A 50,439-nucleotide genomic window follows, 5' to 3' on the forward strand; every position below is an offset into this window, starting at 1 on the left:
CCCGCGCTCGTCGACGTGATCCCCACGGTGCTGCGCCGCTCGGATGCACAAGCGCGGCCCGGCCTCGTAGTTGCGGTTCTGGGCGCTGCACTCGGCAGCCGGGGCCTCTGCGGAGTCGGCCCGGGACACGGGCGACGGCAGCACGGCCAGCAGCGCGCCCAGTGCAGCCACGGCGATGTTCCGCGGGTCGTCCTCGACGCACATTCCGCTGTCGCTGCGCCCGCACTTCTCCCACACGGCGGCGGCGATGGCCTCCAGTTGCGGGTGGCCGTCGATCCATGCGGCAGGCGCGGCCCGGTCGACGGCAGGCGCGGCGGCGGGCGGGGGCTGTCGGCGCTGCTGCTCGCGGCGCAGTTCCCTGTCCCAGACTGCGCGCAGGTCGTCGATGGCCCGGTGCACGGGCCTGGCGAGGGTGCCGCCCGCGTCGGTGATGGCGTGCTGGAGGGCGTACAACTCTCGGATGTCGTTGACGCTGCCGTCAGCGAACGTCTCGGTCTGGTCGGTCATCGGGTTCTCCGGTGTGGGGTGGGGGCCGCCGGGAGCAGCCCCCACAAGCGGGCGGGTCAGGCGGTGGTGCGGGCGCGCTCGTAGCGCTGGCGGGCGGCGATGAACTCGGCGTCGCCGCCACGCTCGGACGGGTCGAGCATCGCCAGGCAGCCCAGCCATTCGGCGAGAGCGAGACCGACGGTCGGGCCCATGGCGGCGAGGTATGCGGCGAGTTCGGGTGTCTCCGTTTGGGCAACGTCGTACAGGCCGTCCTCCCCCTGGGTCACGAAGGTGTCATCGGCGTGGAAGGGCAGGTGCGCGAGGTTGGGCGGGCTGATTGATGAGACGAGGGTTCGGACCCTCTCGGCGGCGGCGGCCAGTTCGTCGGCGGGTGTGGTCATGGTCTGCTGCTCCTGGTGGTGGTTGTGCGGGCGGGGGTGGGTGGTGTGGGACGCTGAGCGGAGGCCCGGCCGGCTTGCCTCCGGCCGGGCCGTCTGCGTGGTCATGCGGCGTTCTTGGCGCGGTGGGCGCGGAGGCGGCAGGCGGGTGAGCAGAAGCGGCAGCACCCCACGGCTCGGCGGCGGGGACGATCCAGCGGCGGATCGTGCGGGTGACCGTCTCGGACGTGTAGTCAGCCACGGCTCGCCCCCTCAGCAAGGGCCTGGGCGACGCCATAGCCGCGGTACTCCAGGCGTTTGGCGGCTTCCTTCGCCAGTGAGAGAGCGGTGTCGTGGTCGAAACGGTGCGCGGCGATCCATTCGCCCTGGGCCTTCTCGTACTCGTCGCACTCGTCGTCGGTGGTGGGCTCGGCTCCGTCGCGCCAGTGGAAGCCGAAGGACCACGTGCCGTCGTAGCCGAGGAGCCGCGTCCGGTTGACCACGGCCCACTTCCCGTCGCCCCGGTACTCGACCTGGACGGTGAACAGGAACCGCTCGTCGTGGCCTTCGGGCAGGCAGGAGACGACGTACCCGGTCGCCTGAACGATCGGTTCGGGCTGGCCGGGCTTGACGTGGCCGAGGCCTTCGCGGATCTCCCGCATCGTCATCGCACGTTTCGGCTGGTCGGTCATCGGGTCTCCTCGGTGGCGAGGGTGAGGCGGGCGGGGCAGAAGCGGGCGGCCTTCTCGCCGGCGAGGCTCAGCCACATGAACTGGCCCACGGTCAGGGCCCGGTCGGTCTGGAAGAAGCAGTCGGCGAGCTCCGGCTGGCCGAGCTCGGTGAGCTTCGGCTTCAGGTGCGGGATGGCGTGGGCGGCGACCTGGCGGGCCGCGGCAGCGCGGTCGGCGAAGTCCACGGTGATCGGCGGGACAGGCCACGCGGGGCCGAACTCGATGCGGTAGGTGGTGGGCTGGTCGGTCATGGGGTCCTCCAGGTGAGGTGGGTAGGGTTCGGGCCAGGCCCGGGACGCGATAGGCGCGCGTCCCGGGCTGCTGGCGTTCACGGGGTGGGCACGGCGGCGGGCTTGTGCTTGCAGTCCGCCCAGGCGACGACCGGCGGATACGGGTCGGCATCCCCCACGGGCGCCTCGGAGCAGGCCTCGCAGATCTCCGCCGGGGATCTCGTCACCGTCGTCGGTGAAGAACTCCTCGCACTCGCGCTCCAGGCACTCCAGCCCGGCGGCCTGGACGGTGACCGCACGGTGCTGCGGCACAGCGGCCGTCGCCAGGGGTCGGGCGTGGTCGCGGTTCTCACAGCGGGCCCACGGCACCATGTAGCCCAGCTCGGAGGAACAGGCCTGGCAGCCGAGGAACCCGACGGGCGCGGCCAGGCAGAGAATGCCGTCGTCGTAGGGCTGGTGGCCCAGCGTCATCCACTCGTCCCAGGCGTCGGTGTTCCGCTCGGGGATGGGCTTGTGCGGGCAGTGCTCGGTCTCGGCGTCCCAGTAGAACTGGGCGGGCTCGTGGTCGTGGTCGGTCATCGGTTCTCCTGGGTGTCGTGGTGCCGGTCGGGGTGGTGCGGGCGGTGGGGCATGTTGGTGCCGCTACGCCGTTGCGGCCGGTTGTCGGGCGGGGGTTCCGCTGCCGGGGCAGGGGTGTCCGTGGGGTCCGTGTCGGCGGATGCGGCCCTGCTGGGTGACGAGGGGCCGGGCGGTGCAGGCGGGGCAGGCGGCGCGCTCGCGGGGCTGTGTGCTGCGGGGGACGTACAGGCCCCAGCCGCCCGACAGCAGGTATTCGGCTGCGCGTTCGGCTGCGCCGCGGGGGGTTTGCCGGTGCTGGGGGGTGGTGAGGCGGTAGTCGTCGAGGGCGGCGGCGATGACGGCTATCGCAGCGTCGGGGATCGCGGTCACCGGGAGGCCTCCTCGGGCGCCTCGTCCTCGAAGGGCTCCAGCAGGGCGTAGGCGGCCTCCCGGTCGCCGGTCAGGTATTCGACTGCGTAGTCCCCGAGCCGCTCCCGCTTCAGCCAGCCGCGCTGCTCGGCGACGAACCCCTTGTCGTCCCACGCCCCGTCACCGATCCGGGACGAGGAGCCGGTCTCGTCGGCACGGTCCAGGCGGGAGGGCGGGAAGCCGTACTCGATCGCGGTCTCCCGGGACCAGACGCCGGCGGGCATGTCGCAGACGTTGGACCAGCCGACGTACTGGTCTTTGTCGCGGTGGGGCTTGACGATCAGGCAGCGGAGGCGCGGGTCGTTGGCGGCCTTCAGCTCGGCGAGCTCGTCGCGCTGGCGGCGGATCTCAGCGATGAGTGTGGGTACTGCGGTGGCCATGTCGCAGGCCGGGCCGCAGAGCACGGTCAGGTGTGTGTGGCCCTTGGCGTAGGCGGCGGCGCGCGCCTCGTACTCGTTGAGCTGCTGCTGGGTGAGCGGCTTGCTGGTCATGGGTTGGCTCCGGAGTCGTGTTGGCGGACGGTTCAGACGGCGGTGGCAGCCCACTTGGCGAGGGCTTCGAGGTCGGCGTCGAGAAGGCCGAGCCGCGGGCTGACCCAATGGAGGAGCGCGGGCCCGTCGTGCTCACGGGCGACGTACTCGCGGTCGATGTCGTCGAAGTCGTCGTCGATCCAGGCGAACGGCCGGCCCTGCGCCCACTCGACGACGTGCCGGGTCTTCCAGAACGTCCCGCCGACGCAGCCGGAGCGCGGGCCCTGCGCTCCCTCGGGCCACTCGATGACGGGCAGCTCGGGCAGGCCGATGTGCGGGCCGATCCACTCGTTGGCCTCGTGGGCCCAGGTGGTGCACCAGACGAGGTCGAACGGCAGGGCCTGAAGCGCGGCACCGTGCGTCGGGTTCAGCCAGACACGCAGCGGCTTCTGCCACGGCTGCTCCCAGCCGGTGGGGCGCATGCGGTGGGTCTGGTAGCCCTCGGGGCGGCGGTGCGGCGGGGCCGCGTACGGGTTGAGGGGGCCGTCGACGTCGATGAGGAGGAGCGGGCGGCTGGTCACGGATTCGTCTCCTGTGCGTCATGTGCGTCGAGTCGTGCGGGGTGCGGCTGCTGGAGTCGTCGGCCGGTTCTGGTGGTGCAGGGGGCTCGTTCGGGGGCCCGGCAGTGGGGGCAGGGAATCGAGCGGGCGGGGTGGGCGCCGGTGCGGTTGCGGAGTTCGTCGGGCATGGGGGCACCCGGCCGGCGGGCGGTCACCGGGCTGTCTCCGCGGCGAAGAGGTCGAGCTGGTTACCGAGACGGCAGTTGGACCACAGCACCTCGGTGCGCGCCTTGTCGGTCTTGGCGTTGCCGGTCATGGACGCCTGCGCGTAGCGGTGCCAGCCGTCGTACAGTTCGAGGTAGAGGTCGCTGTCGTAGCCGGACAGGACGACCGATGCCCGGCATTCGGCGAGTGCGGCCGCGAGCGCCCGGTGATCGGCCTCGCCCTTCATCTCGCAGCGGTAGTTGTTGCCCCACCCGCGGGTGCTGCCGAGGTACGGCGGGTCGACGTACAGCAGGACGTTCGGCCGGGACCCGTAGCGGGCGATCAGCTCCAGCGCGGGCAGGGCCTCGAGGGACACGCCGTGCAGGCGTTCGGCAGCGGCGGCGAGCCGGTCGGCGTAGGCCTCGAGGTAGCCGGGCATCGACGTGGACGAGCCGGCGGGGTCGATGTAGTGCCGCCACCCGGTGTTGCGGAGGGTGCCGGAGCGGCCCTGGGCGAGGCGGGACCAGATGCGGCGGGCCAGCTCCAGCTCGTCGGTGGCGGGGTCCCAGGTGGCGGCGAGCTCGGCGCGGCCGTGCGGGGTGAGCATGCACGCCCGCAGCAGTTCGGCGGGCCGGTCGCGGAGCACGCGCCAGAACGTCATCAGCTCGCCGTCGAGGTCGTTGACGGTCTCCATCCGCGAGGGCTGCTTGGCGAGGAGGACGGACAGGCCGCCGGCGAACGGCTCGACGTAGTGCTCGTGGTCGGGCAGCAGCGAGACGATCCAGTCGGCGATGCGCTGCTTGCTGCCGAAGTACGGGACCGGGCTCTTCACGCGTTGGTCTCCTCGGTGAGGTGGCGGGAGGCGTTCTTGCGGCGCTGCTCTTCGGCGGCGGGGTCGTGCTCGCGGCCGTGGACGGCGTGTTCGCGGGCTTCGTGGGGGGCGCGTTCGCGGCCGCCGGCCATGCGGCAGGGGCGGCCGATCGCGGCGCGGCAGGCGGGGCATTCGACGCCGAGCGGGCCCGGGCGGCGGACGGTCGACACGTCGGCGGCCGGGACCTGGCGGCCGACGGCGCCGAGGAGTTCAGCGACGGGCCGCTTGGGGAGTTCCTTGGCGATGACCGGGGGCCGGGCACCGTCACCGGTGGCGGCGAGCTGCTGCCTGTACCGCTCCAGGTAGTTCGGGTCGCGGTCGCCGGTGGGGGGTTCGTACACGAAGTCGTGGGTGCGTTCGCTGCGGATCTTGCTGATCTCGGCGGCGATTTCGGAGGGGGCGACGAAGGGCTGCCGGTGGGCGATGCGGGCTGCGGCCTGGCGGGCGTCGTCGAAGTTGTAGGGGGCGAGGATGTCGTACCAGGCGTCGGCGGTGTACTCGTCGAACTTCTGCTGGGGGCAGGCGGCTCGGACGTAACGGCAGAGAACCGCGGCTTCCTTGCTGTTCATGCGGTGCCTCCTTGGGCTTCTGTGGCGGCGTCGCGGGCGGCGGCGCGGGCCATGGCGCGCTCGAACCAGCCGTCGACGTCGGCCTGCTGGGCTTGCTGGCGGGAGGTGAAGGGGATGACGTCACCTCCGGTGGCCTTGCGGAGTTCGGCGAGGGCGAACTGGAGGGTGCCGCCGGTGACGGGCTTGGAGAGGTCGCCGATGCGGACGAGTGCGGCCCGGAGCTCGGTGGGATCGATGCCGTTGGTGAGGGCGTCGGCGATGGCCCGGCGGATGGTGCTCTTCGCCTGGGCGGTGCGTTGGCCGTATCGCTCCCACCACTCGTCGAAGAGTTCGTCAGCGGGGGTGCGCTCGGTGCGGCGCGCAGGGGGGTTCTTCTGACGGTTCTCTGTTGGTTCTCTGAAGGGTTCGGGTGAACTTTGGACGGGGTTTCCGGTCTCAAAGTTCGGGGTTTCTGCTTCAAAGTTCGGGGTTTCGGGCGCAGAGTTCGGGGTTTCTTCGGCCGATACCCCGTCGTTCTGACGGGGTTCCTCGCCAGTAACCCCGTCAGATGTGCGGGGTTTCGGGACGATGCGGTACCGATTCGAGCGGTGCCGGCCGCCGCCGTTCTCGACGTCCAGCTCGCCGAGTTCGGCGAGCGTGGCGATGGCCTTCTGGACCGCGCGGGGGCTGAGCTTCGTGCGCTCGGCAAGGTCATCGATGGACGGCCAGCAGTAGCCGTTGTCGTCGGCCCGGTCAGCCAGCGCGAGCATGACGAGCCGGGCCCCGTTGCGGGACTCGGACCGGGCCCACACCCAGTTGGTGACCTTGAAGCTCACGGGTTCTCATTTCGTGTTTGTGCTGGTCAGGGCATGTCGAAGAAAGCCCCTGTTCAGGGCGGTCTCACGGGTGCCTTGCCTGACTCTGATTCTACCCCAGGGTGTATAGTCACCCGCAATACGTTCGACGTACAGGCAGGTCGGTGGGGGTGTGTTGCCGGTGAACGGTCAGCTACCCTGTCGACATGACGACGAAGGGCACCCCCGGCCGCATGGTCCGCATCGAGGACGAGGTGTGGACGGCTTACGGGCAACTCTGCGCGGAGGAAGGCACCTCCCGCGCCGATGACATCCGTCGTCACGTCCACTCGCGCGTCGCCGCCTGGCGCAAGGAGCAGCAGAAGCGGCAGCGCGACGTGAACGCCGCGCGGAACATCGCCGAGTCCTGACACCGTCCCCTCCTCCCTCTCCGGGCCCCGCCGTGTGCGGGGCCTTCGTCGTGTGCGGTCAGGTGGCGCGGTTGAGGAGCCGTAGCCACCGTTCGAACGGCCGGCTCCGCGCCAGGACAGCCGGGTCAACCACCGCAGTGATCCGGGCGGCCTCGCACTGCCAGGACAGGTCCGGTGTCGAGCAGTCCGGGTCGGGTTCAAGGGCGCCTTCGGGCTCGACGAGGTACAGGGCGCCGTCGGGGTAGAGGGCGGCGTAGGCGCGGGCCACGTCGCGGGCGACGGTGACGTACACGACGTCGGTGCGGGTGGCGTGTGCTGGGGCCCCTATCTCGCTGGCGATAGCGGACAGGCGGTGTTCGGTGCGGGTTTGGTCGGGCGGGAGGATGAGCTGGCCAGGCTTGAGGCCGGGGTATCCGCCGTGGAAGTAGCGGCTGGTCATGTGGCCCTCCCGGCTTGGGCGGCGCGGGTGCCGCGCCAGACGGCGACTCGGGATCGCTCGCTCGTGGGGCGGGCGCTGCGGTCGGTGCCGGCGTCTTCGATGAGCCGGTCTCTGACGAGGGACTGCGTGAAGTTGCCCCAGTCCGCGCGAGGGTTCGGCGGCTCCGGCAGGTCGTGTTCGAGAGCCACCTCGTAGGTGGTGAAGCGGCGGCCGGTGCGCGCCGCGGCGACGAACGCGGGCCGCACCATGGCGACCCACGTGTGGTAGTCGGCGGCCACCGCGGGTTGGGTGCCGTCGAGGGTGGGTTGTATCGCGGGCATGAGTCCTCCAGGGGTGGCGGGCCCGCCCCGGTGGGTGGGGCGAGCCCGAGGTGAGTCAGCGGCCGTTCGCGCGGCGCTTGAGAGTCCGCGCGTAGTCCTGGAAGCGGGCCTTCGCGATCACCGACCGGTCGACGGTGCGCAGCACGATTCCCTCCGCCTGGCCGCCCGCGGTGTCGTCGAGGGCAACGCGGGTGGCGGGCAGGTACGCCGTGAGCCAGTCGTGCGTCTCCTGGATGCCGGCGGGCAGCGCGTCCGCGTCGAGGGTGGCCAGCCGCGGTGTCACCTCGATGCCCTCCGCGGTCGCGGCCCGCTGGAGCGTGGCCTCGTTGCAGAAGCGCTGCCCGCCGTTGTCGCGCCACGTGGAGATTTGGGCCCGGTCCCAGTCGAGGACGTCGGGGAGGATGCACGCGATGTCGAACAGCCGGTAGTCGACGTTGCCGTTGCCGGTGTACTGCTTGGCCGCGCCGCCGATCTTGTGGCCGTAGACCTCCAGGAAGAACACGAGGATCTGCCGGTGTTCGTCGCGCGGCTGGAGCCGGGCGGCCAGGGGCTCCAGCGCTTCCACGATGCCGAGGGCCGGGTTGTGGACGCGGTCGCCGCGAGCGTGCAGCAGTTCCTCGCGGGAGCCGATGAAGAAGTCGCCGTCGGGGAAGAGGACGATGCGGCCGTTGGTGCCGTCGACCTTCTCGGTCAGGATGACGTCGCCGGTGAAGGTGGTGGTCTCGTCGAGGAGTCCGCCGTTCTTCGGGTTGAGGGGGTGGTAGGTGGGGATGCTGGGGTACTTCGTCGCGGTGTTGAGTGCGGCGAGGTAGGGGTTGGTCATCGTGTTCTCCTTGCGGGGCGTCGTGGTCAGTGGCCGATGGGGGCGCCGCACGCCCGGCAGAAACCGGCACCGGGCGGCACGGGCGCGTGGCAGCGCGGGCAGGTCATCGGTAGTTGTGGATCAGCAGCCAGCCGGGCGCCGAGAGGCCGACCAGGCCGAGACGGACGGCCATGTCGTGCAGTGCGGCGTCCCACGCGTCGAGTTCGGCGGGCGTAGCGAGGTCGGCCGTGAGGCGCAGGACCTGGTTCTCTCCGACCTGGGTGAAGCGGGTGCAGAGGATCGCCTTGTCCCGGTCGCCGACGACGGTGTAGCCGACGGCGTCGGGGTCGTCGTTGCGCTCTGTGCCGAGCGCGCGGTCGATGGCGTCGACGTCGGTGTCAGCGGGGATCTCGAAGCCGTAGGCGAGGGCGACGGAGTGGTAGAGGCCCATCGTGTTCTCCTTGGGGTTGGTGTCCCGCCCGGATTCCGCCCGGGCGGGGCGCTGTGGGTGGGCGGTCAGTCGCAGTCGAGGTCGACGTGGACGGGCTTCGGCTTGCCGGGCTTGACCGGCTTCGCGGCGGGCGCCTCCTGCTTCGGGTTGGCGGGCCGGGCGGGTGCCGGGCGCGGGGCGGGCGGCCGGGGCCGGGTGATCGAGGAGAGGGCGAGGTCGTCGCCGCACTCGTCTTCGTCCTCGGTGTCGGTGCACGCGGCGAGCGACAGTGCAAGGACGGCGGCCACGGCAGCAGCAGCGGCGCGGAGGCGGGTGGTCTTCACGGGGTGGGTTCCTTTCGGTTCACCGCGGCCTGCGCGGCGCGGTACGTCTGCTGGTTGGAGCGGCGTTTGCCGGAGGCGACCGCCCGGGCGTCGAAGACGCGGCTGTCGTTGAGCGGGCTGGGCGTGGACCAGGCGGCGGCCGGCATGCCGGGCCCGGGCGGGATCTCAGGCAGGCCCTTGAGGGCGTTCGGGGTGTGCGCCGGGCAGCGGTGGCCGGGCAGGAAGTGGCGGACCTGGTCGGCGGCATGGCAGTAGCGCCGCTCACCGCCGATCCAGTGCCCACACACCACCGGGACCCGGCTGGTCACACCGCGACCTTGCTGGTGCCGGTGCGGCGCAGCCGGTTGTCGGCGTCCGTGTTCGCCTGGCGGCAGGGCGCGCACGGCGTCTCGCCGTTCTTCAGGTGCTGCCGGTAGCCGGGCCGGGTGCCGCACTTGGCGGGCTCCCGCTTCGTGGTCTTCGCTCGCCGCTCAGCCGAGGCTTTCGCGTGCGCGTCCCGACATGCCTGATCGATCGGCTCGCCGTACTTCACGTGCCGGTCGTATGCAGACGCCGTGCCGCACGCGGCGCGCGGACGGCCTCCCTTGCGGGGCTTGTCCGTGCCATCCTTGATGCGGATGCGGAGGGTGGTGCGGCGTTCCTTCTCGGTCAAGCCGCCCCAGGTGCCGTAGGCCTCACGGTTGGTGAGGGCCCACTCGCGGCAGTCCTCCAGCACGGGGCAGCGGAGGCACACGGCTTTGGCGTCCGCCTCTGCGGCGGCGGTGCCGTCGAAGAACAGCTCAGCCTGCCCTGCGCATGCGCCCTGGTCACGCCAGTCCGCCTTACGCTTCGTGTCCGGGGTGGATCCGGTGTAGTTGCTCACTGTGTTGCTCCGAAGATCGCGTTGTACTGGTTACGCATGGCCCGGTCCTCGACGTGACGGGGGTGGACACACCCGGTGCGTCCGCAGCCGCTGGTGACGTGGCCGCGGGGTTCGCGGCCGTTACCGATGCGGAAGGCGACGCGGTGCACGGAGCGGCTCTTGCCGCCGTGCTTGATGACGGAGCCGTAGGTGGCGTCGTAGGCGGGCCAGAGGAGGTGCCCGTCATCGGTGGGCTGGGCGCGCCGCCAGAACCGGTCCTCGATGGTGTCGGTGGCCTTCGGGCCGGGCCGCCCGGCCGGCAGGTTCAGTGCGGCGCGGGCGTCGGTGACGCTGGGCTCGGTGACGTTGAGGCGGCGGGCGATGGTGCGGTCGCCGTATCCCGCGTGGAGCAGCTCGGCGACATCAGCGCGAACGTTCACAGGGCCACCGCCTTCCGGACGCGGTGAACCGTCCGACGCGAGCAGCGGACCCGGCGCGCGATGACCGCGGACGACATCTGCTGCCGGTCGAGGCGCACGATGGCCGCGCGCCTCTCGCGCGGCGTGAGCCGCTCCGGCGGGTCCCCAGCGACCGCCCGCTCGATGGCCGCCTCGTCGGGTTCGGCCGGCTGGTAGCGGCGTCGGCTCTGGTCGGCACTGTGCAGGCGCCTGCACTCGCGGCAGTTGATGTAGCCGCGCCCGTCGCGGGCCAGGTTCTCGGGGAACGGGTGGCCGTGGCGGCAGGCCGCGCTGTCCGCGGTCGTGAAGTATCCGGGCAGCCCGAGCTGTTCGCGGTAGCGGGCGACGGTGTGGCGGTTGACACCGGTCCGCCGTTGCACTTCTGTGTTGCTGTGGCCGTCGCGAAGCAGCTGCTCGACTTGCTGGCGGACGCTCTGGGGAACACCGATCACGATGCCACCTCCGCGAGCTCGGGCCAGGTGACCTTGCTGAGGCGGTCGCGCTGGGCCTGCGGCATGGTGAACTCGGCGTGCCCGTACCAGTCGAGGGCGGCGGCGCGGAGCCACCAGGCGTCGCACTGGTTGTCGTCCGCGAACTCGCGGCCGGTCCGCTTCAGGGCCGCGATGGCCATGGCGGTCTTGTCGGCGTTGCCCTTGCCGGTGGCGTAAGCCTTCAGCGTGGCCGGGGTGACGACCGCGTACGGAATGCCGTATCGCAGCAGGACGAGGCGTGCGACGCCGTGCACCATGCCGGTCACACCAGCCGACTTGGCGTGGGTCGGGAGGTCTTCGATGGCCGCGAAGTCCACATCGAAGGTGGCTTCGGTGATGGCGCGCTCGATCTCCTTCAGCCGTGCGTCGCCAGTCTTCTGCTGGGTGGCGATCGTGTGCGTGGTGCCGTCGGGGAGGCAGACCCCGGTGGCCGTGATGGACAGGTCGAGCGCGAGGACGCGGGGCGCGGTCATCGGTTCCCCCCGAGGATGGTGTGGCCCTCCGTGCACAGCAGCGCGGAGCCGTGGATGGTGGCGGCGGTCTCGACCTCGCAGGCCGGGCAGAACGCGAACCGCTGCGTCGTGAGCTGGCCCGGGACACGGGCCGCCCGATGGCGGCCCACGCCGCGGAGCAGATGGCGAACGGTGAGCTTCACGCCGCGCTCTCCTCAGCCGCCCGGAGCATCCGGGCCTGCGCCTCGTTCACCCGCTGCACCTCGAACAGCTGGTCCTCCAGCGCGCCCGCCGCCTTGTTCCGGCGGAACAGCTCGCCAACGAGCCGCGACTCCGCCGGCGTGTACGTGCGGGCCGCCGGGAGCGCGCCCGGGGACGGCTGCCGCTGCTCGATCTCGACGGTCAAGTCGACGCCCGCGGAGCCGAGCTGCTGCCGCAGCGCGAGCGCCTCGTCACCCCGACCGGCCGTCTCCAGCGCCACGACCTGTGCGGCGACGATCCCGCGCAGCGCAGTGGCCTCCCCGTGCAGCCGGTTGATCGTCTCCGCGGCCGACGCATCGGCAGCAGCCTCCCGGGCCGTCTTCTCCGCGAGGGCCTCCTCGGCGTCCAAGCGGCGCTTCCGCTCCCGGAGGAAGAGGGTGGTGGCCTCGTCGCTCTTCGCCTTCCAGTGCTTGGCATCACGTCGACGCATCACAGGGACTCCGATCGCTGGTGCGGGATGAGCGGCCAGTCGCCGCGGACGAACTTGGCCCGGTCCTCTTTGCCGGGCGTCCGACGGAAGTAGTCCGCGAGGGACTCCGCCTGCTCACGCGCCCACACGGTCTGCTGGGCGTGCAGGTCGTCGCCGACGGTCTCGGCGAGGGGCTGCACGCCGTGGCGGCGCGCCTCCCGGTCCAACATGGTCAGGTCGTAGGCGGCGTTCATCGCGACGACCGGGATCCCCGACAGGACCACCGCGGTCAGCGCGGTGACGACCTGCTCGACGACCTCCCCGGCCGGACGCCCCTCGGCGCGGGCCCGCTCCGTCGTGATGCCGTGCACCGCCGCGGCGGCCTCGGGGATGTCGAGGCCCGGGTCGGCCATCCACGTGGCGGAGGCAACCGCCTCGGTGCCGCCGCACTGAACGACGCATGCAGTGACGATCCGGTCCCGCTCCGGGCTGACGCCCGTCGACTCGATATCGAAGCCAGCAAGGCGGCCGAGGTACCAACTCACTCGGCACCCCCGGCAGTCAGCTCCGGCAGGGCCACCGTGGCCAGACGGCCCTCGCGCCAGGCCTGCATGACCTGGTCGCGGCCGTCCTTCTTGAAGCGCACCGCGTGCGTCCGGGCCCGGGCCGGGGCGATTGCCACGCCCGGCACGTCGTGGATCACGCCGGTCTCCGGGTCGGCGTACTCGGTACTGCCGGCCGCGGTCATCTCGGCGAGGAGCTTCTTCGTGAACGCGGGCTGCACCTCGGTGACGAACCGGCGGATGATCTCGCTGGCGTAGTTCTCCCGCACCCAGGCGGTGAACTTCTCCTCGTCGACGACCTTCGCCGCGGTCTCCCCCGAGGAGAGGCTGACGGTGGCGATGTCGGGCCCGTCGGGGATGGTCACCTTCACCTGCGTGGCACCGGTCTCCTCGGCGGCCGCGTCGAGGAGCGTCTGCGTCTCGGCGCGGGCCGCCTTGTAGGCGTCGTTCACGACGTCGACGAGGGTCTTGAGGTAGGCCTCGCGGGCTGCTGCCTCTTTCAGGCTCATGTGTGTTCTCCTTGAGCGGGGCCGCCCTGCCTGCTTCGGACGGGCAGGGCGGCCCTCTGCACGGGTGGGTCAGGCGGCGGAGCCGGTGAGGATCGCGGTCATCTCACGCAGCTGGCGCACGCCGGCCTGCGCGATGGGCAGGCCGTAGGACCGCTCGAAGTCGGCGTCGAGGGTGTCGAGGCCGACGGCCGCGGCGGCGGCGCGCAGTTCCCGCTCGGCGCCCTGCGCGTCGGCGTCGGCGGCGGACTCGTCGAGCATCTCGGCGACGACCACGGCGTCCGGGATGTCGTCGCCCTCGGCGGCGGGCCCGGGCTGGTCGCCGGCCGGGGCGGGCTCGGCGAGCTGCTGGCCCCGGGCGATCAGGTACGCCCCCAGCTCCAGCGTCCCCTCGCTCACCTTCACCGTGGCGCCGAGCAGCCCAGCGGCGTTCGCCTTGCGGTAGATCTCCTGCACCTTCGCCCGGTCGGTCTCCGTGGCGGCCGTGTCGGCGAACTCCTGCTCAGGCGGCGTGCCCTGCTGCGGTGCGGGCGTCGACCACTGGTCCGTCTGGCGCGGCTCCACGCGGCGTAGCTGCTGCACCTCCGCGTCGACCGGCAGGCCAGCGTCATCGACCCGCGCGCCCAACTCCTCGGCCGTGTAGATCGCGCCGTGCAGAACCTCCGGGCAGGCGATACGGACGCACTCGGCGATGGCCCGGGCCCGGAGCATGGCGCGGGGGTACTTGGCCCAGTTCGAGTCCTGCTTGCCGGGGAAGAGCCCAGCCGTGCGGGCGTCGGCCAGCGTCCACTCGACGACGTTCTCGTCCTCGGGGTCGTCGTGCCGGACGATGCTGACGACGCACCGCTCCCGCTCGGACTTGATCCGGACGCGGTGCCCGGCCTCGCGGGCCCGGGACAGCATCAGGTCGGCGGACTGGGTGGGCTTGCCCTTGATGACGTGGATGGTGGTGATCGTGGTGACCACGTCCAGGCCGAGGGCACGGCCGTACTCCATGGCCCACAGGACCGAGCCCGGGTTGTTCTGGTACTCCTGCGGGAGGAGCCGGGCGCCGGCCAGGGCCTCGGCGAACTTCCAGGCATCGTGCGGGGTCATCGCCCCGAGGGAGAGGGCGCCGCCGCGGTGGGCGATGGCGGGGGCCGGTTGGTGCTTGACGATCTCGGTGCTCATGAGCGCACGTCCTTTCGGTGGTTCAGGCTGTATTCACGGCGGCCGGTGTCGTCATGGGCGACGAGCCAGCCCCACGCAGCGAGGTCGCGGAGGTCGCCACGCGCGACGACGCGGATCTGGCCGAGCGGCATGCCGGCCAGCGCGGGCAGGTGCCGGTAGGTCTTGAAGGCGCGGTTCGTGGTCCAGCGCCCGCCCTGCGCGCGGATGGCGTTGATGAGGCGGGCGGGCCGACCAGTCGGCTCGGCGGCCGGAGCCGTGGTGGCTCCGGCGTCGGTCGTGACGGTCACTCGGTGCCGTCCTTGATCTCGTTGACGTGCACCAGGTGGCCGAGGCCCTGGACCTTGCCGTAGACGACCTCGTTGTCTGTCGGCAGCGCAGCCACCGCGGACCGCACCGCGTACATGAGGGAGGCCGGGTGGCCCTGCATGTGCATCCACGACTGGCCGAAGACGCGGTCGTTCCAGTCCTCGACGGTGAACTCGTGCTCGGCGGGCTGGTGGCCGTTGAGGGCGGCCGTCACGGTGACGGTGCGCCCGGCGAGCGGGTGCGGGCTGGTGTGGTTCATGCCTGGTCCTTGGTCTCGCAGTTGCAGGGGTCGGGGCAGTCGCAGGCGATCTGCGCGAAGGCGAGGTCGAACGCGGCCTCGGCGGGGTCCATCTGGTGGCGGGCTTCGGCGGCGATACCGGCGGCGAGGCGCTGCCGGGCGACGAGGGCCTTCACGTCGGACTGAAGACGGGTCAGCGGCACGTCCAGGTCGGAGATCGGGCGCGTCACCGGGACTCACCGCCCGGGGCCTCGGCGAGACCGACGAGGAGGTGAATCTCGTAGTCGTCCTCGCCGTAGGCGATGGCCTCCCACTCGCCTCGGAAGTGGCGCCAGCCGAGGGCCGTGCGCTCCCCGTCCTCCGGGTGGGTGGTCACCGTGTCGACGCGGAACTTCCAGTCCGTCCCGTCGTCGACGTGGGTGTAGGTGCGGCCGGGCTGGAAGAAGTCCGGCGCGGACTGCCGTGCCTTGTCGCGGGCGTTGGCGTCCTCGACTGCGTGGTCCAAGGCCAGCCGCTGCACTTCGACCATGACGGCCTTGCGTGCCGCGACCTGCATCGCGAGGGCGTGAGCACGGAGCCGCTGCAACTCGCCCGGGTAGGCCTCGTCGTCCGGCCCCTGGTACTCGGCGATCTCCTCCAGCACGGTGATCGCGCTGTTCCAGCCGTTGCCGTACCAGACCGGCCCAGTAAGAGCAGTGCAGTTGACGGGGATGGCACGGAGGCGGCCGATGGCCTTGCCGAGCACCTCAGTCCGGTAGGCGTCCAGCTTCCCCCGCAGTTCCGCGAGGGTGCCCAGGGGCTGCGAGTCGGCCCGGCCGTACTCGTCGAGCAGGTCATCGCGGGCGCTCATGCCGTCCTCCCTGCGGACTGCGCCGGGATGGCCGGGACCGGAGCCGCCGCGCGCAGCCGCTCAGCCAGCCGGGCCAGCGCCTTACCGCGCACCGGCACCTCGTAGCCCACGTGCAGGGCCAGACGCTCCATGCACAGCCGCTCCGGCTCCCACCCGTCGTGCTCCCGGGTCATCTGCCGGTCTTCGACGAGCTCCATGAACATCGCGAACGCGTCCTCGTCATCGGCGAGGGTGGTGACGACGTGCTCGAAGTACTCCTCCAGGTCGATCAGCACGCCGTCGGGGAGGCGCCGGGTGTAGAACGGCATCGGCTTGGTCGGGTTGGGGCGGCTGATGAGACGACGCCAGGCGAGACGAATGCGGGTCATCGGGAGACTCCTCGGCGGTGGCGGCCCGAAGGCCGGGAAGACGGGGGAAGGTGGCCGGTGCGCGCCCAGTGCGGGACACGCGGCGCCGGCGGCTTGCGGCGAGGCAGCGGCGTCCGATCCGTGGCGGCCATCCACACCAGCTGGGCGATCCAGAACGCGAGGATCAGCAGGCCCAGGTAGATGACGGCGTGGAGCGTGCACCAGCCGACCAGCACATGCATCACGGAGCGGCGTCCGGTTGCGGCAGGTCCCGGCCCAGCCGGTACTCGTGGTGCAGGTGGAACGGGTCGTCCTCACGGAGCGCCGCCACCGGCGCGATCCGCCGCGTGATGGCGTCCGGCGACTCCCGCGGGACCAGACCAGCCTCACCAGCCAGGCGGTAAGTGGCCTTCCGCCACCGCTCCTTCTCGGCCTCCAACTCGACGAGCCGGGCCCGCAGCGCCTCGTTCTCCGCCTTCAGCCGGTCGCCGTGCGCCTTCCGGCCATCGACCTCCGCGCGCAACCGACGGGCCTTCTCCTGCACAACGTGCAGCAACTCAGTCCGCTGCTCCAACTCCGCCAGCAACTCGACCTGCTCAGCCGCCACCTCCGGCGACTGCAACAAGCACGCCGACTCCAGATCAGCCGCCAGCCCCGTGGCCGTCTGCTTCCCCTTCACCTGCGACGCGTGGATCACCCCAGCCGCCGCGTTCACCCGCTTGGCGTTCACCGCTTCACCGCCGCGCGGATCCAGTCCATGACCAGCTCACCGGACGGGACCGGCACCGACACCAGCACCCGAGTGCTGCTGCCGTCCTCACGCGGCTCCGTCGACGCGTGCAGCGTCCACAACTCCACGCCCTCGAACTGCGGCGACACGTGCACCTCGCCGCCCAACTCCCGCAGCCACTCACCGAGGTCGTCGATGTCCGCGACCATCACGTGCACCGACTCCGGGCGCGGGATCCGTACCGGCGCCGGCAGGCCCGTGCTGTCGATCAGGCAGTCCACCGTCAGGGCGTTCTTCTGCTGGGCCAGCGCCCGCGCCATCTCGGCGTCCGGCAGCGGGGCCGTGGCGAGCGTCATCACGTGGACGCTCGGGCCGGGAAGGGCCGTAGGATTCGTCATCGATCCACTCCTGTTCTTGCATCAGTGGGTCTGGGGTCGTCACCGGGTCGCATCCGGGGCGGCCCCGAGGTCTGTCAGGGGTCAGCTGGTGGCGGTGGCCGGCTTCACGGCGGCCCGCTTCCGGCGGGGCCGGTAGCCCGAGGTGGTGCTGCGGCGGCCCGCCCGCTTGTCCTTGCGGTTCGCCAACTCGCCGGCGATGACGGCGAGGTCGGAGTCGCTGAAGATCAGGCGGTTGCCCATGCGGTGGCAGGGCCAGCCGAGCTTGTTCACGCCGTCGCGGAGGACCTTCTCGCCGGTGGTCGTCTCGTCGTCCTTGTCGCGGAAGCGGAGGCGGACGGCTGCCTCGGGGACGGTCCAGAAGTTCTCCAGGACCGGCTCAGCCGGGGTCTTCCGGGTGCGGGCGGGGGTCGCCTTCGTGGCGGGCATGGGTGTCCTTTCCGTGTTGCTCCTCGGGTGGGGCGAGGAGGCGGCGGTCGTTTCGCTGGATCTGCAGGACGGTGCGTAGGCGCCTGTAGGTGGGGGGCCGCAGGTTCCGTCGCGCGCCGGTTTCCAGCTGGCTGAGGTACGGGCCGCTGATGCCGGCGGCTTCGGCGCACTCGTCTCGGCTGAGTCCGAGCTCCTTGCGGCGGGTGCGGATCTCCGCCCCGTCCACCGGGATGGTGGGTTGGGGTCTCTCCATGCACTGAACCTAGCGCATGGATCTAGATGAAACTAGATGTACGCGTGAGTAACATACAGATGCGTATAGCTGGCCATAGCTTCGCGTGGGGAAACCGGCCCATCACCCTGCGCATCGGGCCATGCACACAGATGCGTATAGCGGTAGCTAGAGGTAGCTGCCATCATGTCGACATGGCGCCAACCAGCGATCAGACCGCCCGACACCTCCAGCGACTCGCTGCCCTGGTGTCGCAACGTCGCGCCCAGCTCAAGCTGAAGAAGCAGGAAGCGGCCGCGGTCTGCGACATCGCCTACATGACGTACTGGAAGATCGAAGACGGCCAAAGCGTCAGAGCGTCCACGTACTCCAAGCTCGAAGTCGGCTTCGGCCTGCGCGCCGGCTCGTGCAAGGCGGTCCTCGACGGCGCCGCTGACAGCGTTGTCCTTGAGGACGGCACCGAGTTGATCGAGGGCGGGCAGATCGCGCGCGTCGACACGGAGTCGCTGAGCGACGGCATCCCGGACGCGGTCACCAAGTCGGCGATGCTCGTGGCGCCGGAGTTGACCGGGCGTCAAATCCAGGACTTGAGTGAACAGGTGATGGAGGAATTGCGAAGGCGCGGAATTTTGCCCTCCGCGCCGTGAACTGCGGGCCTTCGCCGTACAACCTTTTCGCCGTTACCGAATCGTGACCGTATGGGGCTGATGAATCCTCAATCAACCCTTTGCGAGCGCCTGTTCGCCGTGTGACGCTTGCGGTCCACCTGGGGGGTTCCCAAAGCGACACTTAGGGGGACCTATGGCGACTGTGATCACCTTCGACAGACCCGGCTTCACCGCCGAGCTACTGGAGACAGGCGGACAGATCGTCTGCATCCTGGCGACAGCGGCAGCCACCGACACCGTGATTCAGGCACGCGTGCGGAGGATGATGCGCGGTCAGGGGATCGACTGCAGAACTTGCCTCGGCTGCCCCGTCGGCCAGGCAAAGTAGAGCAGTCAGTACGCGGAGGGCCGGCGGCAGGGGTGCTACGCCGGCACATCCGCGGTTCAACACGCGATTCGTCCTGGGGGGATGACGCATGCCCTACGCCGAGCAGCGCGGCAACAAGTGGAGAGTCCGGTGGAACACCGGCAAGAAGCACCCCACGACCGGGAAGTGGCTGTACGACAGCCAGGGCGGGTTCGACGATCGTGACGCGGCCATCGAGTACGGCCTGGACCGTGAGTCCGACATTCGCAACGACCGGTACATCAGCCGCCGCGACGGCGAAACCCTCATGAGCGAGTACTGCCGCACGTGGCAGCAGACCCTCGACGTCGGGCATCTGAGGCGCCGGAACATCGAGTCCTACATCCGGCTGTACGTCGAGCCCCGTTGGGGTGACATGGCTGTCGCCGACATCAAGCCGTCCGCCTACCGTGCCTGGGAACTGTGGCTGAAGGACCAGCCCAACATCGGCGAGCGGTACCGGCGCGAGATCCTGCTCGTCTTCTCGATGATGATGGACGACGCCGTCAACGACGGGATGCGGCAGTCGAGTCCGGTGCCGAAGCAGCGCAAACGCGGCCGCTACACGAAGCAGAAGCGCGAGCGGAAGCGGCCCATGCTCATGGCCGACGTGCACCAACTCGCCACCAACGCAATGGCGTTCTGGGGGTTCCCCGGGTACGTGTACGTCCTCACCATGGCCTTCACCGGCATGCGCCCGGCCGAGGCCTACGCGCTCCGACGCGAGTACTGCTACCCGAACTGGCCCGCCGCGGACCCGCGCATCGACCCGGCCGAGGAGATCCGCTACGAGGAGGACCTGGAGCGGTATGCCGGCGAGAAGCCCATGCCCGCGGTCCGGGTCGAGTGGCAACATCAGCGTGAGGAGGGGAAGCTGAAGCTGTTCCCTCCGAAGTACGAGTCCCGTCGGACGCTCGTCGTGCCGCCTTTCCTGGCTGAGCTGCTGGAGATGCTCCTCGCGTCGCACGAGTTCGAGTACGTGTTTCCTTCAATCAACGGCGGCGAACTGGCGAACGCGAACTTCACCTACCACTACTGGAGGCAGCTCGCCGACGGCCGCGAAGCATCGGTACCGCGGCAGAAGGGCGCCGGCCGGGGCGGTACGTGGCGGCCTCTCCCGGCGATCCCTGCGGTGCCGGGGTGGGCGGGGAAGCGGCAGTACTTGACGCGGCACGGTCATAAGGAGTGGCTCGACGAGGACGGGCACAGCCGGATTGCGGTCGAGTCGCGGATGGGCCACGAGCTGGCCGGCGTCGAGGGGCTCTACGCGAACGTCACGCCGCCGATGGAGCGGTCCATCATGGATTCTCTCCAGGCTCGGTGGCTGCGCTTCGTGGCGGGTCTCCCAGCGGGTTGGGAGCCCAGTTCTCCCACTCCTCTCCCTGTTGATCTTGTGGAGTGGATGAAAGTGCAGGTCAAAGCGGGTAAGGCTTTGAAGGAATGACGTTGTTCATGAAGTTCATCTCGACCAAGAGCTTCATGCCGTTCGTCTACTACCGCATCGCGCTCGGCATCCTCATCATCGCCCTGGTCAGCATGGGTGCTCTGAGCCCGCACGCGGCCGAGTCGGCGGGCTGATCCCGGGGGCTTGTGACCCCGGTCTCGTGACCAACCGCATAGCCGTGGGGTAGCCGTCCGGTAGCGGGCTGTCAGTGGCTGCCCCTACGCTTGTCCGCATGTCCCCCGATTTCGTGACCCCTGGTTCCGTGCGTTCCGCTGCCGAGGTCAACGAGGAGATCCGTGCGCTGTGGCAGCGCACGGGCGGCACTCTGTCGGCCGAGGAGCGTGCGGAGTACGAGATGCTCGTCGTCGAATGGGCCGCCGCGCTCCGCAGCGGTGTCGTCAGGGCGGCCTGAGCGGTTTCCCGCCGATCCCTCTTCCGCCCCGTAGCGCCGTCTCCCGGCACCGCCGCCCCGGAGTGCATCCCTAGGCGCGCAGCCGCGCCAGCACCTCGTCCTCGACGGCGAAGGGCCGCTCCTCGGGCAACAGCCGCGCGGCATCCTCCAGTTGCCCTGCCCGCACCAGCCCGTGGATCTCCGTGGCGAGCGGCGTGACGTCCTCGATCCCGACGATCCACTCGTCCGCGTAGCGCGCCGCGGCCTCCCCCGCGAGCCCGAGCTGGAGCGACCGGTGGGGCAGCGGGTCGAGGCGCAGATCCCGTTCCGGATCCCACTGCACCCGCGTCGGCGCCCGCCTCAACTGGCGCTTCCAGGCGGCCTGCTCGCCGTGCAGCGCGGGGACGTGGTGGGACAGGCAGGCGTGGCGCAGCGCCCAGAGAAAGCCTTCACGGTCGATCTCGATCGCGAGGACCGTCTCCTGGCCCTCCTTGGTGCCCCAGCCGCAGCGGTACATCATCCACAGGAACGAGGGCTTGATCCACGTCATGCGCTCCCGCTTCCAGGAGGACGGGAAGCGGCCGTGGCGGGCCGCGAGGCCGCCGATCTCCGGACGGTAGGCCTGGTAGACGGTGATCGTGGACTCCGTGTGGCGGGCCCTCACCTGGAACTTCGGTGTCGTTCGGTCATGCACGAGGACAGGCTGGGCCCCCGGGCCCCTCGGAGGCCACCGAATATCCCGCACGCACGGCTCTTGGCCCGGTCCTCGCCATGGCCAACACTGAGCCGATGACGCAGCGCGTGGAACTCGCCACCGTGAGAGACCGGCTGGCCGTCGACGGACTGATCACCGACTACGCGGTGGCGGTCGACGACGGTGACTGGGAGGCGTACCGGGGGTTGTTCGCTCCCCGGGGTCGGGCGGACTACCGCTCGGCCGGGGGCATCGAGGGAGAGGCCCGCACGGTCGCCGCCTGGCTGGCGGAGAGCCTGCGGCTGTTCCCGATGCGGCAGCACCTGATCGTCAACCGCCGGGTGCGCTTCGGGATCTGGGAGCAGGACACCGGCGACACAGCCGAGGTCCAGGCCGACTACGTCAACCCCATGGCCACCGCCGGCCCCGCCCCCGACATCGTGTGCGGCGGCCGGTACGCCTTCGCGGTGCTGCGCACGGACGCCGGCTGGCGGCTGAGCGCGGTGGTCGTCCGGGAGAAGTGGCGGCGCCTTCCCGAGCCGCGGACGGCACCTGTGGTCAACTGACCCGGCGTCCGGTGTCCTAGATCGTCCACGGGGCGCACACTGGAGGCACCCGCGGGGTAGGAGGCGCCTATGAAGACGCTCGGCCACTGGCTCGCCTCCCCGTGGCGCCGTTCGGCGGCCGCGGCCGTCGCGGGCGCCCTCCCCGTCCTCGCGTTCCCCGCGCCGGCGCTGTGGTGGTGCGCCTACGTCGCCCTGGTCCCCTGGATCCTGCTGCTGCGCACCGCGCCGACCGGCAAGCGCGCCGCCTACGACGGCTGGTGCGGTGGCTTCGGCTTCATGCTGGCCATGCACCACTGGCTGCTGCCGAGTCTGAACGTGTTCACGTTCGTCATCGCGGCCCTCCTGGGCGCCCTGTGGGCCCCCTGGGGCTGGCTGGTGCGCCGCCTGCTGGGCGGTTTCCCCTCCCCGCGTGACATCGCCGTGGCGCTGCTGGTGCTGCCGTCGGGCTGGCTGGCCGTCGAGCTGGTCCGTTCCTGGCAGGGGCTGGGCGGCCCCTGGGGCATGCTCGGCAGCAGCCAGTGGCAGGCCGAACCCGCGCTGCGGCTCGCCTCGGTCGGTGGGGTGTGGCTGCTCAGCTGTCTGCTCGTGGCCGTCAACGTGGCGGTCGCCGTCCTGGTCGCGCTGCGCAGGGCTCGGGTGCCCGCCGTGGCGGGCCTGGTCGCCACGGCCGCGGCCACCTCCGCCGCCTGGGCGTTCTCGCCGCGCCCCGCCGTCGACGGCCACATCAGGATCGCGGTCGTGCAGCCGGGTGTCATCGTCGGCCCCGACGCCCGGTTCGACCGCGAGGAGCAGCTCACCCGCCGGCTGGCCGGGCAGGACGTGGACCTGATCGTCTGGGGCGAGAGCAGCGTCGGCTTCGACCTCGGGGACCGGCCCGGCCTCGCCCGGCGGCTCGCGGACCTCTCCCGTGCGACGGGCGCGGACATCCTGGTCAACGTGGACGCCCGGCGCTCCGACAGGCCCGGCATCTACAAGAGTTCGGTCCTGGTCGGGCCCGACGGCCTGACCGGCGAACGCTACGACAAGATGCGGCTCGTGCCGTTCGGCGAGTACATCCCGGCACGCTCCCTGCTCGGCTGGGCCACCTCGGTCGGCAAGGCCGCGGGCGAGGACCGCAGGCGCGGCTCGCAGCCGGTCGTGATGAACGTCGGGGACGGGCTGCGCGCCGGCCCGCTGGTGTGCTTCGAGACCTCCTTCCCGGACATGACGCGCCACCTCACCCGGGAGGGCGTCGACGTGCTGATCGGCCAGTCGTCGACCTCCACCTTCCAGCACAGCTGGGCGCCTGGGCAGCACGCCTCGCTCGGCGCGCTCCGGGCCGCCGAGACCGGCCGCCCCATGGTGCACGCGACCCTGACGGGCGTGTCCGCCGTCTACGGCCCGGACGGACAGCGCGTCGGCTCATGGCTGGGAACGGACGCCTCCGCCGCGCGGGTCTACGACATCCCCCTCGCCCACGGCACCACGCTCTACGTCCGTTTCGGCGACTGGACGGTGCACGCGGCGATGCTGATCCTCGCCCTGTGGGCCGCCGGCGAGGGCATGCGGACCGTGCGGATCAGGCGGTCTGCTCCTGAACCGCACGTACCACCCGCTCGCACAGTTCGTGGGTCTCCAGCGCGTCCCGGGCGCTGAGCACCCGGCCCGCCCGGACCGCGTCGAGGAAGGCGAGCACCGCCTGCTCGATCCCGCGCTGGCGGGCCACCGGCACCCAGTCACCGCGCCGCCGCACGGTCGGCTGCCCCTTGTGGTCGACGACCTCGGCGAGGTTGACGACCTGCCGCTTGGTGTCCTGCCCGGACACCTCGAGGATCTCCTCGGCGGAGCCGCTGAGCCGGTTCATCACGCCGAGCGCCGTGAAGCCGTCCCCGGCGAGCTGGAGCACGAGGTGGTGCAGCAGCCCGTCCCGGACGCGGGCGCGCACCGTCACGTCGTCGATCTCGCCGGGCACGAGGAAGCGCAGGGTGTCGACGACGTGGATGAAGTCGTCGAGGATCATCGCGCGGGGCTCCTCCGGCAGCCCGATGCGGTTCTTCTGCATGAGGATCAGCTCGCGCGGATGGTCGGCGCACTGGGTGTAGCCGGGGGCGTGGCGCCGGTTGAAGCCGACGGCGAGGCTCACGTCCCGCTCCTCGGCGAGCGCCACCAGCCGCGCGGAGTCTGCGAGTCCGTAGGCGAGCGGCTTGTCGACGTAGGTCGGGACGCCCGCCTCCAGCAGCCGGGTCACGATCTCCGGGTGGACGAGAGTGGGCGCGTGCACGAAGGCCGCGTCGAGGTCCGCCGCGAGCAGGGAGTCGAGGGTGGTGTGCCGTCGCTCCGGCGGGAGGTTCAGGCCCTCGGCGACCCGGTCGAGCGTGGCGGGCGTGCGGGTCTGCAGGTGCAGTTCGACGCCGGGCAGGAAGGCGAGGACCGGGAGGTAGGCCTTCTGTGCGATGTCACCGAGTCCGATGCAGCCGACCTTCACGGGGTGATCTCCTCCAACGGTTGCCTGCCGGGGTCTGCCCGGAAGCATACGGCCGCTGCGGTGGCGCCCAGTCGGCGATGCCGTCGAAGCTGCGCAGGAAGAGGGCGGGCCCGGTCTTCGACAGGGCGGCGACGGCCGTGTCGCGTACGGCGATGCCGGCCCGGCTGCGCAGGAGACTGAGCCGGGCCGCCCGCACGGCCTGGCGTGCGATCGCGGTCGTGCGCGGCAGCCGCGCGGCGGTGTAGGCGGCGAGGTCGTCGCAGTGGTGGGCGAGTACGACGGCGTCCTCGATCGCCTGGTTGCCGCCCTGGCCGAGGCTCGGGGGCATGGCGTGCGCGGCGTCGCCGAGCAGGGCCGTCCGGCCGTGGTGGTAGGCGGGCAGCGGTGCGGCGATGTGGTGGACGTCGTGCCGCAGGACGTCCTCGGGCCGGGTGGCGGCGAGCACGGCGGGAATGGGGTCGTGCCAGTCGCCGAAGCGGCGCAGCAGCTCGGACCTCTCGTCGTCGGGTGCCCGGCCGCCCGCGGGGGTGAGGGCGGCGCCGTAGGCGTAGACGCGTCCGTCCTTCAGCGGATGGGTGCCCCAGAGGCGGCCCGGGCCCCAGGTCTCGTGCGAGGCGAAGCGGGCGCCGGGGACGGGGATCATGACCCGCCAGGTGGTGAAGCCCGAGTAGACGGGCCCCGGGTGGCCGGGGAAGAGCACTGCGCGCACGGCGGAGCGGACGCCGTCCGCGCCGACCACGAGGTCCGCCTCGAGTTCGCCGTCCGGGGTCGTGACGCGGGCCGCCCGGCCGGGTCCTCCGGCATCGGCGAGAACCGCGGCCGCGGCCGTGCGGACGGCGTCCGCGGGGAGGAGTGCGGCGAGACGCTCGATCAGGGTGGCGCGGGGCAGCAGGACGAGCGGGCCGCCGAAGCGCCGGGCGGCGGCCTCGGCGGAGGAGCGGCAGAACCACCGCCCGCCCGGAGCGCGCAGGCCCCCGTCCCCCGACCAGGCGGCGAGGTCGCGGATCTCGTCGCCGAGGCCGATGAGGTCCAGCGCGCGCAGGGAGTTGGGCGCGAGGGAGATCGCGGCGCCGACCGGCTCCAGCGAGTGGGCCCGCTCCAGCACGGTGACCCGCAGGCCCCGCCGGTGCAGGGCGACCGCGGCCGTCAGGCCTCCTATCCCGCCGCCGATCACGACGGCGTGCCCGGGCTGTGCCATGGCTCCTCCTCGAAGGTGACTACACCTGTAGTGCCACCGTCGACGTTACTACAGGTGTAGTCGGACGGGTAGCGTGGGCCCATGTCCGTTCGCACCGCCGGCCCCGCCCGCTCCGACCTCGTCGCCGACACCGCCCTCGCCCTGCTCGCCGAGCGTGGGATGCGCGGCCTCACGCACCGGGCGGTCGACGAGGCGGCCGGGCTACCCCAGGGCTCCACCAGCAATCTCGCGCGGACCCGGCAGGCCCTGCTGGAGCTGACGGTGCGGCGCCTGGCCGACCGTGAGGCGCGGGTGCTGGCCCTGCACGAGATGCCGGACCCGGCGTCCGGGACCGGCGCGCTGGCGGACGCGCTGGCGCTCGCGGCCCACCGGGCGCTGACGCACCACCGCGCGCTCACCCTCGCCCGGTACGAACTGGCTCTGGAGGCGACGCGCCGCCCCGAGCTGCGGACCTTCTTCGACGCCACCGGCGCCCGCTTCCGGGACCAGCTGACCACCCTGGTCACCGGCATGGGCTCGACGGACCCGGACCGGCACACCCTGTCGCTGATCGCCTGGGCGGACGGGCTGATGTTCAGCTGCGTGGCGGGGTCGTTCGGTGCCCGGGTGCCGAGCCTGGAGGAGGTACGGGCCGGCCTGCGGGAACTCCTGGAGGGGATGATCGGGGGCTGAAAATCTTGTGGTGCGGCCGAGGCGGCTCGGAAAGGATGCGTCCATGACGAACGAACGCCGGGAACCCGCCCCCACCGCCGACGAGCGCACGATGCTGGAGGGCTGGCTGGACTACCACCGCCGGACCCTCGCCTGGAAGTGCGAGGGCCTCACCGACGCCCAGCTCCGCACCGCCGCGGTGGAACCGTCCGGGCTGAGCCTGATGGGGCTGGTGCGGCACATGGCGGAGGTGGAACGGGGCTGGTTCCGCAAGGTGCTCGCGGCCGAGGACGCCGGCCCGATCTACTACACCGAGGAGGATCCGGACGGAGAGTTCCATCTCTCCGAGTCCGACACCTGGGAGGAGGCGTACGCCACCTGGCAGGCCGAGATCGAGGCGGCCCGGCGCAACGCGGCCCGCTTCGGCCTCGACGACATCACCGAGGGCAAGCACCGGCGCACCGGTGAGCGGTTCAACCTGCGGTGGCTCTACACCCACATGATCGAGGAGTACGCGCGGCACAACGGCCACGCCGACCTGATCCGCGAGCGCATCGACGGCACGACCGGCGACTGACCCACGGCGGTCACGGACGGTACGGTCGCCGCGCGTCAGCCTCGTCACGTCGCTTCTCCACCGTCGCGCGTTGCACGGCAGTCACGCGCATGGCCGCACGTCACCCCCGTCGCACGAGGGCCCTTCGTACGGGGCGGGAGATCACCCGTGCGGGGCAACTCCCGCCTGTCCGCCGCCCCACCGGGAGCCCGACGCGCCAGAGTTGCGCGGGTGCATCGAACGACGACCACAGCGACGCTCCTGGTGACCGTGGCGGTCTCGGCCCTCTCCGGCTGTACGACGGTCCCGCAACCCCCCGCGCCGGGGCCCTCGTCGGCGCCGTCCCGGCCGTCGGCGCCGGAACCGGACGGCGCGGCGCGGACCCCGGTCGTGCAGGCACCGGCCCGGGAGGCCCTGCTGCTCATCGAGGAGGCGTCCCGCCGACCGGAGCCGGCCACGCAGACGCCCCGCCCGGCCGCTCCGCCGGCGGCCCCGCGGCAGCACGCGGCACAGCAGCCGGGGAACCGCGAGGTCCGTCCGCGCCCGGCCCGCCCGGAGCGCGCCGAGCCCGCACCGCGCGGCCCTCGGCGGTCGCACGCCGACGTCCCCGACGTGTCGGAGTCGGTGCGCCAGGACGTCGAGAAGCGCGTCCCGCACAGCAATGCGGACGTGTGCGCGCTGGGCAGGCGCTACGGGGGATGGCGGGCGGACAGCCCGGAGGCGACGATCTGCCGTGACACCTACGGGCGTTGACCTGCCGCGTCAGGGCCGCTGCCGGGGCGGCGGCGGCCACGTCCCGGGGCCGCCCTCCCCCAGGCGGGACTCCAGCCGTGCGATGGCCGCCCACACGCCCGTGCCGTAGCCGTCGTCGGCGAGGGCGAGAGCCGTTTCCCGGGCCCGCCGCAGGTGCGCGCGGGCCGCGTCGTCCCGGCCGAGCCTGACGTAGTCGTCGGCCAGGTTCAGGTGGAGGGAGGGGTAGAGCGCGGCGACCGCCGGGACGGCGAGGGTCTCCTCCCCCGCCTCCTGGGCGGCTGTCAGCGCCCGCAGGTCCCAGGCCAGTTCGTCCGCCGGATCGTCCTGGGTGTCGGCGAGGTAGTGGGCGAGGGTGCAGCGGTGCAGTGCGTCGCCGTGCTCGCCGATCTCCGCCCACAGGCCGAGGAGCCGGGCGCGGGCCTCCTCCCGGTCCCCGGCGTGGTGCAGCATGACCACCTGCCCGATCCGGGACAGCACGGCGTCGGGCGCCGCCTGCTCCTGTCGCTCCGCCACGACGCCCTCCGCGCACTCGCCGGCTGTTCCCGCCGACGCTAACCGCAGCCTGCGACGATCCGGCTCAGGCGGCTCCGAACACCCGCGGGCCGGTCACCGCCGCACCGGCCGCCACCGGGGAGGTCACCGCACGGTCCGGGGCTCCGGACGCCGCCGGGCCCGCCACCGCGCGGTCCGGGGCTCCGGCCGCCACCGGGGAGGTCACCGCACGGTCCGGGGCTCCGGACGCCGCCGGGCCCACCACCGCGCGGTCCGCGGCCGGCGGGACTCAGCCCAGGTTCGGGATCGTCCAGTCGATCGGCGTGTGGCCCTGCGCCGCCACGGCCTCGTTGATCTGCGTGAAGGGGCGCGAGCCGAAGAACTTCTTCGCCGACAGCGGCGAGGGGTGCGCGCCCTTGACGACGATGTGCCGGGACTCGTCGATCAGCGGGAGCTTCTTCTGCGCGTAATTGCCCCACAGCACGAAGACCGCCGGGTCGGGCCGCTCGGCCACGGCCCGGATCACCGCGTCGGTGAACTTCTCCCAGCCCCGGCCCTTGTGCGAGTTGGCCTCACCGCCGCGGACGGTGAGGACCGCGTTGAGCAGCAGCACGCCCTGCTCGGCCCACGGCATCAGATAGCCGTTGTCCGGGATCGGCGTGCCCAGCTCCTGGTGCATCTCCTTGTAGATGTTGCGCAGGGACGGCGGGATCCGCACTCCCGGCCGGACCGAGAAGCACAGCCCGTGCCCCTGCCCTTCGCCGTGGTACGGGTCCTGACCGAGGATCAGGACCTTCACCTTGTCGTACGGCGTGGCGTCCAGCGCCGCGAAGACCTCCTCGCGCGGCGGATGGACGGGACCCTTCGCCCGCTCCTCCTCGACGAACTCCGTCAGCTCCTTGAACCAGGGCTGCTGCAGTTCGTCGCCCAGAACCCCGCGCCAGGACTCGGGCAGCATGGCGATGTCGGTCACGTCAACGTCCTCACGATGTGCGGTCACTTCCAGGCCACAGAACCTACAGGCGACCACTGACAGCGCGCCCGGGAAGGCCCGGTGCCGGACCGCCTACCAGGCGGTCTTGCGGTGCAGCTCCCACATCATCATGATCGTCGACGGATCCAGGGCCCGCTCCGCGCCCGAGACGTCCCGGCTGGCCGCCACGTACTGCCGGCCCTGCCACAGCGGCAGCAGCCGCGCGTCGTCCACGAGGATCTGCTGGGCCTCCTCGAACTCCTTCACCACGTTCGCGCGGTCGCTCTCCCGGCGCGAGCGGGGCAGCAGATCACCGGTGATCTCGGGTGCCGGGTAGGGCGTGCCGAGGGCGTTCTGGTCGCCGACGAACGGCGCGATGAAGTTCTCGGCGTCCGGGAAGTCGGGGAACCAGCCACGCCCGAACACCGGGTACTCGCCCTTCTGGTAGCCCTCGACGTACGTCTTCCAGGGCCGGCTCTTCAGGCTGATCGTGAACAGGCCGGAGGCCTCGAGCTGGCGCTTCAGCTCCTTGAACTCGCCGGCGGTCTCGGAGCCGTAGCGGTCGCTGGTGTACCAGAGGGTGAGCGGGACGCGCTCGTTGATGCCCGCCTCGGTGAGGATCTTGCGGGCCTTGGCGACGTCGGGGTCGCCGTAGTCGTCGAAGAATCCCGTGGTGTGGCCCGTGAGTCCCTTGGGGACCATGGAGTACAGCGGGTCGACGGTGTCCTTGTAGACCTTGTGGGCGATCGCCGCCCGGTCGACGACCTGCGCGACGGCCTGACGCACGGCCTTCTTGTTCGCCCAGGCGTCCTTGGGGTTGAACACCAGGTAGTTGATGTCGGTGCCGGTGCCCTCGACGAGCTGGATCTCCTCGGCGTTGGAGGACTTGCCCTGCAGCTCGACCACGTCACCGGCCGCCAGGCCGCGGTAGGTCACGTCGATGTCCTGGTCCCGCAGGGCCTTCACCATGGTGGCGGAGTCCTGGAAGTAGCGCACGGTCACCGCGTCGTTCCGGCGCTCCGCGTAGCCCTTGTAGGCGTCGTTGCGGACGAGGACCGCCTCCTTGCCCTCGGCGTACGCATCGAGGGTGTACGGCCCCGATCCGACCACGTCGTCGCCCTTGCGCAGGCTGTCGTCCGGGTAGGCGTCCGGGGACACGATCGACATGGCGGGGGTGGCGAGCACGAACGGGAAGGTCGAGTCGGGCTTGTTGAGGTGGAAGACCACCTCGCGCTCGTTCGGCGCCTGGACCCGCTCCAGGCTGCCCAGCAGACCGGCGGGTCCGCCGTTGACGTTGATCTTGCGGATCCGGTCGAACGAGTACTTGACCGCCCGGGCGTCGAGCGCGTCCCCGTTGGAGAACGTCAGGCCCTCGCGCAGTTCACAGCGGTAGACCTGGTTCGAGGAGTCGCTGAAGCCGCACTTCTCGGCGGCGTCCGGCTGGGGTGTGCTCGCGCCCGTCGGATAGCTCAGCAGCGTCTGGTAGATGTTGCGGAACAGCTCCCAGGAGCTGTCCCACGACGCGGCGGGGTCGAGCGTGCTGGGCGAACTGGTGGTGCCCACGACGATCGGCCCTTCGTCCTCCGGGGTGTCGGAGGACAGCACGCCGCATCCGGCGAGCAGGGACGATATGGACGCGATGGCCGCCACCTGCCGCAGGCATCGGTTCCGGTTGAACACGCGCACGCTCCTCGATCTGCCATACCAAGGGTCGGCAGACCATACCGCAGTGCCGCGCCGCCTGACCCTCCCCGTCCACGTCCGCTTGATCGATAAACCTGTGACGACGTTGTCATCGCACGGTACGGAGCTTTCGCACACCGGAACGGGCGCCGCTCATGCCGGCGGGCGCCCGTTCCGGTGTGCGTACGCGGTCCTCGTCAGCCGGTTCCGGCGTTGAGGAAGATGCCGCCGTCGACGACGAGCGTCTGGCCGGTGACCCAGTCGGACTGCTCGGAGGTGAGGAACGCGGCCGCGCCTCCGATGTCGGAGGGCACGCCGAGCCGGCCGAGCGGGTAGGCCGCCGCGGCCTCCTCCTCCCGGCCCTCGTACAGGGCCTGGGCGAACTTGGTCTTCACCACGGCCGGGGCGATCGCGTTGACCCGCACCCTGGGCGCGAACTCGTGCGCGAGCTGCACGGTCAGGTTGATCATCGCGGCCTTGCTGACGCCGTAGGCGCCGATGAACGGCGAGGGCGACAGGCCCGCGACGGAGGCGATGTTGACGATCGCGCCGCCGTTGTCCTTCTGCCAGGCGTGCCAGGTCCGCTGGGCGAAGCCGAGCGCCGAGACGACGTTGGTCTCGAAGACCTTGCGGGCGACGTCCAGGTCGAGGTCGGCGATGGGCCCGAACACGGGGTTGGTGCCCGCGTTGTTGACCAGGTAGTCGACGCGGCCGAAGGCCTCCATCGTGCGCTCGACGGCGACGGCCTGGTGTGCCTCGTCGTGCGCCTTGCCGGCGACGTAGACCGCGCGGTCGGCGCCGAGCTGCTCCACCGCCTCCTTGAGGGCGTCCTCGTTGCGGCCGGTGATGCACACGCGGTCGCCGCGCGCGACCAGGGCCTCGGCGACGCCGTAGCCGATGCCGCGGCTGGCGCCCGTGACGAGGGCGACCTTGCCGGAGAGTTCCACGGAAGTCATGTTCTTCGTCCTCTAGTCGAGCGGCCCGCCGGCCACGTACAGCACCTGGCCGGAGACGAAGCCGGCGGCCTCGCCCGTGAAGAAGGCGATGGCGTTGGCGATGTCCTCCGGCTCGCCCACGCGGGCCACCGGGATCTGGGTGGCGGCGGCGGCCTTGAAGTCCTCGAAGCCCATGCCGACCCGGTCGGCGGTGGCCTTGGTCATCTCGGTGGCGATGAACCCGGGGGCGACGGAGTTCGCGGTGACGCCGAACTTGCCGAGTTCCTTGGCGAGGGTCTTGGTGAAGCCCTGCAGGCCCGCCTTCGCGGCCGAGTAGTTCACCTGGCCGCGGTTGCCGAGCGCGGACGACGACGACAGGTTGACGATCCGCCCGAAGCCCGCGTCCACCATGTGCTTCTGGCAGGCCTTGGACATCAGGAAGGCGCCACGCAGGTGCACGTTCATGACGGTGTCCCAGTCGGAGACGCTCATCTTGAAGAGCAGGTTGTCGCGCAGCACGCCCGCGTTGTTGACCAGGATCGTCGGGGCGCCGAGCTCCTCGGCGATCCGTGCGACGGCCGCCTCGACCTGCGCCTCGTCGGATACGTCACAGCCCACGGCGATGGCCTTGCCACCGGCGGCGGTGATCTTCTCGACGGTGTCCTTGCAGGCCGCCTCGTCGAGGTCGAGCACGGCGACCGCGCGGCCCTCGGCGGCCAGTCGTACGGCGGTGGCGGCACCGATGCCGCGCGCGGCACCGGTCACGACGGCAACCCGCTGCTCAGTGGTGGACATGACTGCTACTCCTCAAATGAGCGACCGCTTAGTACCTTCAGTGGGTGTGACGCTAGAAGCCCTGGCACGCGGTGTCAACGGCCGGGGGCGGCATGTGATCCATCACCCGGGCCCACCCGGCCCCGCGGCGTCCCGACGACACCCGATCGGCCCACGGCGGCGCGCCGCCGGACCCCCCGGTGCCTAGCGTCGAAGCGCGAGCCACCCACGGTCGGAAGGGAGGCGCTCCATGCGCCGTCGCACCGGGGCCCTGGGCGCGCTGTTCGCGGTCGCCGCGATCGTGCCCATGGCCGACCCCGCTCATGCCCGGCAGGACCTGGACTGCCGCGATTTCGCCTTCCAGGAGGACGCGCAGGCCGTCTTCGACGCGGATCGCAGCGATCCGCACCGGCTCGACGAGGACGAGGGCCCGGACGACGGCATCGCGTGCGAGGCACTGGCCCACCGCGGCATCATCTCGCCCACCGCCTCGCCCACCGCCTCGCCCACCGCCTCCCCCACGACGTCTCCGACCGCTTCGCCCACCCGGTCCGCGAGCGCGTCGGCCGGACCGTCGGCTTCCGTCACCGCCACCCCTTCGGCCAGCCCGTCAGCCCGGCCCTCCGTGAGCCCTTCGGCCCGGCCCTCCGTCAGTCCCACCGGAAGCCCGGCCGGCAGCCCGTCCAGCAGCCCCTCCGGGGGCGTGCGGGGCGGACTCGGCGGCGCGGTGGCCTCGGGGCCGAGCGACTGGGAGCTGGCGATCGGCCTGACCTTCGCGGCGGGTGCCGCGGTCGCGGCCGGATACGTCGTGCGGCGCCGCCGACGCTGACGGACGGGCCCCGCCGGACAGGTCGGGCCCCTCGTCTGACCAGCAGGCCCAGCAACCGCGCCGGACAAGTGGTGCCCCTCACCTGACCAGCAGGCCCAGCAACCGCGCCGGACAAGTGGGCCCCCTCGTCTGACCAGCAGGCCCAGCAACCGCCGGACAGATGGTGCCCCTCACTTGACCAGCAGGCCCAGCAACCGCTCGGTTTCCGCCGCCGGGTCCGTGGTCAGGCCGGTGTGCACCGGCCCGGGCTGGACGATCGTGGAACGGGGGGCGACCAGCCACCGGAAGCGGCGGCCCGGGTCGTCGGACGCCGCCTGGCCGGCCGAGGACCCGCCCGCGCACAAGCCCTCCACCGCGCGCAGGGCGGCTCGCACCCCGGCCACGTCGGCCCGCGGGTCCAGGGCCAGCAGGCGGGCCTCGTCGAGATGGGTGCGGGCACCGACGTACGACTCGGCGCGGCAGTAGACCAGGACTCCGGCGTTGACGCACTCACCGCGTTCGACGCGCGGGACGACACGCAGGACGGCGTACTCGTAGACGTGGCGGTCCCGGGGGCCGCCCTTGATGATGTGCCGGTCGTTCACTTCAGCCCCCGGATGCGCTCGTGGATGACGGCGGCCCGGTCCAGCAGCGGGCGCGCGTAGGCCCGCCGCAGATCGTCCGGCTCGGTGAAGCCGGGCTCGCCCGTGAGCCAGGCATCGGGAATCTGGGCGGTGACGTCGGCGAGGAGTTCCTCGGTGACCTGGGGCGCCAACGCGGCGGCCGCGGAGGCGACATCGGGGGCGAAGGACGCCAGCGCGTGGTCGGAGGCGTCGTACGGACGGGCGGCGGAGGCCTGTACACCGGGCCAGTTGTGGTGCCAAATCATCGTCGCGCCGTGGTCGACGAGCCACAACTCGCCCTGCCACCGCAGCAGGTTGGGGTTGCGCCAGGACCGGTCGACGTTGTTGATCAGCGCGTCGAACCAGACCACGCGTCCGGCCTCCTCGGGGCTCACCGGGAACGCGAGCGGGTCGAAGCCGAGGGCGCCGGACAGGAAGTCCATGCCGAGGTTGGTGCCGCCGCTGGACCGGAGCAGGCTCTGCACCTGCTCGTCCGGTTCGCCCAGCCCCAGTTCCGGGTCGAGTGCGACGGTGACCAGACGTGGCATCCGCAGCCCGAGCCGCCGGGCGAGTTCCCCGCAGACCACTTCGGCGACGAGCGTCTTGCGTCCCTGTCCCGCGCCGGTGAACTTCAGGACGTAGGTGCCGGAGTCGTCGGCCTCGATCAGGCCCGGCAGCGAACCGCCCTCGCGCAGGGGCGCGATGAAACGGGTCGCGATCACTTCCTTGAGCATCGCCCCAGGTTACTGACGCACCCGGCGACTGCGGCGGCGGCCTCGCGGGGGCGCGGCCGGAACCCGACAGCGAACCGACAGCTCCGCTTTACCCGTGTCCTTCCCGGATCGGGTCAGGATTTCGGCAGGGTCTGAACAGCCGGTCCGCAAGGGCCGTACCTCTCCGCAGATCACGAATCCCCGGAAGGAACGTCAGCATGACCAGCGAATCAGTTCAGCCGATGTCGGGACCGAGCCGCCGCACCGTCGTGGCGGCGGTCGGCGCGGCGGGGCTCACCGTGGCGCTGACGGCGTGCGGTTCGGAGGACAAGGCGTCCGACCCGTCCACCGAACAGGGCGCCGCCGGCGGCGGCGCGACGAACGACGGAAGCGGCTCGTCCGGCGGCGCGGGAGCCGGTGGTGCGGCGCTCGCGAAGACCGCCGACATCCCCGAGGGCAGCGGCAAGATCTTCAAGGACGAGAAGGTGGTGGTCTCGCAGCCGGCCGCGGGCGACTACAAGGCCTTCTCGACGATCTGCACCCACCAGAAGTGCCCGATGGTGGACCTCAAGGAAGACGTCATCTCCTGCGCCTGCCACGGCAGTCAGTTCTCCGTCCTCGACGGCAGCGTGAAGAAGGGGCCGGCGACCCAGCCGCTGGAGGCGAAGCAGATCAGCGTGAACGGGGACTCCATCACGCTCGCCTGACTCCGCGCGCCTGCTCCAGGCACGCCAGCACCTCGTCCGTGGTCGCGACCGTGGCGACCAGCGCGAGGGTGTGGCGGATCATCGCGGGGGTGTAGTCGGCGGGCACTCCCGCGATGGCGTCCGCCGGGACGACGACGGTGTAGCCGAGGTTCACGGCGTCGAACACGGCGTTGGGTACGGCCACGTTGGCGGAGACCCCGGTGACGATCAGCGTGCGGCAGCCGAGGTTGCGCAGCAGCGGATCGACGCCGGTGCCGTGCAGGGGTGACAGCCCGTGCAGCCGCCGGACCACGAGGTCCTCCTCGGCGACCTCGATCGGGGCGGCCACCCGCACCGCGGTCGTGCCGGTCAGCTGCTGGACGGGCAGGCGGGCGGCGGCCCGGAAGAGGCGGGCGTTGCGGTTGGCGCCGCGGCCGTCGGGGCGGCGCTCGGCGACGGCGTGGACGACCTGGACGCCGCCGGCGTGGGCGGCCGCCACCAGCCGGGCGACGTTGGCGAGGGCGCCGCCGGTTCGCGCCTGTCCGGCGAGTTCGGGCAGGGCGCTGTCCACGCCGACGACGCCTTCCTGGCACTCGACGGTGAGCAGGACGGTGGTGCGCGGTTCGAGGAGTTCGCTCAGCGCTGCGTACGAGGGCACGGTCTTTCCCCCTGTCACCGGCGGCCGGGCGGGCGAGCGTAGCCACCATTGCGCACGGACGGAAGAGCACTCATCCTTTTCTGACGTGATGTCAGAGGATCTCCTCTGGCACGACGTGGGAGAAAGAGGGGGCGCATGACCGTCACGCAGCAGCGCAGGGGCCGGAAGATCATGATGACGCCGGGCGAGCTGGACGAGTTCCTGACCAGCCAGCGCACCTGCCGGGTCGCCACGGTGTCGGCCGACGGTGCGCCGCACGTGAGCACGCTGTGGTTCGCCTGGGACGGCACGTCGATGTGGCTGTACTCGGTGGTGCGCAGCAAGCGCTGGACCGACCTGCGGCGCGATGCGCGGGTGGCGATCGTGGTCGACACCGGCGAGGAGTACGACGAGCTGCGCGGCGTCGAGCTGTCGGGAGCCGTCGAGTTCGTGGGCGAGATACCGCGCACGGGCGAGCTGCGCGCCGAACTCGACGTGCCGGAGATGCTGTTCGCGCGGAAGAACTTCGGCCTGGAGGAGATGCCGCACGACGGACGGCACGCCTGGATCCGTCTGACGCCGCAGAAGATCGTCTCCTGGGACTTCCGCAAACTGTCCGGGCAGTAGCCTCCGCCGGGACCGTCAGCCGACGTCCTCCCCCGCCGCCCGCAGGGCCTGCACCGCGGCGCGGATCGACGGGCGGCGGTCCGCGTCGGCGCGCCAGACGACGTAGACGTGCCGGCGGACCCGCTGCCGGAGGGGGACGGTCACGACACCGTCGGGCACGGGGTGACGTCCGAGCAGCGGGGCGATGCACACGCCGAGGCCCGCGGCGACCAGCGCGAGCTGGGTGTGGGTCTCGGCGGCGCGGTGGCCGACGATCGGCTCGACGCCCTTGGAGCGGAGCGTGAACATCAGCCACTCGTGGCAGAACTCGCCGTCGCCCCAGGTGATCCACTCGTCGTCGGCGAACTCGCCGAGGTCCACCTCGTCACGCCGGGCGAGCCGGTGGTCCACCGGCATGGCGACCTCCGCCGGGTCGTCCAGGATCGACGCCTTGACCAGGCCCTCGGGCAGCGCCATCGGCTTGTTGTACCAGTCGAGCACCACGGCGAGGTCGAGGTCGCCGCGCACCACCCCGGCGATTCCGTGCTCCGGTTCCAGTTCGCAGGAGCGCAGCCTGAGGGCGGGATGCTGCTCGCGCAGTGCGGCCAGCGCTCGGGGGAACAGGCCCCGCGCGGCCGTCGGGAACGCCGACACCCTGAGTTCGCCGACGACCTGCCCGCGCTGCGCCTCCAGGTCGGACTGGGCGAGTTCCACCTGGGAGAGGATGCGCGCGGCGTGCTCGGCGAGCAGCCGGCCCGCGTCGGTGAGCCGTACGCCCCGGCCGTTCTTGGCGAGGAGCCGCTGGCCGACCTCGCGCTCCAGCTTGGACAACTGCTGCGAGACGGCGGACGTCGTGATGTGCAGCCCCTCGGCCGCGCCGCTCACCGAGCCGTGCCGGGCGAGGGCGTCGAGGGTGCGCAGGCGCTCCAGGTTCAACATGTAAGCAATGCTACGCAGTACCGGGTGCGAAATCTCGATTGTGCTACGAGGTTCCGCTGTCGCATCGTGGCTGCCATGAGCACCGTCACCACCCCGGCCGGCCGCGCCGCCCCCACCGCGCCCGCTCCGTCCCGCCCTCTCCTCGACTGGCGCATCCGGTTCGCCGCCCTGTCCCTGATCTGGGGCTTCAGCTTCCTCCTGATCAAGGTGGGCACCGCGACCTACGCGCCGTTCCAGGTGACCCTCGGCCGGCTGGTGTTCGGCACCGCGGTGCTGGCCGCCGCGATGGCGGTACGACGCGCGCGGCTGCCACGCGGGGCGCGCGTCTGGGGCCATCTGACGGTCGCCGCGTTCCTGCTCAACGCCCTGCCGTTCTCCCTGTTCGCGTATGCCGAGCTGACCGTCCCGTCCACCCTTGCGGGCATCTGCAACGCGACCTCGCCGCTGTGGGGCATGGCGCTGTCGCTGGTCGCCCTGTCGGAGGACCGCCCGTCCCGGGTGCGGGTCGCGGGCCTCGGGCTGGGCTTCCTCGGGGTGCTCACGGTGCTGGGCGCGTGGCAGGGCTTCCACGGCCTGGACGCGACCGGCACGGCACTGGCCCTGCTGGCCTCCCTGAGCTACCCGGTCGGCTGGATCTACGTGCGCCGCACCCTCGCCGGCACCGGCCACTCGCACCTGTCGATGACCGGCGCGCAGCTGCTGCTGGCGACGGTCCAGCTGGCCGTCGTCACCCCGCTGTTCACGACCCTGCCGACCCGCGTGTCCGTCGTGCCGCTGCTGGCGATCGCCGCCCTGGGCGCGCTGGGCACGGGCCTGGCGGTGCTCCTCCAGTACGGCCTGGTCGCCGAGGTCGGTCCGACGACCGCCCAGATGGTCACGTACTTCATCCCGGTCATCGCCACGGCCGCGGGCGTCGCGCTCCTCGGTGAGGACCTCACCTGGTCGACACCGGTCGGGGCGGTCATCGTGCTGACGGGGGCGGCGCTCACGCAGGTGCGGCCGAAGCCCGTCGAGGTGCCTCAGACGTAGCTGCGCGCGGGGGCGGGTCCGAGGGCCGAGGCGATCGCGTCGGCCAGGGGCTCGATCTCGCCGTCGGCGAGGGGCGACACGGTGACCCGGATGCCGGGCGGCGCGGCCAGCCGGAAGCGCGCGCCGGGGGCCACGGCCCAGCCCGCGTGCAGCAGCCGGGCTACGGCACCGGTCTCGTCCGGCACGGGCACCCACACACTCATGCCGCTGCGCCCGCTCGCCGCGACGCCGCGCCGCGCGAGCGCCCCGATCAGCGCGTTCCGCCGCCGTCCGTACGACGCCGCCACCGCGGCCGTGTCCACCGCGCCGTCGGTCCACAGCCGCACCAGGGCCCGCTGCATCAGCCGGCTCACCCAGCCCGGCCCGAGCCGGTGCCGTCCGCTCACCCGGTCGACGGTGACCGGGTCGCCGGTGAGCACGGCGAGCCGCAGATCGGGGCCGTAGGCCTTGGCGGCCGAGCGCACGAACGCCCAGTGGCGGGTGGCGCCGGCCAGCGGGTGCAGCGGCACGTCGACGATGCCGTGACCGTGGTCGTCCTCGATCAGCAGCACCTCCGGGTGTGCGCGGAGCACGGCCCGCAGGGCCCGCGCGCGTGCGGCGCTCACCGCCGCGCCGGTCGGGTTCTGCGCCCGGTCCGTGACGATCAGGGCTCGCGCCCCGGCCTCCAGCGCCCGGCGCACGTCCTCCGGGAGGGGCCCCTCGTCGTCGACTCCGACGGGGACGGTCCGCAGCCCGAGCGCGGGCACCAGATCGAGGGTGCGGCCCCAGCCGGGGTCCTCGACGCCGACGGTGTCACCGGGCTTCAGATGGGCCGCCAGGACCCGTTCGACACCGTCCAGGGCGCCGGAGACCACGGCGAGCGGCCCGTCCGGCACCCCGTCGGCGTCGAAGCCGGCCCGCGCGATCCGGGCCAGCTCCGGGTCGACGGGGGTGTCACCGTAGAGGACGGGAGTCCGGTCGCCCTCGGCGGCGGCCGCCGCGAACGCGTCCACGAGGCTCGGCAGCAGCGCCGGATCCGGATTGCCCTGCGCGAGATCCCGCACCCCCTCGGGGACCTCCACCCGGAAGTGCTCCCGCCCGGTCGTCGCCGGAGCGGGCCGCACCCGGCTGCCGCGCCGGCCCGCCGTCTCGATGACCCCGCGCTCGCGCAGCGTCCGGTACGCGGCCGCGACCGTGTTGGGATTCACCCCCAGCCGCTCCGCCAACTCCCTCATCGGAGGCAGCAGTTGACCGGGCCGCAGCTCACCGGCCCCCACCGCTCGCTCCACGCTCGCGGAAATCTCCGCTGCGCGCCGCCCTTGGATCGGATACTCTCCTAGCACAAAGCCAAGTATGCACTAGTGCAATGGAGAGCGCCATGCAGGGGACCGCGCAGACGCCGTCGCAGCCCGACACCGCCTACACGCCGACCGACCGCACGGTCCCCACCCGCTCCGCGGACCGGGCCTCCTACGACAAGGACCTGGTGCACGCGATACTCGACGAGGCCTACGTCTGCCACCTCGGCTTCGTCCGCGACGGGGCGCCCGTCGTGCTGCCCACGCTGTTCGCCCGGGTCGGCGAGCGGCTGTACGTGCACGGCTCGACGGGCTCGCGTCCGCTGCGTGCGGCCGGCCAGGCCGACCCCGGACTGCCGGTCTGCCTGACGGTCACCCACGTCGACGGCCTGGTCCTGGCCCGCTCGGCGTTCCACCACTCGATCAACTACCGCTCCGTGGTGGTGCACGGCGTCGCCCGCGACGTGACGGACCCCGAGGAGAAGCGGCAGGCCCTGGACGCGCTGGTCGACCACGCCGTGCCCGGCCGCTCCGCGGACTCGCGCCCCGCCAACAAGAAGGAGCTGGCCGCCACCGCCGTGATCCGCCTGGACCTGGACGAGGTCTCCGCGAAACTGCGCACCGGCGGCGTGAACGACGAACCGGAGGACCTCGCCCTCCCCCACTGGGCCGGCGTCGTCCCGGTCCGGCGGACCTACGGCACCCCGGACCCCGACCCCGCCCTGGCCCCCGGCACCGAGCTGCCCGGCTACCTCACGGCCCTGTGATGCTGATCCACCCCTGGGACGCGCCCCGCGACGACACCGAATGGCAGTGGTGGCTGGCCGACCACGACTTCGGCCAGCTCGCCGTCAACGGCCTGCCGGGCGAACCGCCCCACGTCCAGCCCCTGCACTTCGTCTACGACGCCGGGCGCCGCGAGGTCCTCTCCCACCTCGCCCGCCCGAACCCGCTCTGGCCCGCGCTGGAGGCGGCCCCGGACGTCGTGCTGAGCGTGGTCGACGACTACGTGTTCGTACCCGGCCCCTGGCAGGCCGCCCCGGACGTCCCGCCCGAGCACGGCACCCCGACGAGCTTCTACACGGCCGTCCAGCTGCGCTGCCGCGCCCACGTCGTGGACGACCCGGCGCAGAAGGCCGAGCTGCTCAACCGCCAGGTCGACCACTTCCAGCCGCGGGGCGGCTCCGCGCGGGCGGCGGTGGGAGAGGCGCCCTACGGCAGGATGCTCGCCGGCATCCGCGCCCTGCGCCTCGAAGTGACGGACGTACGGGCGAAGTTCAAGTACGCCAACCACAGGCCGGCCGAGGTCCGGGACCGGATCGCCGCGGGCCTCGCGGCACGCGGCGGCCCGGGCGACGCCCGTGCACGCGACCACCTCCTGCGCCGGCAGCAGGCGCGGGCGTAGCGGTCGAGGCCCCGCCGCACCACCCGTTGGCAGCGGGGCCCAGGGGGAGCGAGACAGGGCCTCACACGGCCGTCACCGGCTCCTCCCCACGTCGCGCGCCCCGCGCCTCCGCCACAGCGAGCCCTGTCACCGAGCCCAGCATCAGCAGGGTCCCGGCCAGGGTCTCCGCCGTGAGGTGCTCGCCCAGCAGGACGACGGCGAGCACCGCCGCGCTCACCGGCTCCAGCAGCATGATCACGGAGACGGTGGCGGACCGTAGGACGGCCGCGCCCGCGAAGTAGAGGCCGTAGGCGAGGGCCGTGGGGACGGCCGCGACGTAGCCGAGCAGCAGGACGAGCCGGCCGGGCTCCTCGGTGTGCGGCAGCAGCCCCTCCGCCAGGGCGAACGGCAGCAGGCACAGGCTCGTCACGGCGAAGGCGCCCGCGGTCGTCCCGGTGGCGTCGGCCTCGCCGTCCCGGCCCCACCGGCGGGTGAGCAGCGTCATCGCGCAGTATCCGGCCGCGGACAGCAGCGCGAGCAGCACTCCCTGGGGACGCACGGTCGTGCCCCCGCCGCCGAGGGCGAGAACCCCGAGCCCGGCGAGGGCACCCAGGACGGCCACGACGCCGCCCCGGCCCAGACGCTCGGCCAGGGTCAGCCGGGCCCCGAGCGCGATGAGGACGGGCCCGGCGCCCAGGGTGACGACGGTGGCCACGGCGAGGCCGGTGACGGAGACGGCGGCGAAGTACGCCGTCTGGAAGACGGCGAGCCCGAGCCCCGTGACTCCTGCCCGCAGGGCCCGGCGTCGGCGCGGCTGCGCGACGGGCCGGGCGCGCGACCGCAGCGGGCGGACCGCGAGCAGCAGCGCGAGACCGGCGGCGCAGCGCCAGAAGGACAGGGCGACGGGCCCCAGGTCACTGGCCCGGTAGACCAGCGAGGCGGCCGCGCCCGCGGTGCCCCAGGCGACACCGGCGACGATCAGGTAGACGAGGCCTCGCCCGGTGGGCAGGCCGGAGGCGGTGTGCGACACGTGTTCTCTCCGCAGAGGCGCACGACGCGCCGCACGCGAGGAGCGGCGGCCGGTGCGCGGAAGTTCGGGAAGGGCCCCGGATCGGTCGGGACGCGGGACCCGTGGACTTCGTCTGCGGGCAGCACCGTTCGGCGCGGCGGCGTATCGCCGGGCGCGGTGTCCGGAGGGCCCGCCTCAGGCGGCCGGAGGCGGAAGAACGAGTGCGTTCGAAGGCATGACCGGCACCTTAGGCACTGGTCCCGCGCCGGGACAATTCCCTTTCGGGGCCGCCGCTCGCCACCGGCTGCGCGGACCCCTTCGCGGGCGTCGAGGACTGCGCGATGAACGCGCCCACCAGCACGATCACCCCGCCGGCGATCTGCGGTGCCGACAGGTGCTCGCCGAGCAGGACCCAGGCCAGGACGGTGGCGATGACCGCCTCGAGACAGGCCACGACCCCCGCGACCTGCGGGGAGAGCCGGCGCACGGAGACCACGCCGGTGATGTAGGCGACGACCGTGGCGACGAGGACGATCCACACCAGGAGCACGAGGGCGGCGACGGGCCTGCCGTCCATGCTCGCGGTGCCCCCGAGCACCGACCAGTCCATGGTCCAGGGCCGGGCGACGACGGTCAGCACGGCCGCGCCGACCAGCAGCCCGTAGGCGATGACGCCGAGCGGGTCGGGCGCCTCGTCGCCGGCGTCGCTGCCCTGGTCGGACAGGACGAAGTAGCCGACCTGGCAGCAGGCCGCGCCGAGCGCCAGCAGCAGCCCGAGCGCGTCGAACCCGAGGCCGGACCACACCTCCACGACACAGGCGAGTCCGCCGACCGCGAGCACCACACCGACGGCCGCGGCCCGCGTCACGGGCCGCTGCTGCACGAACCGCACCCAGCCCAGCACCAGCGCGGGCGCCAGGTACTCGATGAGCAGCGCCACCCCGACGGGGATCCGGGAGAGCGCCGCGAAGTAGCAGGCCTGGACACCCGCGACGGCCAGCAGCCCGAACCCGGCGAGCAGCCCGGGACGCCTGCGCAGCAGCGCGCGGTGCCGTACGGCGAGCGGCAGCATGACCAGGGCGGCCCCGGCCACCCGCAGCCACACCACGTGCAGCGGTTCCAGGCCCGCCTCGATGAGCGGCTTCGCCGCGACACCGGATCCGCCGAAGGCCACCGCGGACAGGAGGGCGAGTCCGAGCCCCACTCCCCTGCCGCGCCCGCTCACGCTGCTGTCAGAGGTACGCACCGGCCCATGATGACAGGCCATGACAGGAGCGTCACCCCCTATGGCACCTGTCTCACTGCCTGGACGGGCGGACGCCCCTCGACGGGCGGACCACTTCAGTGGGTGGCTTCGCCGCAGTCCCGTGTGGTGTCCGGTGCGCCGCAGAGCCGGTCGAGCACCTGGCGCGGGTCGATGCCGGCCCGTTCGAGCACCTCGACCGCACGCGCTCGCGGGTCGGCGACGATCACCGCGAGCAGGTCCGTACCCCGGGCCGGTCCGCCGCGCCGGGCGGCACGCTCGCAGGCCTGGTCCATGCAGGCGGCGGCGAGTGGCGAGAATCCGGCCGCCTCGGTCACCACGGGGACGGCGCCGGAGTCCTCGACCCGGCTCTGCCAGCGCAGGCCGTATCCGATGCTGCGCTGGACGAGATAGCCCAGCAGGCGGGCGATCTGCGGTCCCTCGGCGAAGACGGCGCGCGCCTCGGGGTCGGAATCCAGCAACGAGTGCAGCAGGTGGGCGGTGTCGATCTGGCGGTCCCCGTCCCGGACGGCCCGGCGGCGGGCGCCACCGACCACCGACGCCAGCTCGGCACTGAGCCTGGCATCGTTGTCCACGCGCTGAACGCCGTGCTCTCGGGCCGATTGCCGGGGGATGCGGGGTTGCACATCCCCTACCCCATCAGTCGCTCGCGGCCGGGGCATCCTCGGGAGGAAGCATCTTCGCGTCCCGCAGAAAGTGGAGCCGACGACTCGGTCTCCTCCTTGCGGAGGAGAGCGGAGGGTCAGGGGTGAGTCCTCACCACCGCCTGAATCACCGCCTGAACCACCGTCTGACGGTTCGTCAGTATTGAACATTGCGGCCGTCACGGCTACCTTCCGCGACACCCAGCCCGCGGACGGAGAGGTGGTCGCATGGCCGAAGTCAGCGCGGAGGCCCGCATCGGGGCGCCGGCCGAGAAGGTGTGGGCGCGGCTCACCGACTGGTCCACCCACGGCGAGTGGAACACGACCCACACGAGCTTCCCGGCGGGCGGCCCGGAGCCGCTGGCGGTGGGTGCGACGTTCCAGGAGAACATGCGGCTCATGAACTTCCCGGCCGAGGTGAACTGGACGGTCGAGGAGCTGGAAGCGGCACGCCTGCTCGCCATCCGCGGCAAGGGGCCGATGGCGGTGACCGTCGCGACGCGCTACACGCTCACGCCCGACGGCGACGCCACCACGGTCCGCATCGACGGCGAGTTCACGGGTGCCACGGTGTCCCTGATGGCGGGCAAGCTCAAGGACTCGGCCACGGCGGCCCTGCACGAGTCACTGCGCAAGCTGAGCGGGCTGGTGACCTGACACCACCCCGGCGCAGCGAAGCGCCCCGGATCACTCCGGGGGCGCTCCTTCGTCCGAGGTGGTTCAGTCCTCGTCGGCGAGGATCAGATACAGCTTCTTGCGCGCCTCGTTGATGACCCCGAGGGCCTTCTCCCGCTGCTCCTTGCTGCCGGTCTTCCAGACCTGGCCGAAGGCCTCCATCAGGCCGAAGCCGGCCTGGCGGATCTCACCCAGGGCTTCCCAGTCGACCCCTCGGGAGGCCTCCTCCCAGGGAGCCTCGGGGCCTTCCCCGGCGGCGGCGCGGCCCGCCTCGGTGAGCGAGAACAGCTTCTTGCCGCCCTCCGACTCACTGACGATCAGGCCCTCGTCCTCCAGCAACTGCAGGGTGGGGTACACCGAGCCGGGACTGGGCTTCCACGCCCCGCCGCTGCGCTCGGCGATCTCCTGGATCATCTCGTAGCCGTGCATCGGCCGGTCCTTGAGCAGGGCCAGGATCGAGGCCCGCACGTCGCCGCGCCGCGCCCTTCCCCGTGGTCCCCCGCGTCCTCGCCCACCCCAGGGGCCCGGGCCGAAACCCGGACCGCCGGGCCCGCCCCAGCCGGGACCGCCCGGCCCGCCCGGCCCGAAGGGACCGAAGGCCGCACGCAGCCCCTCGAAACCGCCCCGGCCGCGGTGCGGGCCGCCGTGTCCACCATGTCCACGCTCGAATCCGTGGGTACGCATCGCAACCACTCTCCATTCCATCGTTGATCTGTCGCGATGCTTCAACGATATATCGGTAACGCTCGTCCGACAAGGACCCCACGCGATTCCCGGCGGGGCGGAACCGGGCCAGCGGCTGTGAATTGGCCTTGGCCTGCCGCTTCGTGAGCGCCCTAGCGTCAGGGACATGCGGATCCGAATCGTCGACGCCTTCACCGATCGCCCCTTCTCCGGAAACCCGGCCGGGGTCCTGCTCCTGCCCGGCGCGGACGCCTTCCCGGACGACACCTGGCTGCAGAACGTGGCCTTGGAGGTCAACCACGCCGAGACGGCCTTCGCCCACCCGCTGCCCGAGGGGGCGGAGGCGGACTGGGCGCTGCGCTGGTTCACCCCGGCCGCCGAGGTCGCGATGTGCGGCCACGCCACGCTCGCCACCGCCCACGTCCTGCACACGACCGGCGCCCACCAGGGGCCGGTGCGGTTCGCCACCCACAGCGGCGTCCTCGTCGCCACGCCAGCCCCGGACGGCTCGGTCACGATGGACTTCCCGACGGCCCCGCTCACCCCGATCGACCCGCCCGTGGACCTCGCGGAGGCACTGGGCACGGAGCCGCTCACGGTCCTCGACACCGGCCCGAACGTCGGCGACCTGCTCGTCGAGGTCGCCGACGAGAAGACCGTGCACGGCCTCGTCCCCGACCTCAAGGCCCTCGCCGTCCACTCCGAGCGCGGCGTCATCGCCACGGCCCGCGCCGAGGAGCCCGCCCGGGGCTACGACTTCGTCTCGCGCTGCTTCTTCCCGAACGTGGGCATCGACGAGGACCCGGTGACCGGCAGCGCCCACACCGCGCTCGCCCCGTTCTGGTCCGAGCGCCTGGGCCGCCCCGGCCTCACCGGCCTCCAGGCCTCACGCCGCTCCGGCCGTGTCCGCACCGAAGTGCGGGGCGACCGCACGCTGCTGACCGGCACGGCCGTCACCGTCATCGAGGGCGACCTGCTGACCTGAGACGAACGAAGGGGCCCACGACACCGTCGTGGGCCCCTCCCTGCGTCACGTCACGCCGTCGGCAACCAGCCCACCTTGCCCGCCAGCAGCGCGTACCCGACGAACGCGCCGATGTCGAGCAGCGAGTGGGCCACCACGAGCGGTCCGACGCGCCCCCAGCGGCGGTAGAGACAGACGAAGACGACGCCCATGACCATGTTCCCGACGAAGCCGCCGATGCCCTGGTACAGGTGGTACGACCCGCGCAGCACGGCACTGCCGGCCAGCGCCGCCGTCGGCGTCCACCCCAGCTGGCCCATACGGCGCAGCAGGTAGCCGACGACGATCACTTCCTCCAGTACGGCGTTCTGGATCGCCGAGAGGATCAGCACCGGGTACTTCCACCACACCGCCGGCAGCGCCTCGGGCACCACGGTGAGGTTGAAGCCGAGGCCGCGGGCCGCCAGGTAGAAGGCGATGCCGGTACTGCCGATGACCGCGGCGATCGCCGCCCCGCGGCCGAGATCGGGCCAGGGGCGGGTGCGGTCGAAGCCGATCGTGCGCAGGCTCGCGCCCTCGCGGAGCAGGAGATGCGCCACGAGGGCGACGGGAACCAGCGCCGTGGTGATCCCGAAGAGCTGCCAGGCGAGGTCGAGCCAGGGCCGGCCGGGGGCGGCCGAGGCGTTCATCGTGGCCGCCTGGTCCTTGAGCCCGCCCGGCTTGGTGACCGATCCGATGAAGCTGATCAGCGCGGACAGGGCGCTCGCGCCCAGGGACAGCGCGAGGACCAGCAGCGTCTCCGTGCGGAGCATCCGCCGTGAGAGCCCCTGCTGGGGAATGGAATCGCCCACCGGGCTCGCCTCCGCCTGCACACCCGCCTCCACTTCACCGACCTGTCGGATCAGTATGGCGGCAGCGGCACGGCACCCCGGAGGCGGCGTCGGTCCGCCGTCCCGGGCTCACGGCGTCACCCCTGGCTTGCACCTCGGCAGCGCGCGCCCGGCCGTGTCAGCCCATCGACACCGGCTCCGGCAGTCCCACCGGCCAGCTGTGCACCGGCTCGCCCTTGTGCATCAGCTCGCGGTAACGCCGGGTGGTGGCGGCCAGCGCGTCCTCCCGGGAGAGGCCCGCGTCCAGTGCCTTGTGGAAGGTGGCGGCCTGCCAGCTCGCTCCGTTCACCCGGCGCCGGCAGCGTTCCTCGATCACACCCAGGTACAGGTCGCGGTCGGCGGGCTCGACGCCCCAGGCGTCCAGTCCCGCCTCGGCGAGCGGCAGCAGTTCGTCACGGATGAGGCTCACCGCGTCGACCTCGGTGGTGCCGCTGTACCGGCCGCGCCGGGGCCAGGTGAAGCGGGCGTCGATGCCGTCCTTGCACGCGGCGTCGAAGTTGGCCGCGGCCGACTCGAAGGGCAGCCGGGACCACACCGGCCGGGACTCCTCGGCGAGCGCCCGGACGACGCCGTAGAAGAAGGCGGCGTTGGCGACGACGTCGAGGACCGTGGGGCCGGCCGGCAGGACGCGGTTCTCCACGCGCAGGTGCGGGACGCCGTCGGCGACGCCGTACACCGGGCGGTTCCAGCGGTAGATCGTGCCGTTGTGCAGGACGAGTTCGGCGAGGGAGGGCGTGCCGCCCTGGTCGATGACCTTCAGCGGGTCCTCGTCGTCGCAGATCGGCAGCAGGGCCGGGTAGTAGCGCAGGTTCTCCTCGAAGAGGTCGTACGCCGAGGTGATCCAGCGCTCCCCGAACCAGGTGCGCGGCCGCACGCCCTGGGCCTGGAGCTCGGGCGGGCGGGTGTCGGTGGACTGCTGGAACAGCGGGGGCCGCGACTCGCGCCACAGCTCACGCCCGAAGAGGAAGGGCGAATTGGCGCCGACGGCGATCTGCGCGGCGGCGACCGCCTGGGCGGCGTTCCACACGTCGGCGAAGCGGGCCGGGGTGACCTGGAGGTGCAGCTGCACGGAGGTGCAGGCGGCCTCGGGAGCGATGGATTTCGAGGTGCAGCTCAGATGCTCCACGCCGTCGATGTCGAGGGTGAACTCCTCGCCGCGGGCGGCCACGATCTGATCGTTGAGGAGGGTGTAGCGGTCGACGTCGGAGAGGTTCGACGACACCAGGTCGTCACGGTCGAGAGTCGGAAGAATACCGATCATCACAATCCCGGCGTCGACCTCGCCCGCCTTTCGGTCGGCATATGCCAGTGACGTACGGAGTTCCTCCGCGAGTCGATCGAATACCCGGCCACCCAGACGGTGTGGAGGGATGTTGACCTCCAGGTTGAACATGGCGAGTTCTGTTTGGAAATCGCGGCTCGCGATGCGCTCGAGGACTTGCCCGTTCAACATTTTCGGCATGCCGTCGGCGCCGGCGAGATTCAATTCGATCTCCAGCCCCATGAGGTTCTTGGGCCGGTCGAACCGCTTCTCCGCCAGGAGTCGCTCCAAGCCCGTCAGGCACTGACGCAGCTTGTCGCGGTAGCGCTGGCGATCGGACAGGTCGAACCGGCCTGCCGCGACCTTCTCCCCCATCGAAGCGTCCCTTCTCGGTGATGCGGGCCGGGATCCGGCTGTCTGGGTCCCGGTCAGGTGGAGGATGCCCAGCGAAAGCGATCGATAACGTCCCGGGCCGGGCCGACGGCCGCTACGCTGGTCACATGTGACCGGTGGCACATTCACTCGGCATGACGCACAGGACAGGTTTCGGGCCCGGGGAACTCGTGAAAAACGCCGACGAGAATGGGCCGACCGGTTCGCGGGCATTCACCGAGGTCACCGTGGTGCCCGCCCGCCTTGAATCGGGATAAATTCTCACGTATCGCCGACCGAATGTACCCTTGTTCTACTCGTCGGAAACGGCTAGGCGAAACACAGTCTGAACCCATGTCGTATAAACTCCGCGAACAAGGCAGAAGGTTGGCGCCCACGGTCGATGGGTCCTGCCGTCGTGGCACCGCGGACCCCACCCCCCTCGCGTACTCCTGACCCGGCCCCTGCCTCTCTGACCCTCGTGAGCTGACAGCGCCGTCCGCCCCCGCCCTCGCGCCACCGTGCCTTTGAATGAGAGGCGACCCACCATGCCGCTGCACGTCCCTCCGGCTCCCGCGCCCGCACTCCGTTCCGTCCTCACCGCGCTCTCCTCTCCCACCGCGGTCCGCGAGGCCCGAACTCCTTCCCTGCTCGGCACCCAGGGACCCGCCACACCCGAACTGCCCCTGCCCGTCCACGTCCTCGACCACGTGACGGCGCAGGGCGTCTCCGCGACCCGGCTGGCCGGGTGGCGCTTCCTGATCCGCTGCGGCGACCACGCCGTGGCCGCGGCGGACACCATGCTCACTCCCGACGGCTGGGCCTTCTCCCACTTCTTCGAGGGCCCGTACATCACCTCCACCGAACGCGCCCTGCGCCAGGCCGAGGCGATGCCGCAGCCGTACCAGCCCCGCCTGCTGTCCGTGCCCGGCCTGTACATGCTGACGCTCTGGCTGCACGAGGACTGCGCCGCGGACGGCGCCGAGGGCCATCCCGCCGCCACCGACCTGCTCGTCCCGCTGGCACCGGCACCCCCCGGCATCGCCGCCCACCGCCCGCACCGCGTCGCCGAACTGCTTCCGGTCCTGACCCACCGAGCGGCTCCCGTCAGATTGCTCGGGTCTCCCGCCTGACGCACCGCACACCTTCGCGGACCCCGTCGCCGAATTCCGGCGGCGGGGTCTCGCATATGCACCCGATCACCCGCCGACCGCTCGCACGATCACTTTATCGCTCACACGATCGCTCGCACGAGCGTCCAATGGCTCATACGAGCCGGAATTGCCGTCGACCCGAGCGGACTAGCCCTATCCGACCACTGCGAACCACCCGAAGGGACAGCCCAGTTGGGATGAACCGTCCGCGCGGGTGACGCGTCATGAACCTGTGAGAAGCGGTGCCGCGAAATCCCTGCGGATCGACGCTCGTGGGGCAACACTGGGTTCCGACGATTTATCACAACGGGGGGCGGCCATGAACGACACTTCTAGCCGCGGAACAGACACGACAACCCACTCGAACAACGCAGTCTCATCGTCCGTCTCGACACAGCGAAAGATCCCACCCATGTGCCAGCACCAGACCCAGTGCCCCTCAGCAGACTCCGCCGACCGGGAATCCGCCCGTCTCGTGGCGCACCACCCGGAGCAGGGATGGAGCCTGCTGTGCAACGGCGTGGTGCTCT

75 protein-coding genes and 1 pseudogene (2 of these 76 only partly in view) are annotated in these 50,439 nt (G+C 71.9%); 20 read left to right on the plus strand and 56 right to left on the minus strand.

The features are described 5' to 3' along the window. The 10 genes from ACFV20_RS19400 to ACFV20_RS19445 all read right to left on the minus strand — a co-directional run. Positions 1–507: the 5' portion of a hypothetical protein gene (locus ACFV20_RS19400; RefSeq protein WP_385658141.1), read on the minus strand. The gene continues 294 nt to the left of window position 1, outside the view; only the first 507 of its 801 coding nucleotides appear in the window; the start codon lies at positions 505–507; the stop codon falls past the left edge of the window. A 56-nt stretch (positions 508–563) separates the two neighbouring features. Beyond that, on the minus strand, positions 564–992 hold the full coding sequence (locus ACFV20_RS19405) for a hypothetical protein (RefSeq protein WP_385658143.1): 429 nt from the start codon (positions 990–992) through the stop codon (positions 564–566). 125 nt (positions 993–1,117) lie between these two features. Next, entirely contained in the window at positions 1,118–1,555 is a 438-nt protein-coding gene (locus tag ACFV20_RS19410) for a hypothetical protein (protein WP_385658145.1), read from the minus strand. Next, positions 1,552–2,403: a hypothetical protein gene (locus ACFV20_RS19415; RefSeq protein WP_385658146.1), complete on the minus strand. Its 852-nt coding sequence runs from the start codon at positions 2,401–2,403 to the stop codon at positions 1,552–1,554. The genes ACFV20_RS19410 and ACFV20_RS19415 overlap by 4 nt, the downstream gene beginning before the upstream one ends. A gap of 63 nt (positions 2,404–2,466) precedes the next feature. Further along, positions 2,467–2,772, minus strand: coding sequence for a hypothetical protein (locus ACFV20_RS19420; protein ID WP_385658148.1), 306 nt, complete (start codon positions 2,770–2,772; stop codon positions 2,467–2,469). Further along, positions 2,769–3,302 (minus strand): hypothetical protein, encoded by a 534-nt coding sequence (locus ACFV20_RS19425; protein ID WP_385658150.1) that lies wholly within the window; start codon positions 3,300–3,302, stop codon positions 2,769–2,771. The genes ACFV20_RS19420 and ACFV20_RS19425 overlap by 4 nt, the downstream gene beginning before the upstream one ends. A gap of 32 nt (positions 3,303–3,334) precedes the next feature. After that, positions 3,335–3,862 carry a hypothetical protein gene (locus tag ACFV20_RS19430; protein WP_385658152.1) on the minus strand — a complete coding sequence of 176 codons (528 nt, stop codon included), beginning with the start codon at positions 3,860–3,862 and terminating at the stop codon, positions 3,335–3,337. A 190-nt stretch (positions 3,863–4,052) separates the two neighbouring features. Beyond that, complete coding sequence (locus tag ACFV20_RS19435; protein WP_385658153.1) at positions 4,053–4,877, minus strand: DNA adenine methylase; 825 nt, start codon at positions 4,875–4,877, stop codon at positions 4,053–4,055. Beyond that, entirely contained in the window at positions 4,874–5,485 is a 612-nt protein-coding gene (locus ACFV20_RS19440) for a hypothetical protein (protein ID WP_385658155.1), read from the minus strand. The genes ACFV20_RS19435 and ACFV20_RS19440 overlap by 4 nt, the downstream gene beginning before the upstream one ends. Further along, positions 5,482–6,234 (minus strand): helix-turn-helix domain-containing protein, encoded by a 753-nt coding sequence (locus ACFV20_RS19445; RefSeq protein WP_385658156.1) that lies wholly within the window; start codon positions 6,232–6,234, stop codon positions 5,482–5,484. The genes ACFV20_RS19440 and ACFV20_RS19445 overlap by 4 nt, the downstream gene beginning before the upstream one ends. A gap of 251 nt (positions 6,235–6,485) precedes the next feature. Between ACFV20_RS19445 and ACFV20_RS19450 the strand changes: the two genes are divergently transcribed. After that, the gene (locus tag ACFV20_RS19450; RefSeq protein WP_385658158.1) at positions 6,486–6,689 is read left to right on the plus strand and encodes a hypothetical protein; all 204 of its coding nucleotides are present in this window, start codon (positions 6,486–6,488) and stop codon (positions 6,687–6,689) included. A gap of 58 nt (positions 6,690–6,747) precedes the next feature. Here ACFV20_RS19450 and ACFV20_RS19455 read toward each other — a convergent pair whose 3' ends face one another. The 26 genes from ACFV20_RS19455 to ACFV20_RS19580 form a co-directional block, all read right to left on the minus strand. Continuing rightward, positions 6,748–7,128, minus strand: a complete 381-nt coding sequence (locus ACFV20_RS19455; protein ID WP_385658159.1) for a hypothetical protein — start codon at positions 7,126–7,128, stop codon at positions 6,748–6,750. Beyond that, the gene (locus ACFV20_RS19460; protein WP_385658161.1) at positions 7,125–7,448 is read right to left on the minus strand and encodes a hypothetical protein; all 324 of its coding nucleotides are present in this window, start codon (positions 7,446–7,448) and stop codon (positions 7,125–7,127) included. Before ACFV20_RS19460 ends, ACFV20_RS19455 begins: the two co-directional genes overlap by 4 nt. 55 nt (positions 7,449–7,503) lie before the next feature. Beyond that, a complete protein-coding gene (locus ACFV20_RS19465) occupies positions 7,504–8,271 on the minus strand; it encodes an RNA ligase family protein (RefSeq protein WP_385658162.1) in 768 nt (255 codons plus the stop codon). A gap of 26 nt (positions 8,272–8,297) precedes the next feature. Next, on the minus strand, positions 8,298–8,378 hold the full coding sequence (locus ACFV20_RS19470; protein WP_385658298.1) for a zinc-ribbon domain-containing protein: 81 nt from the start codon (positions 8,376–8,378) through the stop codon (positions 8,298–8,300). Beyond that, a complete protein-coding gene (locus ACFV20_RS19475) occupies positions 8,375–8,701 on the minus strand; it encodes a hypothetical protein (protein WP_385658164.1) in 327 nt (108 codons plus the stop codon). Before ACFV20_RS19475 ends, ACFV20_RS19470 begins: the two co-directional genes overlap by 4 nt. A gap of 65 nt (positions 8,702–8,766) precedes the next feature. After that, the gene (locus ACFV20_RS19480) at positions 8,767–9,024 is read right to left on the minus strand and encodes a hypothetical protein (RefSeq protein WP_385658166.1); all 258 of its coding nucleotides are present in this window, start codon (positions 9,022–9,024) and stop codon (positions 8,767–8,769) included. After that, positions 9,021–9,332 carry a hypothetical protein gene (locus tag ACFV20_RS19485; RefSeq protein WP_385658168.1) on the minus strand — a complete coding sequence of 104 codons (312 nt, stop codon included), beginning with the start codon at positions 9,330–9,332 and terminating at the stop codon, positions 9,021–9,023. The genes ACFV20_RS19480 and ACFV20_RS19485 overlap by 4 nt, the downstream gene beginning before the upstream one ends. Then, entirely contained in the window at positions 9,329–9,886 is a 558-nt protein-coding gene (locus ACFV20_RS19490) for a WhiB family transcriptional regulator (protein ID WP_385658170.1), read from the minus strand. The genes ACFV20_RS19485 and ACFV20_RS19490 overlap by 4 nt, the downstream gene beginning before the upstream one ends. After that, a complete protein-coding gene (locus ACFV20_RS19495; protein ID WP_385658172.1) occupies positions 9,883–10,305 on the minus strand; it encodes a hypothetical protein in 423 nt (140 codons plus the stop codon). The genes ACFV20_RS19490 and ACFV20_RS19495 overlap by 4 nt, the downstream gene beginning before the upstream one ends. Beyond that, positions 10,302–10,775, minus strand: a complete 474-nt coding sequence (locus tag ACFV20_RS19500) for a helix-turn-helix domain-containing protein (protein ID WP_385658174.1) — start codon at positions 10,773–10,775, stop codon at positions 10,302–10,304. Before ACFV20_RS19500 ends, ACFV20_RS19495 begins: the two co-directional genes overlap by 4 nt. After that, entirely contained in the window at positions 10,772–11,287 is a 516-nt protein-coding gene (locus ACFV20_RS19505; RefSeq protein WP_385658176.1) for a crossover junction endodeoxyribonuclease RuvC, read from the minus strand. The genes ACFV20_RS19500 and ACFV20_RS19505 overlap by 4 nt, the downstream gene beginning before the upstream one ends. Next, positions 11,284–11,469, minus strand: coding sequence for a hypothetical protein (locus ACFV20_RS19510; RefSeq protein WP_385658177.1), 186 nt, complete (start codon positions 11,467–11,469; stop codon positions 11,284–11,286). The genes ACFV20_RS19505 and ACFV20_RS19510 overlap by 4 nt, the downstream gene beginning before the upstream one ends. Then, entirely contained in the window at positions 11,466–11,957 is a 492-nt protein-coding gene (locus ACFV20_RS19515) for a hypothetical protein (protein ID WP_385658179.1), read from the minus strand. The genes ACFV20_RS19510 and ACFV20_RS19515 overlap by 4 nt, the downstream gene beginning before the upstream one ends. Further along, on the minus strand, positions 11,957–12,481 hold the full coding sequence (locus ACFV20_RS19520) for an exonuclease domain-containing protein (protein ID WP_385658181.1): 525 nt from the start codon (positions 12,479–12,481) through the stop codon (positions 11,957–11,959). The genes ACFV20_RS19515 and ACFV20_RS19520 overlap by 1 nt, the downstream gene beginning before the upstream one ends. After that, entirely contained in the window at positions 12,478–13,008 is a 531-nt protein-coding gene (locus tag ACFV20_RS19525) for a hypothetical protein (RefSeq protein WP_385658183.1), read from the minus strand. The genes ACFV20_RS19520 and ACFV20_RS19525 overlap by 4 nt, the downstream gene beginning before the upstream one ends. A gap of 69 nt (positions 13,009–13,077) precedes the next feature. After that, the gene (locus tag ACFV20_RS19530) at positions 13,078–14,175 is read right to left on the minus strand and encodes a recombinase RecT (RefSeq protein ID WP_385658185.1); all 1,098 of its coding nucleotides are present in this window, start codon (positions 14,173–14,175) and stop codon (positions 13,078–13,080) included. After that, positions 14,172–14,462, minus strand: coding sequence for a hypothetical protein (locus ACFV20_RS19535; protein WP_385658187.1), 291 nt, complete (start codon positions 14,460–14,462; stop codon positions 14,172–14,174). The genes ACFV20_RS19530 and ACFV20_RS19535 overlap by 4 nt, the downstream gene beginning before the upstream one ends. Continuing rightward, positions 14,459–14,740 (minus strand): hypothetical protein, encoded by a 282-nt coding sequence (locus tag ACFV20_RS19540; RefSeq protein WP_385658188.1) that lies wholly within the window; start codon positions 14,738–14,740, stop codon positions 14,459–14,461. The genes ACFV20_RS19535 and ACFV20_RS19540 overlap by 4 nt, the downstream gene beginning before the upstream one ends. Next, positions 14,737–14,949 (minus strand): hypothetical protein, encoded by a 213-nt coding sequence (locus ACFV20_RS19545; protein ID WP_385658190.1) that lies wholly within the window; start codon positions 14,947–14,949, stop codon positions 14,737–14,739. The genes ACFV20_RS19540 and ACFV20_RS19545 overlap by 4 nt, the downstream gene beginning before the upstream one ends. Beyond that, positions 14,946–15,569: a hypothetical protein gene (locus tag ACFV20_RS19550; protein ID WP_385658192.1), complete on the minus strand. Its 624-nt coding sequence runs from the start codon at positions 15,567–15,569 to the stop codon at positions 14,946–14,948. The genes ACFV20_RS19545 and ACFV20_RS19550 overlap by 4 nt, the downstream gene beginning before the upstream one ends. Further along, complete coding sequence (locus tag ACFV20_RS19555) at positions 15,566–15,937, minus strand: hypothetical protein (RefSeq protein WP_385658193.1); 372 nt, start codon at positions 15,935–15,937, stop codon at positions 15,566–15,568. The genes ACFV20_RS19550 and ACFV20_RS19555 overlap by 4 nt, the downstream gene beginning before the upstream one ends. Beyond that, entirely contained in the window at positions 15,934–16,161 is a 228-nt protein-coding gene (locus tag ACFV20_RS19560) for a hypothetical protein (RefSeq protein WP_385658195.1), read from the minus strand. The genes ACFV20_RS19555 and ACFV20_RS19560 overlap by 4 nt, the downstream gene beginning before the upstream one ends. Further along, entirely contained in the window at positions 16,158–16,646 is a 489-nt protein-coding gene (locus ACFV20_RS19565; RefSeq protein WP_385658196.1) for a hypothetical protein, read from the minus strand. The genes ACFV20_RS19560 and ACFV20_RS19565 overlap by 4 nt, the downstream gene beginning before the upstream one ends. Next, positions 16,643–17,044 (minus strand): hypothetical protein, encoded by a 402-nt coding sequence (locus tag ACFV20_RS19570; protein WP_385658197.1) that lies wholly within the window; start codon positions 17,042–17,044, stop codon positions 16,643–16,645. The genes ACFV20_RS19565 and ACFV20_RS19570 overlap by 4 nt, the downstream gene beginning before the upstream one ends. An 81-nt stretch (positions 17,045–17,125) precedes the next feature. Continuing rightward, positions 17,126–17,470, minus strand: coding sequence for a hypothetical protein (locus ACFV20_RS19575; RefSeq protein ID WP_385658199.1), 345 nt, complete (start codon positions 17,468–17,470; stop codon positions 17,126–17,128). Next, positions 17,421–17,723, minus strand: coding sequence for a helix-turn-helix domain-containing protein (locus ACFV20_RS19580; protein WP_385658201.1), 303 nt, complete (start codon positions 17,721–17,723; stop codon positions 17,421–17,423). The genes ACFV20_RS19575 and ACFV20_RS19580 overlap by 50 nt, the downstream gene beginning before the upstream one ends. A gap of 173 nt (positions 17,724–17,896) precedes the next feature. Between ACFV20_RS19580 and ACFV20_RS19585 the strand changes: the two genes are divergently transcribed. The 4 genes and pseudogenes from ACFV20_RS19585 to ACFV20_RS19600 all read left to right on the plus strand — a co-directional run bounded on the left by ACFV20_RS19585 (position 17,897) and on the right by ACFV20_RS19600 (position 20,572). Then, complete coding sequence (locus tag ACFV20_RS19585; protein ID WP_385658202.1) at positions 17,897–18,349, plus strand: hypothetical protein; 453 nt, start codon at positions 17,897–17,899, stop codon at positions 18,347–18,349. A gap of 437 nt (positions 18,350–18,786) precedes the next feature. Then, on the plus strand, positions 18,787–20,160 hold the full coding sequence (locus ACFV20_RS19590) for an integrase (protein ID WP_385658204.1): 1,374 nt from the start codon (positions 18,787–18,789) through the stop codon (positions 20,158–20,160). A gap of 2 nt (positions 20,161–20,162) precedes the next feature. Beyond that, positions 20,163–20,294 (plus strand): annotated as a pseudogene (locus ACFV20_RS19595) (UDP pyrophosphate phosphatase); the annotation flags it as partial. Between the two features lie 98 nt (positions 20,295–20,392). Then, entirely contained in the window at positions 20,393–20,572 is a 180-nt protein-coding gene (locus ACFV20_RS19600; RefSeq protein WP_385658206.1) for a hypothetical protein, read from the plus strand. A 70-nt stretch (positions 20,573–20,642) separates the two neighbouring features. Here ACFV20_RS19600 and ACFV20_RS19605 read toward each other — a convergent pair whose 3' ends face one another. Then, complete coding sequence (locus ACFV20_RS19605; RefSeq protein ID WP_385658208.1) at positions 20,643–21,245, minus strand: DUF4291 domain-containing protein; 603 nt, start codon at positions 21,243–21,245, stop codon at positions 20,643–20,645. A gap of 95 nt (positions 21,246–21,340) precedes the next feature. On the opposite strand from ACFV20_RS19605, the gene ACFV20_RS19610 reads away from it, so the two are divergent. Beyond that, positions 21,341–21,811: a nuclear transport factor 2 family protein gene (locus ACFV20_RS19610; protein ID WP_385658210.1), complete on the plus strand. Its 471-nt coding sequence runs from the start codon at positions 21,341–21,343 to the stop codon at positions 21,809–21,811. Between the two features lie 69 nt (positions 21,812–21,880). Next, entirely contained in the window at positions 21,881–23,446 is a 1,566-nt protein-coding gene (lnt, locus tag ACFV20_RS19615) for an apolipoprotein N-acyltransferase (RefSeq protein ID WP_385658211.1), read from the plus strand. Here the strand turns inward: lnt and ACFV20_RS19620 are convergent. Together ACFV20_RS19620 and ACFV20_RS19625 are read right to left on the minus strand one after the other, a co-directional pair. Then, positions 23,370–24,275, minus strand: a complete 906-nt coding sequence (locus ACFV20_RS19620; RefSeq protein ID WP_385658213.1) for a Gfo/Idh/MocA family protein — start codon at positions 24,273–24,275, stop codon at positions 23,370–23,372. The genes lnt and ACFV20_RS19620 overlap by 77 nt on opposite strands. Further along, positions 24,247–25,473 (minus strand): FAD-dependent monooxygenase, encoded by a 1,227-nt coding sequence (locus ACFV20_RS19625; protein ID WP_385658214.1) that lies wholly within the window; start codon positions 25,471–25,473, stop codon positions 24,247–24,249. The genes ACFV20_RS19620 and ACFV20_RS19625 overlap by 29 nt, the downstream gene beginning before the upstream one ends. An 81-nt stretch (positions 25,474–25,554) precedes the next feature. Here ACFV20_RS19625 and ACFV20_RS19630 point away from each other — a divergent pair, with 81 nt between their 5' ends. The 3 genes from ACFV20_RS19630 to ACFV20_RS19640 all read left to right on the plus strand — a co-directional run bounded on the left by ACFV20_RS19630 (position 25,555) and on the right by ACFV20_RS19640 (position 27,433). Beyond that, positions 25,555–26,145 carry a TetR/AcrR family transcriptional regulator gene (locus tag ACFV20_RS19630; RefSeq protein ID WP_385658216.1) on the plus strand — a complete coding sequence of 197 codons (591 nt, stop codon included), beginning with the start codon at positions 25,555–25,557 and terminating at the stop codon, positions 26,143–26,145. A gap of 43 nt (positions 26,146–26,188) precedes the next feature. Then, positions 26,189–26,701 (plus strand): DinB family protein, encoded by a 513-nt coding sequence (locus ACFV20_RS19635; RefSeq protein WP_385658218.1) that lies wholly within the window; start codon positions 26,189–26,191, stop codon positions 26,699–26,701. Positions 26,702–26,911: 210 nt separating this feature from the next. Continuing rightward, on the plus strand, positions 26,912–27,433 hold the full coding sequence (locus ACFV20_RS19640; RefSeq protein ID WP_385658220.1) for a hypothetical protein: 522 nt from the start codon (positions 26,912–26,914) through the stop codon (positions 27,431–27,433). A 9-nt stretch (positions 27,434–27,442) separates the two neighbouring features. Here the strand turns inward: ACFV20_RS19640 and ACFV20_RS19645 are convergent, their stop codons facing one another. The 6 genes from ACFV20_RS19645 to fabG all read right to left on the minus strand — a co-directional run bounded on the left by ACFV20_RS19645 (position 27,443) and on the right by fabG (position 32,311). After that, the gene (locus ACFV20_RS19645) at positions 27,443–27,946 is read right to left on the minus strand and encodes a hypothetical protein (RefSeq protein WP_385658221.1); all 504 of its coding nucleotides are present in this window, start codon (positions 27,944–27,946) and stop codon (positions 27,443–27,445) included. A 64-nt stretch (positions 27,947–28,010) separates the two neighbouring features. Next, the gene (locus ACFV20_RS19650) at positions 28,011–28,151 is read right to left on the minus strand and encodes a hypothetical protein (protein ID WP_385658223.1); all 141 of its coding nucleotides are present in this window, start codon (positions 28,149–28,151) and stop codon (positions 28,011–28,013) included. A gap of 63 nt (positions 28,152–28,214) precedes the next feature. After that, positions 28,215–28,898, minus strand: a complete 684-nt coding sequence (locus tag ACFV20_RS19655) for a uracil-DNA glycosylase (RefSeq protein WP_385658225.1) — start codon at positions 28,896–28,898, stop codon at positions 28,215–28,217. A gap of 93 nt (positions 28,899–28,991) precedes the next feature. After that, the gene (locus ACFV20_RS19660; protein ID WP_385658227.1) at positions 28,992–30,578 is read right to left on the minus strand and encodes an ABC transporter substrate-binding protein; all 1,587 of its coding nucleotides are present in this window, start codon (positions 30,576–30,578) and stop codon (positions 28,992–28,994) included. A gap of 200 nt (positions 30,579–30,778) precedes the next feature. Next, the gene (locus ACFV20_RS19665) at positions 30,779–31,537 is read right to left on the minus strand and encodes an SDR family oxidoreductase (protein ID WP_385658229.1); all 759 of its coding nucleotides are present in this window, start codon (positions 31,535–31,537) and stop codon (positions 30,779–30,781) included. A 12-nt stretch (positions 31,538–31,549) separates the two neighbouring features. After that, positions 31,550–32,311: a 3-oxoacyl-ACP reductase FabG gene (fabG, locus tag ACFV20_RS19670; protein ID WP_020270157.1), complete on the minus strand. Its 762-nt coding sequence runs from the start codon at positions 32,309–32,311 to the stop codon at positions 31,550–31,552. A 229-nt stretch (positions 32,312–32,540) separates the two neighbouring features. Between fabG and ACFV20_RS19675 the strand changes: the two genes are divergently transcribed. Further along, positions 32,541–33,119 (plus strand): excalibur calcium-binding protein, encoded by a 579-nt coding sequence (locus ACFV20_RS19675; RefSeq protein WP_385658230.1) that lies wholly within the window; start codon positions 32,541–32,543, stop codon positions 33,117–33,119. Between the two features lie 170 nt (positions 33,120–33,289). Here the strand turns inward: ACFV20_RS19675 and ACFV20_RS19680 are convergent, their stop codons facing one another. Continuing rightward, positions 33,290–33,703: a DUF3037 domain-containing protein gene (locus ACFV20_RS19680; protein ID WP_385658231.1), complete on the minus strand. Its 414-nt coding sequence runs from the start codon at positions 33,701–33,703 to the stop codon at positions 33,290–33,292. Further along, a complete protein-coding gene (locus ACFV20_RS19685) occupies positions 33,700–34,455 on the minus strand; it encodes a HipA family kinase (RefSeq protein WP_385658233.1) in 756 nt (251 codons plus the stop codon). Before ACFV20_RS19685 ends, ACFV20_RS19680 begins: the two co-directional genes overlap by 4 nt. A gap of 197 nt (positions 34,456–34,652) precedes the next feature. Here ACFV20_RS19685 and ACFV20_RS19690 point away from each other — a divergent pair, with 197 nt between their 5' ends. After that, complete coding sequence (locus ACFV20_RS19690) at positions 34,653–35,141, plus strand: Rieske (2Fe-2S) protein (protein WP_385658235.1); 489 nt, start codon at positions 34,653–34,655, stop codon at positions 35,139–35,141. On the opposite strand, the gene ACFV20_RS19695 is transcribed toward ACFV20_RS19690, so the two are convergent. Further along, a complete protein-coding gene (locus ACFV20_RS19695; RefSeq protein ID WP_385658237.1) occupies positions 35,128–35,778 on the minus strand; it encodes a cysteine hydrolase in 651 nt (216 codons plus the stop codon). The genes ACFV20_RS19690 and ACFV20_RS19695 overlap by 14 nt on opposite strands. A gap of 135 nt (positions 35,779–35,913) precedes the next feature. On the opposite strand from ACFV20_RS19695, the gene ACFV20_RS19700 reads away from it, so the two are divergent. Then, a complete protein-coding gene (locus ACFV20_RS19700) occupies positions 35,914–36,384 on the plus strand; it encodes a pyridoxamine 5'-phosphate oxidase family protein (protein ID WP_385658239.1) in 471 nt (156 codons plus the stop codon). A 15-nt stretch (positions 36,385–36,399) separates the two neighbouring features. Here ACFV20_RS19700 and ACFV20_RS19705 read toward each other — a convergent pair whose 3' ends face one another. Next, positions 36,400–37,302, minus strand: coding sequence for a LysR family transcriptional regulator (locus ACFV20_RS19705; protein ID WP_385658241.1), 903 nt, complete (start codon positions 37,300–37,302; stop codon positions 36,400–36,402). Between the two features lie 75 nt (positions 37,303–37,377). Here ACFV20_RS19705 and ACFV20_RS19710 point away from each other — a divergent pair, with 75 nt between their 5' ends. Beyond that, entirely contained in the window at positions 37,378–38,331 is a 954-nt protein-coding gene (locus ACFV20_RS19710; protein ID WP_385658243.1) for a DMT family transporter, read from the plus strand. Here the strand turns inward: ACFV20_RS19710 and ACFV20_RS19715 are convergent. Next, complete coding sequence (locus ACFV20_RS19715) at positions 38,322–39,653, minus strand: aminotransferase class I/II-fold pyridoxal phosphate-dependent enzyme (RefSeq protein WP_385658245.1); 1,332 nt, start codon at positions 39,651–39,653, stop codon at positions 38,322–38,324. The genes ACFV20_RS19710 and ACFV20_RS19715 overlap by 10 nt on opposite strands. Positions 39,654–39,688: 35 nt before the next feature. On the opposite strand from ACFV20_RS19715, the gene ACFV20_RS19720 reads away from it, so the two are divergent. Together ACFV20_RS19720 and ACFV20_RS19725 are read left to right on the plus strand one after the other, a co-directional pair. Beyond that, the gene (locus tag ACFV20_RS19720) at positions 39,689–40,375 is read left to right on the plus strand and encodes a pyridoxamine 5'-phosphate oxidase family protein (RefSeq protein WP_385658247.1); all 687 of its coding nucleotides are present in this window, start codon (positions 39,689–39,691) and stop codon (positions 40,373–40,375) included. After that, positions 40,375–41,013: an FMN-binding negative transcriptional regulator gene (locus tag ACFV20_RS19725; protein ID WP_385658249.1), complete on the plus strand. Its 639-nt coding sequence runs from the start codon at positions 40,375–40,377 to the stop codon at positions 41,011–41,013. Before ACFV20_RS19720 ends, ACFV20_RS19725 begins: the two co-directional genes overlap by 1 nt. A gap of 61 nt (positions 41,014–41,074) precedes the next feature. On the opposite strand, the gene ACFV20_RS19730 is transcribed toward ACFV20_RS19725, so the two are convergent. The 3 genes from ACFV20_RS19730 to ACFV20_RS19740 all read right to left on the minus strand — a co-directional run bounded on the left by ACFV20_RS19730 (position 41,075) and on the right by ACFV20_RS19740 (position 43,891). Beyond that, positions 41,075–42,022: a DMT family transporter gene (locus ACFV20_RS19730; protein WP_385658251.1), complete on the minus strand. Its 948-nt coding sequence runs from the start codon at positions 42,020–42,022 to the stop codon at positions 41,075–41,077. A gap of 226 nt (positions 42,023–42,248) precedes the next feature. After that, positions 42,249–43,268 carry a DMT family transporter gene (locus ACFV20_RS19735; RefSeq protein ID WP_385658253.1) on the minus strand — a complete coding sequence of 340 codons (1,020 nt, stop codon included), beginning with the start codon at positions 43,266–43,268 and terminating at the stop codon, positions 42,249–42,251. Positions 43,269–43,342: 74 nt separating this feature from the next. Further along, positions 43,343–43,891, minus strand: a complete 549-nt coding sequence (locus tag ACFV20_RS19740; RefSeq protein ID WP_385658255.1) for a Clp protease N-terminal domain-containing protein — start codon at positions 43,889–43,891, stop codon at positions 43,343–43,345. A gap of 246 nt (positions 43,892–44,137) precedes the next feature. On the opposite strand from ACFV20_RS19740, the gene ACFV20_RS19745 reads away from it, so the two are divergent. Next, positions 44,138–44,566 carry an SRPBCC family protein gene (locus tag ACFV20_RS19745; RefSeq protein ID WP_385658257.1) on the plus strand — a complete coding sequence of 143 codons (429 nt, stop codon included), beginning with the start codon at positions 44,138–44,140 and terminating at the stop codon, positions 44,564–44,566. Between the two features lie 63 nt (positions 44,567–44,629). On the opposite strand, the gene ACFV20_RS19750 is transcribed toward ACFV20_RS19745, so the two are convergent. Beyond that, the gene (locus ACFV20_RS19750; RefSeq protein ID WP_385658259.1) at positions 44,630–45,268 is read right to left on the minus strand and encodes a PadR family transcriptional regulator; all 639 of its coding nucleotides are present in this window, start codon (positions 45,266–45,268) and stop codon (positions 44,630–44,632) included. A 166-nt stretch (positions 45,269–45,434) separates the two neighbouring features. Here ACFV20_RS19750 and ACFV20_RS19755 point away from each other — a divergent pair, with 166 nt between their 5' ends. Next, a complete protein-coding gene (locus tag ACFV20_RS19755) occupies positions 45,435–46,253 on the plus strand; it encodes a PhzF family phenazine biosynthesis protein (RefSeq protein ID WP_385658261.1) in 819 nt (272 codons plus the stop codon). 50 nt (positions 46,254–46,303) lie between these two features. Here ACFV20_RS19755 and ACFV20_RS19760 read toward each other — a convergent pair whose 3' ends face one another. Together ACFV20_RS19760 and ACFV20_RS19765 are read right to left on the minus strand one after the other, a co-directional pair. Beyond that, positions 46,304–47,104: a CPBP family intramembrane glutamic endopeptidase gene (locus ACFV20_RS19760; RefSeq protein ID WP_385658263.1), complete on the minus strand. Its 801-nt coding sequence runs from the start codon at positions 47,102–47,104 to the stop codon at positions 46,304–46,306. A 136-nt stretch (positions 47,105–47,240) separates the two neighbouring features. Then, positions 47,241–48,758, minus strand: coding sequence for a glutamate-cysteine ligase family protein (locus tag ACFV20_RS19765; protein WP_385658265.1), 1,518 nt, complete (start codon positions 48,756–48,758; stop codon positions 47,241–47,243). Positions 48,759–49,303: 545 nt separating this feature from the next. On the opposite strand from ACFV20_RS19765, the gene ACFV20_RS19770 reads away from it, so the two are divergent. Both ACFV20_RS19770 and ACFV20_RS19775 read left to right on the plus strand, forming a co-directional pair. Further along, complete coding sequence (locus ACFV20_RS19770) at positions 49,304–49,888, plus strand: hypothetical protein (protein ID WP_385658266.1); 585 nt, start codon at positions 49,304–49,306, stop codon at positions 49,886–49,888. Between the two features lie 433 nt (positions 49,889–50,321). Beyond that, positions 50,322–50,439: the 5' portion of a DUF5999 family protein gene (locus ACFV20_RS19775; RefSeq protein ID WP_366712221.1), read on the plus strand. 86 nt of this gene lie beyond the right edge of the window; 118 of the gene's 204 nt are visible here — the first part of the coding sequence; its start codon is at positions 50,322–50,324; its stop codon lies off the right edge, out of view.

The organism is Streptomyces sp. NPDC059696, from assembly GCF_042733745.1.
Taxonomy (GTDB): Bacteria; Actinomycetota; Actinomycetes; order Streptomycetales; family Streptomycetaceae; genus Streptomyces.

Excerpts from the sequence above, each read along its gene's own strand:
- ACFV20_RS19405 (WP_385658143.1), bottom strand. The coding sequence starts at position 992 with ATGACCACGCAGACGGCCCGGCCGGAGGCAAGCCGGCCGGGCCTCCGC.
- ACFV20_RS19410 (WP_385658145.1), bottom strand. The coding sequence starts at position 1,555 with ATGACCGACCAGCCGAAACGTGCGATGACGATGCGGGAGATCCGCGAA.
- ACFV20_RS19415 (WP_385658146.1), bottom strand. The coding sequence starts at position 2,403 with ATGACCGACCACGACCACGAGCCCGCCCAGTTCTACTGGGACGCCGAG.
- ACFV20_RS19425 (WP_385658150.1), bottom strand. The coding sequence starts at position 3,302 with ATGACCAGCAAGCCGCTCACCCAGCAGCAGCTCAACGAGTACGAGGCG.
- ACFV20_RS19440 (WP_385658155.1), bottom strand. The coding sequence starts at position 5,485 with ATGAACAGCAAGGAAGCCGCGGTTCTCTGCCGTTACGTCCGAGCCGCC.
- ACFV20_RS19445 (WP_385658156.1), bottom strand. The coding sequence starts at position 6,234 with ATGCTCGCGCTGGCTGACCGGGCCGACGACAACGGCTACTGCTGGCCG.
- ACFV20_RS19450 (WP_385658158.1), top strand. The coding sequence starts at position 6,486 with ATGACGACGAAGGGCACCCCCGGCCGCATGGTCCGCATCGAGGACGAG.
- ACFV20_RS19455 (WP_385658159.1), bottom strand. The coding sequence starts at position 7,128 with ATGACCAGCCGCTACTTCCACGGCGGATACCCCGGCCTCAAGCCTGGC.
- ACFV20_RS19460 (WP_385658161.1), bottom strand. The coding sequence starts at position 7,448 with ATGCCCGCGATACAACCCACCCTCGACGGCACCCAACCCGCGGTGGCC.
- ACFV20_RS19465 (WP_385658162.1), bottom strand. The coding sequence starts at position 8,271 with ATGACCAACCCCTACCTCGCCGCACTCAACACCGCGACGAAGTACCCC.
- ACFV20_RS19470 (WP_385658298.1), bottom strand. The coding sequence starts at position 8,378 with ATGACCTGCCCGCGCTGCCACGCGCCCGTGCCGCCCGGTGCCGGTTTC.
- ACFV20_RS19475 (WP_385658164.1), bottom strand. The coding sequence starts at position 8,701 with ATGGGCCTCTACCACTCCGTCGCCCTCGCCTACGGCTTCGAGATCCCC.
- ACFV20_RS19505 (WP_385658176.1), bottom strand. The coding sequence starts at position 11,287 with ATGACCGCGCCCCGCGTCCTCGCGCTCGACCTGTCCATCACGGCCACC.
- ACFV20_RS19515 (WP_385658179.1), bottom strand. The coding sequence starts at position 11,957 with ATGCGTCGACGTGATGCCAAGCACTGGAAGGCGAAGAGCGACGAGGCC.
- ACFV20_RS19525 (WP_385658183.1), bottom strand. The coding sequence starts at position 13,008 with ATGAGCCTGAAAGAGGCAGCAGCCCGCGAGGCCTACCTCAAGACCCTC.
- ACFV20_RS19530 (WP_385658185.1), bottom strand. The coding sequence starts at position 14,175 with ATGAGCACCGAGATCGTCAAGCACCAACCGGCCCCCGCCATCGCCCAC.
- ACFV20_RS19540 (WP_385658188.1), bottom strand. The coding sequence starts at position 14,740 with ATGAACCACACCAGCCCGCACCCGCTCGCCGGGCGCACCGTCACCGTG.
- ACFV20_RS19550 (WP_385658192.1), bottom strand. The coding sequence starts at position 15,569 with ATGAGCGCCCGCGATGACCTGCTCGACGAGTACGGCCGGGCCGACTCG.
- ACFV20_RS19555 (WP_385658193.1), bottom strand. The coding sequence starts at position 15,937 with ATGACCCGCATTCGTCTCGCCTGGCGTCGTCTCATCAGCCGCCCCAAC.
- ACFV20_RS19570 (WP_385658197.1), bottom strand. The coding sequence starts at position 17,044 with ATGACGAATCCTACGGCCCTTCCCGGCCCGAGCGTCCACGTGATGACG.
- ACFV20_RS19575 (WP_385658199.1), bottom strand. The coding sequence starts at position 17,470 with ATGCCCGCCACGAAGGCGACCCCCGCCCGCACCCGGAAGACCCCGGCT.
- ACFV20_RS19580 (WP_385658201.1), bottom strand. The coding sequence starts at position 17,723 with ATGGAGAGACCCCAACCCACCATCCCGGTGGACGGGGCGGAGATCCGC.
- ACFV20_RS19585 (WP_385658202.1), top strand. The coding sequence starts at position 17,897 with ATGGCGCCAACCAGCGATCAGACCGCCCGACACCTCCAGCGACTCGCT.
- ACFV20_RS19590 (WP_385658204.1), top strand. The coding sequence starts at position 18,787 with ATGCCCTACGCCGAGCAGCGCGGCAACAAGTGGAGAGTCCGGTGGAAC.
- ACFV20_RS19600 (WP_385658206.1), top strand. The coding sequence starts at position 20,393 with ATGTCCCCCGATTTCGTGACCCCTGGTTCCGTGCGTTCCGCTGCCGAG.
- ACFV20_RS19610 (WP_385658210.1), top strand. The coding sequence starts at position 21,341 with ATGACGCAGCGCGTGGAACTCGCCACCGTGAGAGACCGGCTGGCCGTC.
- lnt (WP_385658211.1), top strand. The coding sequence starts at position 21,881 with ATGAAGACGCTCGGCCACTGGCTCGCCTCCCCGTGGCGCCGTTCGGCG.
- ACFV20_RS19625 (WP_385658214.1), bottom strand. The coding sequence starts at position 25,473 with ATGGCACAGCCCGGGCACGCCGTCGTGATCGGCGGCGGGATAGGAGGC.
- ACFV20_RS19630 (WP_385658216.1), top strand. The coding sequence starts at position 25,555 with ATGTCCGTTCGCACCGCCGGCCCCGCCCGCTCCGACCTCGTCGCCGAC.
- ACFV20_RS19635 (WP_385658218.1), top strand. The coding sequence starts at position 26,189 with ATGACGAACGAACGCCGGGAACCCGCCCCCACCGCCGACGAGCGCACG.
- ACFV20_RS19665 (WP_385658229.1), bottom strand. The coding sequence starts at position 31,537 with ATGACTTCCGTGGAACTCTCCGGCAAGGTCGCCCTCGTCACGGGCGCC.
- fabG (WP_020270157.1), bottom strand. The coding sequence starts at position 32,311 with ATGTCCACCACTGAGCAGCGGGTTGCCGTCGTGACCGGTGCCGCGCGC.
- ACFV20_RS19675 (WP_385658230.1), top strand. The coding sequence starts at position 32,541 with ATGCGCCGTCGCACCGGGGCCCTGGGCGCGCTGTTCGCGGTCGCCGCG.
- ACFV20_RS19685 (WP_385658233.1), bottom strand. The coding sequence starts at position 34,455 with ATGCTCAAGGAAGTGATCGCGACCCGTTTCATCGCGCCCCTGCGCGAG.
- ACFV20_RS19690 (WP_385658235.1), top strand. The coding sequence starts at position 34,653 with ATGACCAGCGAATCAGTTCAGCCGATGTCGGGACCGAGCCGCCGCACC.
- ACFV20_RS19700 (WP_385658239.1), top strand. The coding sequence starts at position 35,914 with ATGACCGTCACGCAGCAGCGCAGGGGCCGGAAGATCATGATGACGCCG.
- ACFV20_RS19705 (WP_385658241.1), bottom strand. The coding sequence starts at position 37,302 with ATGTTGAACCTGGAGCGCCTGCGCACCCTCGACGCCCTCGCCCGGCAC.
- ACFV20_RS19710 (WP_385658243.1), top strand. The coding sequence starts at position 37,378 with ATGAGCACCGTCACCACCCCGGCCGGCCGCGCCGCCCCCACCGCGCCC.
- ACFV20_RS19720 (WP_385658247.1), top strand. The coding sequence starts at position 39,689 with ATGCAGGGGACCGCGCAGACGCCGTCGCAGCCCGACACCGCCTACACG.
- ACFV20_RS19725 (WP_385658249.1), top strand. The coding sequence starts at position 40,375 with ATGCTGATCCACCCCTGGGACGCGCCCCGCGACGACACCGAATGGCAG.
- ACFV20_RS19735 (WP_385658253.1), bottom strand. The coding sequence starts at position 43,268 with ATGGCCTGTCATCATGGGCCGGTGCGTACCTCTGACAGCAGCGTGAGC.
- ACFV20_RS19745 (WP_385658257.1), top strand. The coding sequence starts at position 44,138 with ATGGCCGAAGTCAGCGCGGAGGCCCGCATCGGGGCGCCGGCCGAGAAG.
- ACFV20_RS19750 (WP_385658259.1), bottom strand. The coding sequence starts at position 45,268 with ATGCGTACCCACGGATTCGAGCGTGGACATGGTGGACACGGCGGCCCG.
- ACFV20_RS19755 (WP_385658261.1), top strand. The coding sequence starts at position 45,435 with ATGCGGATCCGAATCGTCGACGCCTTCACCGATCGCCCCTTCTCCGGA.
- ACFV20_RS19765 (WP_385658265.1), bottom strand. The coding sequence starts at position 48,758 with ATGGGGGAGAAGGTCGCGGCAGGCCGGTTCGACCTGTCCGATCGCCAG.
- ACFV20_RS19770 (WP_385658266.1), top strand. The coding sequence starts at position 49,304 with ATGCCGCTGCACGTCCCTCCGGCTCCCGCGCCCGCACTCCGTTCCGTC.